General features: G+C 70.9%; 50 protein-coding genes and 3 tRNA genes (2 of these 53 running past the window's edge). 21 read left to right on the forward strand and 32 right to left on the reverse strand.

What is annotated here, in order from left to right:
* On the forward strand, positions 1-442 hold the 3' portion of the coding sequence (locus AC1DZA_RS02070; RefSeq protein ID WP_476771513.1) for a Wzz/FepE/Etk N-terminal domain-containing protein. 407 nt of this gene lie to the left of the window's left edge; only the last 442 of its 849 coding nucleotides appear in the window; its start codon lies beyond the left edge, outside the window; it ends in the stop codon at positions 440-442.
* A 10-nt stretch (positions 443-452) separates the two neighbouring features.
* Here AC1DZA_RS02070 and AC1DZA_RS02075 read toward each other — a convergent pair whose 3' ends face one another.
* Together AC1DZA_RS02075 and AC1DZA_RS02080 are read right to left on the reverse strand one after the other, a co-directional pair.
* Positions 453-1334: a hypothetical protein gene (locus AC1DZA_RS02075; RefSeq protein WP_476771514.1), complete on the reverse strand. Its 882-nt coding sequence runs from the start codon at positions 1332-1334 to the stop codon at positions 453-455.
* Complete coding sequence (locus tag AC1DZA_RS02080) at positions 1331-2434, reverse strand: Gfo/Idh/MocA family protein (RefSeq protein ID WP_476771515.1); 1104 nt, start codon at positions 2432-2434, stop codon at positions 1331-1333. The genes AC1DZA_RS02075 and AC1DZA_RS02080 overlap by 4 nt, the downstream gene beginning before the upstream one ends.
* Positions 2435-2544: 110 nt before the next feature.
* Here AC1DZA_RS02080 and AC1DZA_RS02085 point away from each other — a divergent pair, with 110 nt between their 5' ends.
* From AC1DZA_RS02085 to AC1DZA_RS02095, 3 genes are read left to right on the forward strand one after another with little or no spacing between them, the layout of a single operon-like run.
* Entirely contained in the window at positions 2545-3459 is a 915-nt protein-coding gene (locus tag AC1DZA_RS02085; protein ID WP_476771516.1) for a glycosyltransferase family 2 protein, read from the forward strand.
* Between the two features lies 1 nt (position 3460).
* Positions 3461-3910 carry a UDP-N-acetylglucosamine--LPS N-acetylglucosamine transferase gene (locus AC1DZA_RS02090; protein WP_476771517.1) on the forward strand — a complete coding sequence of 150 codons (450 nt, stop codon included), beginning with the start codon at positions 3461-3463 and terminating at the stop codon, positions 3908-3910.
* Entirely contained in the window at positions 3907-4470 is a 564-nt protein-coding gene (locus AC1DZA_RS02095) for a glycosyltransferase (protein WP_476771518.1), read from the forward strand. The genes AC1DZA_RS02090 and AC1DZA_RS02095 overlap by 4 nt, the downstream gene beginning before the upstream one ends.
* Before the next feature lie 10 nt (positions 4471-4480).
* Here AC1DZA_RS02095 and AC1DZA_RS02100 read toward each other — a convergent pair whose 3' ends face one another.
* The 11 genes from AC1DZA_RS02100 to AC1DZA_RS02150 all read right to left on the reverse strand — a co-directional run bounded on the left by AC1DZA_RS02100 (position 4481) and on the right by AC1DZA_RS02150 (position 18657).
* Positions 4481-5989, reverse strand: coding sequence for an oligosaccharide flippase family protein (locus tag AC1DZA_RS02100; protein ID WP_476771519.1), 1509 nt, complete (start codon positions 5987-5989; stop codon positions 4481-4483).
* Positions 5979-7361, reverse strand: coding sequence for a hypothetical protein (locus AC1DZA_RS02105; protein ID WP_476771520.1), 1383 nt, complete (start codon positions 7359-7361; stop codon positions 5979-5981). Before AC1DZA_RS02105 ends, AC1DZA_RS02100 begins: the two co-directional genes overlap by 11 nt.
* A complete protein-coding gene (locus AC1DZA_RS02110) occupies positions 7358-8050 on the reverse strand; it encodes a CDP-alcohol phosphatidyltransferase family protein (RefSeq protein WP_476771521.1) in 693 nt (230 codons plus the stop codon). The genes AC1DZA_RS02105 and AC1DZA_RS02110 overlap by 4 nt, the downstream gene beginning before the upstream one ends.
* Before the next feature lie 58 nt (positions 8051-8108).
* The gene (locus AC1DZA_RS02115) at positions 8109-11735 is read right to left on the reverse strand and encodes a fibrinogen-like YCDxxxxGGGW domain-containing protein (RefSeq protein WP_476771522.1); all 3627 of its coding nucleotides are present in this window, start codon (positions 11733-11735) and stop codon (positions 8109-8111) included.
* A 71-nt stretch (positions 11736-11806) separates the two neighbouring features.
* Complete coding sequence (locus AC1DZA_RS02120; protein ID WP_476771523.1) at positions 11807-12511, reverse strand: hypothetical protein; 705 nt, start codon at positions 12509-12511, stop codon at positions 11807-11809.
* Positions 12508-13506, reverse strand: coding sequence for a GDP-L-fucose synthase family protein (locus tag AC1DZA_RS02125; RefSeq protein ID WP_476771524.1), 999 nt, complete (start codon positions 13504-13506; stop codon positions 12508-12510). Before AC1DZA_RS02125 ends, AC1DZA_RS02120 begins: the two co-directional genes overlap by 4 nt.
* Before the next feature lie 2 nt (positions 13507-13508).
* Positions 13509-14627 (reverse strand): GDP-mannose 4,6-dehydratase, encoded by a 1119-nt coding sequence (gmd, locus tag AC1DZA_RS02130; protein WP_476771525.1) that lies wholly within the window; start codon positions 14625-14627, stop codon positions 13509-13511.
* A gap of 4 nt (positions 14628-14631) precedes the next feature.
* Positions 14632-15120, reverse strand: a complete 489-nt coding sequence (locus AC1DZA_RS02135; RefSeq protein WP_476771526.1) for an FAD synthase family protein — start codon at positions 15118-15120, stop codon at positions 14632-14634.
* Positions 15120-16643 carry a sugar transferase gene (locus tag AC1DZA_RS02140; protein WP_476771527.1) on the reverse strand — a complete coding sequence of 508 codons (1524 nt, stop codon included), beginning with the start codon at positions 16641-16643 and terminating at the stop codon, positions 15120-15122. The genes AC1DZA_RS02135 and AC1DZA_RS02140 overlap by 1 nt, the downstream gene beginning before the upstream one ends.
* A gap of 359 nt (positions 16644-17002) precedes the next feature.
* Complete coding sequence (locus tag AC1DZA_RS02145) at positions 17003-17707, reverse strand: alpha/beta fold hydrolase (protein WP_476771528.1); 705 nt, start codon at positions 17705-17707, stop codon at positions 17003-17005.
* Positions 17650-18657, reverse strand: a complete 1008-nt coding sequence (locus AC1DZA_RS02150) for an EamA family transporter (RefSeq protein WP_476771529.1) — start codon at positions 18655-18657, stop codon at positions 17650-17652. Before AC1DZA_RS02150 ends, AC1DZA_RS02145 begins: the two co-directional genes overlap by 58 nt.
* 204 nt (positions 18658-18861) lie before the next feature.
* On the opposite strand from AC1DZA_RS02150, the gene AC1DZA_RS02155 reads away from it, so the two are divergent.
* The gene (locus tag AC1DZA_RS02155; RefSeq protein ID WP_476771530.1) at positions 18862-19902 is read left to right on the forward strand and encodes a zinc-dependent alcohol dehydrogenase family protein; all 1041 of its coding nucleotides are present in this window, start codon (positions 18862-18864) and stop codon (positions 19900-19902) included.
* A 159-nt stretch (positions 19903-20061) separates the two neighbouring features.
* Positions 20062-21954, forward strand: a complete 1893-nt coding sequence (locus tag AC1DZA_RS02160) for an adenylyl cyclase (RefSeq protein ID WP_476771531.1) — start codon at positions 20062-20064, stop codon at positions 21952-21954.
* A 125-nt stretch (positions 21955-22079) separates the two neighbouring features.
* Here AC1DZA_RS02160 and AC1DZA_RS02165 read toward each other — a convergent pair whose 3' ends face one another.
* Positions 22080-23054 (reverse strand): LacI family DNA-binding transcriptional regulator, encoded by a 975-nt coding sequence (locus AC1DZA_RS02165; RefSeq protein WP_476771532.1) that lies wholly within the window; start codon positions 23052-23054, stop codon positions 22080-22082.
* A gap of 122 nt (positions 23055-23176) precedes the next feature.
* On the opposite strand from AC1DZA_RS02165, the gene AC1DZA_RS02170 reads away from it, so the two are divergent.
* On the forward strand, positions 23177-24199 hold the full coding sequence (locus AC1DZA_RS02170; RefSeq protein WP_476771533.1) for a PHP domain-containing protein: 1023 nt from the start codon (positions 23177-23179) through the stop codon (positions 24197-24199).
* On the opposite strand, the gene AC1DZA_RS02175 is transcribed toward AC1DZA_RS02170, so the two are convergent.
* Together AC1DZA_RS02175 and AC1DZA_RS02180 are read right to left on the reverse strand one after the other, a co-directional pair.
* On the reverse strand, positions 24147-24422 hold the full coding sequence (locus AC1DZA_RS02175) for a hypothetical protein (RefSeq protein WP_476771534.1): 276 nt from the start codon (positions 24420-24422) through the stop codon (positions 24147-24149). The genes AC1DZA_RS02170 and AC1DZA_RS02175 overlap by 53 nt on opposite strands.
* Before the next feature lie 51 nt (positions 24423-24473).
* On the reverse strand, positions 24474-24938 hold the full coding sequence (locus AC1DZA_RS02180; protein WP_476760574.1) for a DUF7882 family protein: 465 nt from the start codon (positions 24936-24938) through the stop codon (positions 24474-24476).
* 270 nt (positions 24939-25208) lie between these two features.
* Here AC1DZA_RS02180 and AC1DZA_RS02185 point away from each other — a divergent pair, with 270 nt between their 5' ends.
* Positions 25209-26144 carry a helix-turn-helix transcriptional regulator gene (locus tag AC1DZA_RS02185; RefSeq protein WP_476771535.1) on the forward strand — a complete coding sequence of 312 codons (936 nt, stop codon included), beginning with the start codon at positions 25209-25211 and terminating at the stop codon, positions 26142-26144.
* A 96-nt stretch (positions 26145-26240) separates the two neighbouring features.
* Positions 26241-27029, forward strand: a complete 789-nt coding sequence (locus AC1DZA_RS02190) for a serine/threonine-protein kinase (RefSeq protein ID WP_476771536.1) — start codon at positions 26241-26243, stop codon at positions 27027-27029.
* A gap of 14 nt (positions 27030-27043) precedes the next feature.
* On the opposite strand, the gene AC1DZA_RS02195 is transcribed toward AC1DZA_RS02190, so the two are convergent.
* The gene (locus AC1DZA_RS02195; protein ID WP_476771537.1) at positions 27044-27565 is read right to left on the reverse strand and encodes a GNAT family N-acetyltransferase; all 522 of its coding nucleotides are present in this window, start codon (positions 27563-27565) and stop codon (positions 27044-27046) included.
* Positions 27566-27768: 203 nt separating this feature from the next.
* On the opposite strand from AC1DZA_RS02195, the gene AC1DZA_RS02200 reads away from it, so the two are divergent.
* Positions 27769-29697 (forward strand): FAD-binding monooxygenase, encoded by a 1929-nt coding sequence (locus AC1DZA_RS02200; RefSeq protein ID WP_476771538.1) that lies wholly within the window; start codon positions 27769-27771, stop codon positions 29695-29697.
* Positions 29698-29710: 13 nt separating this feature from the next.
* On the opposite strand, the gene AC1DZA_RS02205 is transcribed toward AC1DZA_RS02200, so the two are convergent.
* The 3 genes from AC1DZA_RS02205 to AC1DZA_RS02215 all read right to left on the reverse strand — a co-directional run bounded on the left by AC1DZA_RS02205 (position 29711) and on the right by AC1DZA_RS02215 (position 32634).
* A complete protein-coding gene (locus tag AC1DZA_RS02205; protein ID WP_476771539.1) occupies positions 29711-30424 on the reverse strand; it encodes an IclR family transcriptional regulator in 714 nt (237 codons plus the stop codon).
* Positions 30425-30574: 150 nt separating this feature from the next.
* Positions 30575-31099, reverse strand: a complete 525-nt coding sequence (locus tag AC1DZA_RS02210) for a GtrA family protein (RefSeq protein WP_476771540.1) — start codon at positions 31097-31099, stop codon at positions 30575-30577.
* Positions 31096-32634 (reverse strand): glycosyltransferase family 39 protein, encoded by a 1539-nt coding sequence (locus tag AC1DZA_RS02215; protein WP_476771541.1) that lies wholly within the window; start codon positions 32632-32634, stop codon positions 31096-31098. The genes AC1DZA_RS02210 and AC1DZA_RS02215 overlap by 4 nt, the downstream gene beginning before the upstream one ends.
* A gap of 173 nt (positions 32635-32807) precedes the next feature.
* Here AC1DZA_RS02215 and AC1DZA_RS02220 point away from each other — a divergent pair, with 173 nt between their 5' ends.
* Both AC1DZA_RS02220 and AC1DZA_RS02225 read left to right on the forward strand, forming a co-directional pair.
* The gene (locus tag AC1DZA_RS02220; protein ID WP_476771542.1) at positions 32808-33506 is read left to right on the forward strand and encodes a response regulator transcription factor; all 699 of its coding nucleotides are present in this window, start codon (positions 32808-32810) and stop codon (positions 33504-33506) included.
* Complete coding sequence (locus AC1DZA_RS02225) at positions 33503-34903, forward strand: sensor histidine kinase (RefSeq protein ID WP_476771543.1); 1401 nt, start codon at positions 33503-33505, stop codon at positions 34901-34903. Before AC1DZA_RS02220 ends, AC1DZA_RS02225 begins: the two co-directional genes overlap by 4 nt.
* Here AC1DZA_RS02225 and AC1DZA_RS02230 read toward each other — a convergent pair.
* Complete coding sequence (locus AC1DZA_RS02230; RefSeq protein WP_476771544.1) at positions 34867-35535, reverse strand: response regulator; 669 nt, start codon at positions 35533-35535, stop codon at positions 34867-34869. The genes AC1DZA_RS02225 and AC1DZA_RS02230 overlap by 37 nt on opposite strands.
* Positions 35532-37202, reverse strand: a complete 1671-nt coding sequence (locus AC1DZA_RS02235; protein ID WP_476771545.1) for a sensor histidine kinase — start codon at positions 37200-37202, stop codon at positions 35532-35534. Before AC1DZA_RS02235 ends, AC1DZA_RS02230 begins: the two co-directional genes overlap by 4 nt.
* Before the next feature lie 208 nt (positions 37203-37410).
* Here AC1DZA_RS02235 and AC1DZA_RS02240 point away from each other — a divergent pair, with 208 nt between their 5' ends.
* The gene (locus tag AC1DZA_RS02240) at positions 37411-38916 is read left to right on the forward strand and encodes a CitMHS family transporter (RefSeq protein ID WP_476771546.1); all 1506 of its coding nucleotides are present in this window, start codon (positions 37411-37413) and stop codon (positions 38914-38916) included.
* A gap of 56 nt (positions 38917-38972) precedes the next feature.
* On the opposite strand, the gene AC1DZA_RS02245 is transcribed toward AC1DZA_RS02240, so the two are convergent.
* Together AC1DZA_RS02245 and AC1DZA_RS02250 are read right to left on the reverse strand one after the other, a co-directional pair.
* Positions 38973-40418, reverse strand: coding sequence for a DUF1254 domain-containing protein (locus AC1DZA_RS02245; protein ID WP_476771547.1), 1446 nt, complete (start codon positions 40416-40418; stop codon positions 38973-38975).
* A 125-nt stretch (positions 40419-40543) separates the two neighbouring features.
* Positions 40544-41143, reverse strand: coding sequence for a dihydrofolate reductase family protein (locus tag AC1DZA_RS02250; protein ID WP_476760562.1), 600 nt, complete (start codon positions 41141-41143; stop codon positions 40544-40546).
* Between the two features lie 91 nt (positions 41144-41234).
* Here AC1DZA_RS02250 and AC1DZA_RS02255 point away from each other — a divergent pair, with 91 nt between their 5' ends.
* Positions 41235-41777: a winged helix-turn-helix transcriptional regulator gene (locus AC1DZA_RS02255; protein ID WP_476771548.1), complete on the forward strand. Its 543-nt coding sequence runs from the start codon at positions 41235-41237 to the stop codon at positions 41775-41777.
* Positions 41758-42333, forward strand: coding sequence for a mismatch-specific DNA-glycosylase (locus tag AC1DZA_RS02260; protein ID WP_476771549.1), 576 nt, complete (start codon positions 41758-41760; stop codon positions 42331-42333). The genes AC1DZA_RS02255 and AC1DZA_RS02260 overlap by 20 nt, the downstream gene beginning before the upstream one ends.
* A gap of 20 nt (positions 42334-42353) precedes the next feature.
* Here AC1DZA_RS02260 and AC1DZA_RS02265 read toward each other — a convergent pair whose 3' ends face one another.
* The 5 genes from AC1DZA_RS02265 to AC1DZA_RS02285 all read right to left on the reverse strand — a co-directional run bounded on the left by AC1DZA_RS02265 (position 42354) and on the right by AC1DZA_RS02285 (position 47731).
* On the reverse strand, positions 42354-42698 hold the full coding sequence (locus tag AC1DZA_RS02265) for a hypothetical protein (RefSeq protein ID WP_476760565.1): 345 nt from the start codon (positions 42696-42698) through the stop codon (positions 42354-42356).
* A 215-nt stretch (positions 42699-42913) separates the two neighbouring features.
* Entirely contained in the window at positions 42914-44521 is a 1608-nt protein-coding gene (locus AC1DZA_RS02270) for an ABC-F family ATP-binding cassette domain-containing protein (RefSeq protein ID WP_476771550.1), read from the reverse strand.
* 179 nt (positions 44522-44700) lie between these two features.
* A complete protein-coding gene (locus AC1DZA_RS02275; protein WP_476771551.1) occupies positions 44701-45909 on the reverse strand; it encodes a low temperature requirement protein A in 1209 nt (402 codons plus the stop codon).
* A 56-nt stretch (positions 45910-45965) separates the two neighbouring features.
* Positions 45966-46823, reverse strand: coding sequence for an SDR family NAD(P)-dependent oxidoreductase (locus AC1DZA_RS02280; RefSeq protein WP_476771552.1), 858 nt, complete (start codon positions 46821-46823; stop codon positions 45966-45968).
* Entirely contained in the window at positions 46820-47731 is a 912-nt protein-coding gene (locus AC1DZA_RS02285) for an SDR family NAD(P)-dependent oxidoreductase (protein WP_476771553.1), read from the reverse strand. The genes AC1DZA_RS02280 and AC1DZA_RS02285 overlap by 4 nt, the downstream gene beginning before the upstream one ends.
* 353 nt (positions 47732-48084) lie before the next feature.
* Between AC1DZA_RS02285 and AC1DZA_RS02290 the strand changes: the two genes are divergently transcribed.
* The 5 genes from AC1DZA_RS02290 to AC1DZA_RS02310 all read left to right on the forward strand — a co-directional run bounded on the left by AC1DZA_RS02290 (position 48085) and on the right by AC1DZA_RS02310 (position 54580).
* On the forward strand, positions 48085-48477 hold the full coding sequence (locus AC1DZA_RS02290) for a hypothetical protein (RefSeq protein ID WP_476760569.1): 393 nt from the start codon (positions 48085-48087) through the stop codon (positions 48475-48477).
* Between the two features lie 233 nt (positions 48478-48710).
* The gene (locus tag AC1DZA_RS02295) at positions 48711-49385 is read left to right on the forward strand and encodes a VOC family protein (RefSeq protein WP_476771554.1); all 675 of its coding nucleotides are present in this window, start codon (positions 48711-48713) and stop codon (positions 49383-49385) included.
* Entirely contained in the window at positions 49382-49816 is a 435-nt protein-coding gene (locus AC1DZA_RS02300; RefSeq protein WP_476771555.1) for a nuclear transport factor 2 family protein, read from the forward strand. The genes AC1DZA_RS02295 and AC1DZA_RS02300 overlap by 4 nt, the downstream gene beginning before the upstream one ends.
* Before the next feature lie 46 nt (positions 49817-49862).
* Positions 49863-52703: a helix-turn-helix transcriptional regulator gene (locus AC1DZA_RS02305; RefSeq protein ID WP_476771556.1), complete on the forward strand. Its 2841-nt coding sequence runs from the start codon at positions 49863-49865 to the stop codon at positions 52701-52703.
* A complete protein-coding gene (locus AC1DZA_RS02310; protein WP_476771557.1) occupies positions 52610-54580 on the forward strand; it encodes a carboxylesterase/lipase family protein in 1971 nt (656 codons plus the stop codon). The genes AC1DZA_RS02305 and AC1DZA_RS02310 overlap by 94 nt, the downstream gene beginning before the upstream one ends.
* 294 nt (positions 54581-54874) lie before the next feature.
* Here AC1DZA_RS02310 and AC1DZA_RS02315 read toward each other — a convergent pair.
* From AC1DZA_RS02315 to AC1DZA_RS02325, 3 genes are all read right to left on the reverse strand, one after another.
* Positions 54875-54950, reverse strand: a tRNA-Phe gene (locus AC1DZA_RS02315).
* A gap of 90 nt (positions 54951-55040) precedes the next feature.
* A tRNA-Asp gene (locus AC1DZA_RS02320) sits at positions 55041-55114 on the reverse strand.
* Positions 55115-55167: 53 nt separating this feature from the next.
* Positions 55168-55240: transfer RNA gene (locus AC1DZA_RS02325), tRNA-Glu, on the reverse strand.
* A 245-nt stretch (positions 55241-55485) separates the two neighbouring features.
* Here AC1DZA_RS02325 and AC1DZA_RS02330 point away from each other — a divergent pair.
* Positions 55486-56470, forward strand: partial view of a peptidoglycan DD-metalloendopeptidase family protein gene (locus AC1DZA_RS02330; protein ID WP_476771558.1) — the 5' portion only. Its footprint extends 350 nt past the window's final position; 985 of the gene's 1335 nt are visible here — the first part of the coding sequence; it begins with the start codon at positions 55486-55488; its stop codon lies off the right edge, out of view.

Raw genomic sequence — 56470 nt, forward strand, 5'->3', positions numbered from 1 at the left:
GCGCATCACCGAGGCATCCGCGACGTTGACCTCGACTGCCGACGAACTCGCCGCGCAGGCCGCCGGGCTCGCCCCCGACGACCCCAGGCGCATCTCGCTCGAGAGCCAGGTCCAGGCGCTGCAGGACCAGCGCGCGGTGCTGATCGCCACCTCCTTCGACGCGGGCGCACTCATCGACCCGGCCGTCGCGCCGACCGACACGGATAAGCCGAAGCTCTATGTCTTCGTGGCGGCCGGATTCTTCCTCGGCCTGTTCCTCGGCGCCTTCGTTGCGCTGATCAGGGACCGGCTCGCCCGCCGTGGCGAGCGAGCGGCGGAGGACGTCACGCTGGAACGGGCGGAGCCCCGGACGGCCGACGACGCAGCGGCGGTCGACCTCGGAAGCCCGACGAGCGCCGGCGTGCGCGACGTGGCACCGGCGCGCCCGGGTTCCTCCTCCTGACGGGCGACGTTCAGCGCGCGACCGTCTCGCCCCACAGCTCCTCGACGATCTCCACGGTCGCCTCGATGTGCTGGCGCGACGACGCCCCGAACACGATCGACTCGATCTGGGGGCGGGCGTGCACCCACTCGAGCGCCTCGCGCGCCGGGATCGCGCCCGACGCGAAGACCGACATCGCGATCGGCCGGAATCGACGCGTCGCCAGCACCTCGTCGTAGGCGGCCGTGCCGCCCGACACCCGGAAGGCCAGCTTGTTCATGTTCGAGCAGACGATGGGGTTCTCGACCCCGGCGCGCTCGAGGGTCTCGAGCGCGAGCGGCAGGTTCATCGTGATGAACCCGGGCTCCGCGCCGTACCGGGAACGCACGTGGTCGGCGAAGATGGAGAACGCCGCGTCGAAGCGCAGCCCCAGCAGGAGGTCGACGACCACGTTCTGCAGGAACACGACCGGCGTCGAGAGCCCCCGGAACATCTTCATCTCGGAGTCCACGAGGAGCGTCACCAGGCCCTCGACGTCCTTGCCGGCGAACGCCCGCCCGCCGCGCATCGCCGCGTTGAGGTACCCCTCGTCGGGAAGGAAGTGACGGAGGGCGCCCAGCATGCCGTGCTCGGTCACGGCGTTGGCGTACTTGTGCGCATACGGCATGCACGGCAGGAACGTGAAGCCGTCATATCGGTCGGGATGTGCGCTCACGTGCGCCGCGACCTCGGCGATGCGCTCGTGCGTCGTGCACATGAACGAGCGCACGCCGGCCGCGTACGCACTGTCGATCACCTCGATGATCGCTCCCGTGTCCTGGAACCGCATCGCGCTCTGGCGCGCCTTCTCCTCGGACATGTGGTTCACGCCGAAGAACTGGTTGTCGCCGAAGAGGAGCCGATCGAGTGTCATGCGTGCCGCTCCGACCGGCGAGCCGCCCGTGCCGCTCGCCATCCGTGCGCCTGCGGCTCGACGACCTTCGCGATGGCGTCGTCGGGGTGCAGGAAGCGCTCGATCACCACGTCGGTCACGGCCGCGCTGGTGAAGTCGTTGACCGGGTCCCACGTCTCGCCGCGCTTCGCTCGTTCGACCGAGCGCACGAAGTGGTCGAGCTCGGCGCTGTACTCCTCGCCCCGCAGGTAGAAGCCCACCGGTGGCGTCAGCGCCGTCGTGTTCGCCACGGTCCAGCCGCGCCGGTACCCGTCGGGCACCGTGGCGGTGTCGCGGAGGAACACCTGGATCTCCTGGCGATCGGCGAGGATCTTTCCGTGGTCGCCCCACAGGGTGACGCGCGTGGTCATCTTGCGGTACGACTCATCCGACCAGTTCACCGACAGCTGCGCGCTCGCGCCGCTCGCGTAGCCGAGGGTGCCGTAGATCTCGTCGTCGGTCTCGGCCGAGAATACCCGGCCGAGCACCGCGCCGGTCACCGAATCGGGCTCGCCGAGGTACCAGCCCAGCAGGTCGAGCGGATGCGCCGCATAGTCGTAGAGCGCTCCGCCGCCGGCCGAACGCCGACTGCGCCAGGTCTCGCCCTTGGGGCGGAGTACCACCGGCCCGTAGGCCTCGGCCAGCGCATGACTGACCTGGCCGATGGCGCCGGCGTCGAGCAGTCGCTTCACCTCGCCGAAGGTGCCGACGAAGCGGTTGTGGTAGCCGACCTGGGTGACCAGGCCGAGTTCGGCGGCCCGCTCCGCGAGGCGCATGGAGTCGGCCGCGCTCAGTGAGAGGGGCTTCTCGCAGAACACGTGGATGCCGCGGTCGAGGGCGGCGCCCACGAGGTCGACATGCGAGGCGGACGGAGTCGCGATGAGCACGCCGTCGAGGTCTGCCGTGTCGAGCATGCGCTGCGCATCGGTGTACTTCGCCACGCCGGTGTACTTCTCGAGCACGTCGAGCAGGTAGCCCATCGAGTCGCACACGCCGGCGACCTCGACCGAGGGGTGCGCCCCCAAGATCGACAGATGCGAGATGCCCATCTTCCCGGCGCCGACGACCCCGATCCTGATCATCGGACCTCCCGGGGATGCGCGCGCGCGGATGTCTGCGGCCCATCCTATCTGCGCCGGGCATCCCGCCGATAGGATGCAGGCACCCCTTCAACGAGTGGCAGGGAGGTGGCATGAGCTCGCCCCCGATCACTGCTGTCGTCCCCACTCACAACCGTCCAGAGATGATGCGGCGGGCGGTCGAAAGTATTCTCGCGCAGGAATATGACGGGCCGATCGAGGTCATCGTCGTCTTCGACGCGTGCGATCCGGTGCTGCCCGAGGTGGAGGTCCCGGCGGGGCGCACCCTCCAGGGCGTGGTGAACGAGCGGGTCCGCGGCCTCGCCGGCGCGCGGAACACCGGCATCACGGGGGCGTCCCATGAGCTCGTGGCGTTCCTCGACGACGACGACGCCTGGATGCCGGGCAAGCTCGCCGTGCAGGCGGAGGCATTCGACCGCCATCCCGCCGCGCTGCTCGTGGGCACGGCGATGATCGTCGACGACGGCGAGCGGACGCACGAACGCCTCGTCGGCTCGACCCTGGTCGACCACACGATGCTGTTGCACGACCGGCTCCCCGGACTGCACTCCAGCAGCTTCGTGGTGCGCCGTTCCGCGCTCATGGGTGACCTGGGCCTCATCGATGAGGCGCTGCCGCGCAGCTACGGCGAGGACTACGACCTCCTCCTGCGAGCGACCGCGCTCGGCGAGGTCGTCGTCGTCGACGAGCCGTTCGTCACTGTGACCTGGCAAGGACAGTCGTACTTCTTCGGGCGGTGGAAGGACTACGCGGACGCCCTGGAGTACCTCCTCGCGAAGCATCCCGACTTCGCCGAGCACCGGAGGGCGGTCGGGCGCATCGAATCGCAGATCGCGTTCGCGCGCGTCTCGGCCGGCCAGCGGGAGGAGGGGCTCCGATGGGCGAGGCGTTCACTTGCCCATTCCCCGACGCAGGTCAAGGCCGCACTCGCCATGCTCATCGCCGCGCGCGTGCTCACCACCGAGCAGGTGACCCGGATCGTCCAGCGGTTCGGGAAGGGCATCTGAGATGCGGGTGCTCATCGTCTGCTCGTCGGGAGGTCACCTGACCCAGGCGCTCGCCCTCCGGGACTGGTGGTCGCAGCACGAGCGGTCGTGGGTCACCCTGCCCACCGAGGACGCCCGATCCCGCCTCGTCGGCGAGCGCGTGGTGGAGGCGCACTACCCGACCGTCCGGAACCTCCCCAACCTCCTTCGGAACTTCCGCCTGGCGCGCCGCGTGCTCCGCGAGGTGCGACCAGACCTCGTGTTCAGCACCGGGGCGGCGATCGCCCTTCCGTTCTTCACGCAGGCGCACCATTACGGCGCTCGCACCGCGTTCCTCGAGCCCGTCGACCGCATCACCACGCCGTCGCTGAGCGGCCGACTCGTCTACCCGTTCTCCGACGCCTTCCTCGTGCAGTGGGCGTCGCTGCAGTCGGTCTATCCCGAGGCCCGCGACATCGGAGTGGTGCTGTGAGCGCCAGGACGGTGGTCGTGAGCGCGGGCAGCTACCACCTGCCGTTCCAGCGGCTCGTCGACTGGATGGCGCCATGGGTCGCCGAGCACCCCGAGGTCCACGTGCTCATGCAGCACGGTCCCAGTCGTCCACTCCCGGGGGCCGAGAACCACGACGTGCTCCCGTACGGCGAGCTGCTCGAGCGGTGCCGGACCGCCGACGCCATCGTGCTGCAGGGCGGCGCCGGTGGCGTCATGGACATGCGGGCCATCGGTCGCGTCCCGATCGTCGTCCCGCGGGTCCCGGTCGACGACGAGGTCGTCGACGAGCACCAGCTCATCTTCACCGAACGGGCGGAGCGGCTCGGCGCCGTGCACCGGGCGATCACGCGGGAGCAGCTCTGGTCCTGCCTCGACCGGATGCTCGACGGCGGCATCGCCACGTCGGCGCCGCGGCCCGAGCCGACGCCGGGGGTGGTGGCCGCGGCATCCGTGCTCGGAACGCTCCCGGGCCGGCTGCCGCTGCGGGCGAGAGTCGCCCGACTCGGCCGCTCGGCCCGGGGCGTCCTCTTCGGTCGCTGACCGCGGCTGGTCAGGCGAAGCGACCGAGGACCGGGAGTTCCCTCCAGAGTGCGACGATGCCCAGCCGGCCGCGGAGCAGCCAGAGGGCGCCGGCGTACACCAGGCCCACGGCCGCGAGCCCGACGACCAGCGCACCGAGCGACGTGCCGAGCGTCAGGCGGACGATGCCCATGCCGATCCCGAAGACCCCGCTCGCGATGAGCATCGCCGGGAGCAACGGACGCGGTCGCAACCACACGCCCATCCTGCGGTGCACCTGCCACGCGGCGATGCCGGTATCGGTGAGGCCGACGACGGCCCACGTGATCGCGGCGCCGATGATCCCCACGAGCGGCACGAGGGCGAGGTTGAGTGCGACGCTGGTGGCCAGCACGATCGACTTGTTGAGTACCTGCCATGAGCTCCTGCCTCCCTGCAGGATGATGCTCTGCAACATGCCGGCGCTGGACGTGACGAGCATGGTGAGACTCAGGATGAGCAGTGGCACGGCGCCGCCCTCGAACTCGGCGCCGAACACCAGGAGCACCGACGGCCCCATGATGGCGAGCGTCAGGTAGTAGGGCCAGCTGACGAGGATCATCGCCCGGGTCACGGTCGTGTGCAGCTCCCGGGTCTCCGCGAGCTCCCCCTTCGCCAGGTGACGCGAGATGCGCGGGCTCACCGCGAGGCGCATCGCCCGGTCGACGACCTGGCCCGCCCGTACCGTGCGAGTGACGACCGCGTAGATGCCCGCCTCGCCCGGCGAGGCGATGGCCGCGACGATGAGCACGTCCGTCCATTCGAGGAGGATCTCGAGCGAACCGCCGACGGCCCTCGTCGCGCTGAAGCGCCAGAACCTGCCACTCGCGTCGCCGAGCGGCTCCACCGCCCGGGCGCGCTGTCGCCAGTCCTGCCGCAGGGGCGACGCGAGCAGTCCGACGCTCACCATCACCCAGAGCGGGATGACCGCGAGCCAGGCGCCGAACGCGGTGAACGCGGTGCCCGCGGCGTACACGACCGCCCCCACGGCGATGAGTCGCACGGCGGGGTAGACGATCGTATGGACGAGCGTGTACGCCGAGATGCCGTTGACCATGCGGGAGGCGATCTGGAGCACCGCGAGCAGCGCGCCCACGCTGATGAACGGCGCCATCAACTCCAGGAACGGCCGCAGCTGGGCGCTCTCGCCCGGCGAGGCGAGCCAGTTCGCGAGCGGCTCCGAGCACACCCACACGAGCGCACCGGCGATGATCCCCAGAACGGCGACGGGGATGACGGCGATGACGACGACGCGCCAGGTCTCGCCGCGACGCTCGAACGCCTGGTGTTCGGAGATCGTCCGCACCAGGCTGCTGTTGGTCCCGAGCCGGAGCACCTGGCTCGCGATGGTGAAGAAGCCGACCGCCTGGAAGAAGAGGCCGGTGCCATAGGCGCCGAGCGCGTTGCCGATGATGACCGCGATGACGAGCGCCGAGAGCGCGGATGCCACCGATCCGATCAGGCTGAGCAGACCGCTGCGCGCGAGGCGTTCAACGCGCATGCGGTGGCCCATGGTCGAGCTTGCGGACCCAGAGCTTCGAACCGGGCGTGTACCGCTCCCGGAGCAGCAGGCCCAGGATGAGGCAGAGGCTGAGCATGTGCCGGTCGAGTCCGTAGAAGGCGCTGACCACGGTGCCGCTGATCACGGCGGCGTGCAGCCAGAGGGTCGCCGTGTTGGGTGCCGACCACGTGCGGGCGATGCCGCCGAGGAGGAACCAGGCGAAGAGGAGGAGTCCCACGAAGCCGAAGCAGAACATCGTGTTCCACAGGGCGCCCTGGGTGCCGATGGTGATCTCGCTCGTCAGTGAGGGGCGGGGTGCGCCGAACCCGAGGATCGGCGAGTCGAGCGTGCGGGCGAAGGTCTCCTCGTAGAGCAGGCTCCGCCCCTGCGTCGTGTCGACGACCTCCTGCCGCTCGACGATCGCCTCGAGTGCGCCCGAGATCGACAAGAGGAACATCACACCTGAGCTCAGGACGCACACCCAGAGGAACGCGAGCCACTTGCCCCGCAGGAGCAACCGGATGACGACGTACGCGAGGCCCACGGCGACGCCGATGAACAGGCCACGATTGCTCGAGGCCACGGCCGGCGGTACCGCCAGCGCCGCGCCGAAGAGCACGAGGAGCAGGGCGCGCGCCGTGCCGCGCTCGAGCGCCCAGGCCACCGCCGCGGGCGTGAGGATCACGAGCGCGGCGCCCCAGCCGTTCGTGTACGCGAAGGGTGCCGATGGGCGCACGAACGGTTCCTCAGCGCCCCATGGGTCCTGGACCTCGGAGAACTTGGGGAACACGAGGTCGTTGACGTACTCGTTGTCGAGGATCCCACCGGGCAGGAGACGCCCGACCGTGAACGTCAGGATCCCGTCGGGCCAGAGGATGCCGAGGTATCCCGCCAGGATGATGAAGAACCACGTGAAGGTGAGGCCCGCGAGCACGCGCCGCGGCGTCAGGGTCGAGCGGGCGTTGATGAGGTAGACGAGCGCGATGGCCACACCCGCGAACTGGGCGAAGCGCATGCCGAAGCCCAGCACCCGGCCCAGTGAGTCGAGCATGAGCGCGCACGGCAGCATCCAGACGACGAAGGCCAGCCAGGGGATGGTGCCCGGGACGAGCTCGACGCGCCCGCGATAGACGAGGTAGGCGAGCATCGGCACGGAGACGACCAGCAGGTAGAAGGGCAGCATGCCGAACGCCCACCACGCAGGCAGCCCCCACAGCAGGATGAGGATGGGCCAGGCAGGCAGTTCGCGCTGCGTCGCCGGTCGCGTTCCCGCGGCCACGTGCGCGCCCGAGCCGGCGCGCGCGCCCGCGGCAGCGCGGACGCCGGCGTCGGCCGTGGCCGCTCGTCCCGACGTGCCGACGGTGACGGTCACGCGACCGGAGTCCGGACTCCGGCGCGGAGCGCTCGGTACTTGCGGACCAGCGAGAGCGCGGCGACCCCCGCGGTGAACAGGAACAGAGCCACGTATGCGGTGAGGAACACCGGCATCCAGGCGGACGTCGCCACGATGAGGTAGGTCACTCCCACGTCGTACGGCAGTTTCGCGAAGGAGAGCCAGACCGGGGCATCCGGTCGTGGCGCCTCGCCGCCCGCTGACAGCTTCTCCGCCAGGGTCTGCGCGAAGAACCACACCGACGACAGCAGGGCGAACGCGGCGGCCGTCGACACGAAGACCAACGGCTCACCGGCGCGCACCAGGAAGACGAGGACGGCGACGTGGAACAGCGGCAATCGCGCGGCATCGACGACGTGGTCGAGCCATTCACCCGCCACGGAGCCGGAGCCCGTGAGCCGCGCGAGTTGGCCGTCGGCCGAGTCGAGCGCATATCCGCCGAGGAGCAGCGCCGAGGCGCCGATCGCCGCCGGCGGCGAGGGCGGCGCGAGCACCAGCACGAGCATGCCGGCAAGCGACAGGATGCCGCTGAGGAGCGTCACCTGGTTCGGGGACAGCCGCAGGACATAGGCGGCCGCAGCGGCACGGCGTCCGAGACCCCGATTGACCCAGCGGAGGTACGCGGGAACTCCGGCGCCCGGCTTCTGCGCCGCCGCGAGCCGGCTCACCGCCTCACGGTAGTTCCGTCGTTCGCCTGCAGTGGTCAATCGGGGTCCCGGTGCCATGTCACCGTGTCGCCGACAGGACGAGCTGGAAGCTCAGGTCGGGCGATGTGCGGTAGTTGAGGTGGGTGGACGCCGTCAGGACGTTGGTCCCTGCGACCAGGAGGCCCGCAGGAACCGCGACTTCGACCTGGTTGGCCACCGCCGTGCTCGTTCGAGGTGCAGCCGTCGCGAACGTCGACTGGCTGATCGTGCCGGCCGGGAGGTTCGCGCGGCCGATCTCGGTGCCGTTGAGGAAGACGATCGCGCCGTCGTTCGCCACGAACCGCAGCGTGACCGTCTGGAGCGCGCTGGGGTCGCTCACGGTGAACGTGTTGCGGAACCGGGCACTCAAGGGGCGCGGAGACGGCGCGCCCACCGAGATGTCGGTGCCGAGACCGGTCGAGTTGAACCCCAGCGGGGCCGGGCCGACGGCCCACGAGGAGTCGTCGAAGCCCGATTGCTGCCAGTCCGCCTCCCACGCGCTGCCGTCGTAATCCCAGCGCCAGTTCGCCGTCTGCGGCACGAGGGTCACGTTCGGGTCGACCGGTTCGGCAGGCGTCGTGACCTGTGCGGTCCCGGCAGGCGACGTCGAGGCGCCCGCGATGGCGACCACGCTGTACTGGTAGGTCGTCGATGCCGCCAAGCCGCTGTCGGCGAAGCTCATCGTCGACCCCGGCACGCGCGCCACCTCGACGCCGTCCCGCCGCACGGCGTACTCGGTGACGCTCCCGGGCGAGGGGTGCGTCCACGAGACGTCGACGGTCGAGAAGCTCGTCGCACTCGCCGTCACGGTCGGTGCCGCGAGCGGCGCAGGCGTGCCCCGCTTCGCCGTGAACCGCAGGTCGAAGCTGAGGTCGGGCGACGTGCGGTAGTTGAGATGCGTCGAGGCGGCGATCACGTTCGTCCCACTGACGAGCAGCCCGCTGGGCACCGTGAACTGGACGCGGCTGGATACCGCGGCCGTCGTTCGCGGAGCGGCGCTGGCGAACGTGTTCTGGCCGATCGTGCCGGCCGGCATATTGGCCCGCCCGATCTCGACGCCGTTCACGGACACCACCACGCCATCGTCGGCGACGACGGACACGACGCCGTTGATCACGGTCGCTGGGTCACTCACCGTGAACGCCTTGCGGAACTGCGCGCTCAGCGGGCGCGGGCTCGGCGCTCCGACCGAGATGTCGGTCGCGATGGTCGTAGACCCGAATCCGAGGAACGACGCACCGGTCGACCAGGCTCCGTCGTTGTAGCCGATGTCGCGCCAGTTCGTCGCCCAAGCCGTGGAGTCGTAGCGCCAGCGCCACGAATCACCGGTGGACGCGAAGGTGAGATCACTCGCGCTCGGCGGGTTCACCAGAGCGACCGCTGACGTCGCCGAGCGGTTGCCGGCCGCATCGACGGCACGCACGAAGTACTTCACCGGCGCGCTCTCGACGGGAACGGAGAGCTCCTGCGCGGTCGTGGACTCGACGACCTTGTTCCCTCGGATCACCTCGTACTTCGCGACGCCGCGATTGTCGGTCGAGGCGCTCCAGGACAGCAGGGCGTGGGTGGCATCCGTCGGGGTGACCGACGCCGTCGGCGCCGACGGCGCGGCCGCGTCACGCGGGGCGAACCTCGAGAAGCCGGCCGCCCACTGGTTCACCTGTCCGGCCCGGGTGGAGTACAGGAGGTCTCCGCCCGCCCACAGCGTGCCAGTCGAGTCCTGGAAGATCGCCCACACGCCGAACCCGCGACGGGCCTGGGTGATCGGGTTGAAGTCCTGGAGGTACTTGCCGGTCGCGGCATCCCACCCGCCGAACAGGTTGATGCTGTCGCCCTGCGTCCAGTTCGTGCCGACATCCGACCACGCGAAGGCGTTCTCGTAGGAGAAGTCACCGCAGTGGCATCCGCCGAAGACGGTGTCGGCATTCGCCTCGACCACCTGGAAGTCGCCGCCGGCCTTCGTGATGCTCCCACTCGTTCGGGTGAACGTGTTGCGGTCGTAGCCGAACAGGCTGTGCTCGGATCCGCCCGAGTACACCTTGCCGGCGGCCTCCGCGACGCCGAGCTGCCAGATGTTGCCCGTGAAGTTCGTGCCGGGCTTGCTGAACTGCGGGGCCCACAGGGGCTGCACCAGCGGCGCGCCGCTGGCGGTCTGGAAGGCCGCGTCGCTCAGCGTCTGGGTGGCCCCGCTCTGGCGGAAGTAGCCCGAGTAGTACGCCCGCGTGCCGTCGCCGGCGGCCTCGACCCCGACGCTGGTGCCGTTGAGGTTCGGGTTCCACTGGTTGTCGGGCCCGCCGGCGGCGAGGTTGATCCGGCCGCCGTTCCACGAGCTGGAGGTCACGCCGTTCGATCCGACGAGGTGCGTGAACGAGCCAGACAGGTAGAGGAATCCGCCCTGGAGCGAGAAGCCACGGACCTGCACGGTTCCGCCCGCCGTGCGGTTCTCCACGTCGACCTGCCAGCCGGGCGCGGTCTGGCCCGTGGCCGGGTCGAGCACCACGAAGCCGGAATGCGGTTGACCGTTCACCGTGGTGAATTGGCCGCCGACCGCCAGGCGTCCGTCGGGCAGTCCGATGATGGACTTCACCTGGTTGTCCAACTGCGGCACGAAGGTCGGCTTGAACTCCCCGGTGTTCACGTCGAACGCTGCGAGGTAGGGTCGCTCGATCTTGCTGGTGCCCGTGGAGGTCGCCGACTTCTGCACGTAGCGGAAGTTGCCGCCCACGTACACGGTGTTCCCGACCTGGCCGAACGCGGCCACCTCGGTGTTGAGCTCGCCGTCCACGCCGTTCGCCTGGCCGGTCACGCCCCACACCGTGCGAAGCGCATCGCTGTCGGGCTGTGCCCGGAGGGTCTGCGCCGGCGCCCCGCCGTCGGGGATCGTGCCGAAGTCCATCTGGGAGATCCGCAGCTGGGGACGCAGGTAGACCTGCGTGAACGGACGGGCGCCCCCGAGCCCGTTCGTCGCGGAGTAGAGGTAGGAGGTGGCAGCGGTCTGGCCGAGCACCTGGGAGCCGAAGGAGAATCCGCCGACCCAGCCCTGCGCCGCGCTGATGCCCTGGTCGACGCGCCGGAACTGCGAGTTGCTGCCGAAGTTGGCGGTCGTGCCGCCGGAGCCGGCGACCCCATCGAACTGGTAGGTGCCGACCGGGTGCTCACCCCGGAACGTCCACACCCAGCGGTCCCGCTTGGGCATCGTGAACCGCGCCTCCTGCCAGGTCGTACCGGTCGTGTTGGTCGCACGACGGAGCCGGATGCCGTCGGGGACGGCGCTCACCTTGCCGTTGTTCAGCAGGCCGTCGATCATCTGCGACGGAAGCTGCGCCACGGTGAATGCATCGGGCCCGGTCACGGTGTTGCGGAGCACGTCGGGCGTGCGCAGGCCGTGGTAGTAGTTCTTCCAGCCCTCGCGGCCCCGACCGACGAGGACCCATCCGCCACCGCTCGTCGTCATGTCGCAGTAGAACTGCTCCGGCGCCTTCAGCGCGGGCGTGAGCAGCCAGTACACGCCGTCGGGTGAGGCGGGAACGTTCTGCTTCACCTCCCAGCAGGAGCCGGCCGCGGTGCGCTGACTCAGCCCGTCGGGCGTCGGCTCGGCCGCCGCCGCGGGTGACGGGGGCGATCCGGTGAACATGAGCAGGGATGCCGCGATCGCGGCGGTGGCCATGAGAGCGATCGTCGTTCGTGCTCCGAGTCGGGTTCGGGGCGAGGTGTGGATGTTCATCAGGGTTTCCTTGCTCATTCGGGACATGAGGCGCCATCGGGGATCTCGTGGGTCGAGATTCTCCAGACGCCGTCCGTGAAGACGGCGCCGTAGAGGTGCAGCACCGGGTGTCCGGGCTGGTAGAGCTGATCGCCGACTGACTTGCCGGCGCTGTCGAGGACGTCGAGTCCGCTGGTGTCGACGCAGACTTCGAGGAGGGCGGTGGGAGGGGCGGACGTGAGGTCGATGGACCGGACGGCGACGCTGGTGACCTCGGCGGCGCCGACCTGGGTGTAGCCGAGCTGCTTCCGCTCGACGGCGAGCGCCTCGAGTTCACCGCGGACGAAGCCCGTCGCGATCGCGTCGATCCCCTCGGTGCCGCCGTCGGCACGCTGCAAGATCTCATTGCCTGCGGCCACGAGATCCTCGACCGCCACCGTGGCGGCGACCGTCGCGGTCTCCTCATCGCCGAGGGGGGCCGGCTCGGGCGTCGCGACGGAGAGCGGCGGCGGCGGTTCCTCCGTGGGCTCGACGGTCGATTGCGCCGAGGTGTCGATCGGGGGCTGCGTCAGGTTCGCGGAGAGGGCGATCGCCCCGGCGATCACCGCCCCGCCCGCGACGAGGGCCGCGCCGATGATCCAGCCCGTACGACGAGAACGCGGGTTCTGGGGCCGAAGCTCGTCTTCGGGACCGCGGTCGTCGTCGGAACGGAGGTCATCGTCGAGGCGGCGTGGGGTCATGGCGTGCTCCCGAGGGGGTCGACGGTGGCGGCGAGGGCCGCGTGCTGGAGGCGGAAGTCGTCGACGGTCGAGCGGAGGCCGTCGGTCAGCGGGATCGACGCGCTCCAACCGAGCGCGGTGACGCGGGAGACGTCGAGCAGCTTGCGGGGCGTGCCGTCGGGCATCGTCGGGTCGAACTCGAGTCGGCCCTCGAACCCGACCGCATCGGCGACGAGGCCGGCGAGTTCGCGGATCGTGAGGTCGACGCCCGTGCCCACGTTGAGGTGCGCGAGCGTTCCGCCGAGCACCTCGTCGAACTCGGACCGAGGTCGTTCCATGACGTGCACGCTCGCTCGGGCGAGGTCGTCCACGTGCAGGAACTCCCGCCGTGGCTCGCCCGTCCCCCAGATGACGACTTCCGGGGCGCCGGTCTCGCGGGCCTCATGGAAGCGACGGATGAGTCCTGGGATGACGTGGCTCCGCGTGGGGTGGTAATTGTCGCCCGGACCGTAGAGGTTCGTCGGCATGATGGCCCGGTAGTCGCGGCCGAACTGCGTGCGGAGGCTCGCGCAGAGGGTGATCCCGGCGATCTTCGCGACCGCGTAGGGCTCGTTCGTCGGCTCGAGAGGACCGGTGAGCAGCGCCTCCTCGACCATCGGCTGGGTGGCGAACTTGGGATAGATGCACGATGAGCCGAGGAAGAGCAGTCGATCGACGTCGTGGGCGTGAGCGGCCCAGATCACATTGGCCTCGATCATCAGGTTCTCGTAGACGAAGTCGGCGGGCAGCATACTGTTCGCGTAGATGCCGCCCACCTTCGCCGCGGCCAGGACGACCTGGTCGATGTGCTCGCTCGCGAAGAACCGCTGGACCCGGGCCTGGTCGGTGAGGTCGAGTTCGGCGCGGGTGCGTGTGATGATCTCGGCATAGCCCAGCGAACGAAGGCGCCGCTCGATCGCCGAGCCCACCATTCCGCGGTGTCCGGCGACGAAGATTCGGAGGTCGGTGGGGTGCATGCTCATCCCTCCGCGGTGACCAGTGTCGGGTAGCCGAGCGACTTCAGCAGCGCGGTCTGCTTGGCGACGTCGAGATCGGCGGCGACCATCTCGGCGCAGAGCTCGCGGACACCGATCTCGGGCATCCAGCCGAGCTCGAGCTTCGCCTTCGTCGGATCGCCGAGCAGGGTCTCCACCTCGGCGGGCCGGAAGTACCGGGGGTCCACTCGCACGATGACGTCGCCGGGCGCCACACCCGGTGCGTCGTCGCCGATGACCTCGTCGACCACGCCGACCTCGCCGAGTCCCGAGCCCTCGAAGCGCAGGGTGACTCCGACCTCCTCGGCGGCCCATCGCACGAACTGGCGGACCGAGTGCTGGATGCCCGTCGCGATCACGAAGTCCTTCGGCTCCTCGCGCTGCAGCATCATCCACTGCAGGCGCACGTAGTCGCGCGCATGCCCCCAGTCGCGTCGGGCGTCGAGGTTGCCGAGGTACAGGCAGCGCTCGAGGCCCTGGGCGATGTTCGCGACGGCGCGGGTCACCTTGCGCGTCACGAAGGTCTCTCCACGCCGGGGGGACTCGTGGTTGAAGAGCACGCCGTTGCAGGCGTACATGCCGTAGGACTCGCGGTAGTTCACCGTGATCCAGTAGGCGAAGAGCTTCGACGCGGCATACGGCGACCGAGGGTAGAACGGGGTCGACTCCCGCTGCGGCACCTCCTGCACCTTCCCGAACAGCTCGGAGGTCGAGGCCTGGTAGAACCGAACGTCGTCCATGCGAAGGAGTCGAACCGCCTCGAGCAGCCGCAGGGTGCCGAGGGCGTTGACGTCGGCCGTGTACTCGGGCTCCTCGAAGCTGACGGCGACATGCGATTGCGCGCCGAGGTTGTAGATCTCGTCGGGTTCGACGTCCCGCACGATCCTGGTGATGTTCGACGCGTCGGTGAGGTCGCCGTAGTGGAGGAACAGCTGTGCATCCTCGGCGTGCGGGTCCTGGTAGATGTGGTCGATCCGCTGCGTGTTGAACTGGGAGGACCGGCGCTTGATGCCGTGCACCTCGTACCCTCGCTCCAAGAGGAACTCGGCGAGGTACGAGCCGTCCTGGCCCGTGATGCCCGTGATGAGTGCGCGCTTGGCCATGGTGTCAGCCCTCGCCCTCGGTGCGCTCGGGAGCCTCGGGCTCCTGGAGTGCGGACAGCGCCCGCCGGAGGATGGTGCTCGAGGTCGTCACCGTGTAAGGGAAGTACACGACTTCCACCCCGACCTTCGCGAAGGCCCGCTCCAGGTCGCGACCACGTCGTGTGCCCTTCCAGTCGTCGCCCTTGAAGTAGATGTCGAACCGGACCTCGTTCCACGTCTCGAGCTTGTCGAGTGCGGTCTCGGGGTACGCCTCGTCGACGAACGAGATGTGCCGGACGATCTCGAGCCGCTCGCTGAGCGGGACGATCGGGCCGTGGCCCCTGGTCGCCACGAGCGCCTCATCGGCGACGACGCCGGCCACGAGGTAGTCGCAGGCGCTGCGCGCGTGCTTGAGGATGTTGAGGTGGCCGATGTGGAAGAGGTCGAAGGCGCCCCCGGCGTAGCCGATGCGCGCACCCTCGGGGCGCGCGACGGTCTGGTCGATGTCGGCCATCAGTACGCCCCCTTCGGACGAAGCACCGTCTTCACCGTGCGCCACACGATCATGAGGTCGCCGAGGAGCGACCAGTTCTCGACGTAGTAGAGGTCGAGCCGGACGCTCTCCTCCCAGCTCAGGTCGGAGCGCCCGCTGATCTGCCAGAGGCCCGTGAGGCCGGGCTTGATCATCAGCCGACGCTTCACCTTCTTCTCGTAGCACTCCGCCTCGGCGACGAGTGGCGGCCGCGGTCCGACGACGCTCATGTCGCCGACGAGGATGTTCCAGAACTGGGGCAGCTCGTCGAGCGAGTGCGAGCGCAGCTTCCGGCCGATGCGCGTGACGCGCGGATCGTTGCGGAGCTTGAAGAGCACGCCCGAGCCCTCGTTCTGGTCGAGCAGTCCCTCGAGGTCCCGTTCGGCGGTCTGCACCATGGAGCGGAACTTCAGCATCTCGAACGTCTGGCCATCCCGCCCGCACCGGGTCTGCCGGAACAGGATCGGACCTGGGCTGTCGAGCCGCACCAGCAGCGCGATGATGAGCATGAGCGGGGAGAGCAGCAGGAGCGCCGTGCCCGAGAACGCGATGTCGAAGGTGCGCTTGACCGCATGGCGCCACCCGGCGAAGGTCGGGATCTCGACGTGGAGGAGCGGCAGGCCTTCGACGGGTCGGAAGTGGACCCGCGGCCCGGCGACGTCGGTGAGCCGCGACGAAAGGACCAGCTCGGTCGCGGTGCCCTCGAGATCCCAGCTCAGCTGCCGGATCGCGTCGCCGCCGTCGCCGTACTGCCCGGTGACGATCACGGCGTCGGCGTGGTGGGCCGACGCGGCGGTGGCGGCGCCGGCGGTGCCTGAGACGACGGGGATGCTGCTCCCCGCCACCGTCAGTTCCGTGCGGTCGTCGTCGACCGCCGCGCCGACCACGACGAACCCGGCTCCGGCGTCGCGTGCGATCTGCCGGGCGACGTATTCGACGTCGTGGCGCGCGCCGACCACGATCGCTCGGGAGAGGTAATTGCCTCGTCGGCGTTGGAGGAAGAGCCACCGTCGCCACTTCCAGCGACCGACCAGCAGGGCGATCGCGCCGGTCGGGGCGGCGACGAGGAGGTACCAGCGCGCGCCGGGGGTCTCGGGGAGGACGAGGAGCAGGATGGCGCCGAGCCCGAAGGCGGTCGCGGTGGCGTTGAGCACGCGCTTGTACTCGGCTGCGCCCACGCCGATCACGTGCGGATCCCGCGAGCGGAAGGCGCTGAGCGCCATGAGCCAGATCGCCGCGGTGATGACCGGGATGCCCGCCGGCTGGAGCCACCCGTCGGCCGCGACCGGCGGCCCGAGCACCATGATCCGCACCGTGACGGCCGCGAGCGTCGCGGCCACGACGACAGAGACGTCGGTGAACCGCAGCCGATCGCGATAGCGGCGCGCCCACCGCAGGCCGGAGGCCGACCAGACGCGGTCGGATGTCGCGACGGCACGTCGGTCTTCGGCGTCGGAGGTCGGCGCCGGTGCGGCGGGCGTGATCCTCGACGGGAGGCCGCTCATGCTCGCGACCGGAGTCGGCTGGAGAATGTGCGGATGTTCAAGGGTCGGCGAGGTCGCCGACAGGTTGCAGGCTTCATCGTGCTTCTTCGATTGGGGACTCGGGATTCGAAGAATGACCGGAGGGGACCGGTTGGAAGCGGCCTGCTGTCGTGCAGGATACGGCAGCTGGTCGTGCGGTGTGCCATCCCAGGGGAAGGATGAGTTCATCTCACAGGGGAGAGATGTGTCATCGACGTTACGCGTGCAACCGCCTTGGCGCGTTACCCAGAACGGGGGGCGACGAGGGGGTTGACCCGCACGTGCTCAATTGACGAGGATTCGTCGTTTCGCCGAGCGGCAGTGACTCGGGGGTACGCGATTCAGCCGGCGAGCGCCGCGACGATCGCCTGCCCGAGCTGCACGGGCTTGGTGAACTGGGGCCAGTGGCCGGTGGGCAGGTCGACGTAGTCGACGTGCTTCACCTTGGCCAGCTCGGCCGTGAAGGGCGACCCTGCCGCGATCCACTCGACGAGGGCGGCGCTCGGGAACTCGCACGCGATGACGGTGATGGGCACGTCGTAGCGACGCTCGTCGGCGAGCGTGATCGGGTCGTAGGCGGCGCCGACCGGCTCGGGGATCGCGCGCGCCCGGAACTCCTCACGGAGCCCCTCGTCGAGGTCGACGAGGTCGGCGTCGTCGAACTCCGACCAGTCGGGCAGCGGGATCTCGCCGTCGACGATCGGGAGTCCGTCGTTCACGGCGCTGCCGCCGGCGAGCGGCCCCGCGTCGACGTAGACCACCCGGTGGATGCGGTCGGGTCGTGCGTCGGCCACGCCGTGCGCCACGGCCCCGCCGCCCGAGTGCCCCACGAGCACGAGCGGGGTGCGCTCGTCGAACGTGTCGACGAGCCGCACGACCGCGTCGATGTGCTCGAGCAGTCCGATGCCCGCGCGGTCGGCGGTGACGGACTCCAGGCCCGGCAGCGTGACCGGGTGCACCCGGTGCCCGGCCTCCTCGATCACCGGTGTCACGCGCTCCCACGAGGACGCGTCGAGCCAGAAGCCGGGAATGAGGATGAGGTCCATGGCTCGACGCTACTGGGGGCCGCCGACACGGGTGCCCTCCGCGCCCCGCCGGTGGCGAGCACCACGATGCCGGCGGCGAGCACCACGAGCCCGACCACGCCGCCCGCGGTCAGCGTCTCGCCGAGCACGGCGACCCCGAGGACCCCTGCGGTGAGCGGCTCGGCGAGGGTCAGCGTCGACACGGTGGCGGGGGCGAGCCCACGCAGGCCTGCTCCGAACAGCACGTACGCGAGCGTCGTGGCGACGAGCCCGAGCCAGAGGGCCATGGCGAGTCCGGGCCCAGTGGCCAGCCAGGCGGCATCCGTCATCGCGAGCATCGGGGCACTCACCATCGCCGCCGTGCCGAAGAGGGCGCCCATGCTGCCCGTCGGCGTCCACCCGAGGTCGAGCAGCGCCTTGGCCGCGAGCGTGTAGACGGCATACGAGGCGCCGGCGCCGAGCGACGCGAGCAGCCCGAGCGGGTCGGCCGCGGCGTGGCCCGCGTCGGTCGCGGTGGCCAGGATCGCGACGCCCGCGGTGGCGATCGCGGTGGCGACGAGCCAGCGGTGGCCGGGATACCGCCGCCGCAGCATCCAGTCGACGGCCCCGGTGATGACCGGCGCCGAGCCGAGCGCGACGACGGTGCCGACCGCGACGCCGTTCGTCGCGGTGCCCGCGAAGAAGGCGGGCTGGTAGGCGAGCACGCCGGCGGCCCCGATGGCCACGATGACCCATGAGGGCAGCGGATGCCGCGTGCCGACGCCGGGCGTCGATGCGGTGGATGTCCCCGTCGCACCGCGTCGACGCCCGGCGAAGTGGAGGCCGAGGGCGAGGAGTCCGAGCGCACCGCCGCCGATGAGGATGCGCGCGGCGCCCACGGAGGCGGCGCTCGCGTCGGGCCCGAGGGCCTGCGCGGTCCCCGTCGTGCCGAAGCACACCGACGCGAGCAGCACGGCCACCACGAATCGCATCCCATATTGTTACACAATCCGTGACGAGGCGGGGGAAGTCGCTGACTGGCGGCGCTCCGCCCGTGCCTCGCACCCCGTCGCGGGCCGGTAGGCTCGCGGATGTCGCGGGCGACCGGCTGCGACGGGTGCCCGCCCCGCGGCATCCGCCCGGCCACCCGAACCCGAGCCGCCGCGACATCCGTCGACCCGAATCGGAGGAGCCCTGTGCGCGCCGTGCTCGTGAACGCCTTCGGTGAGCAGCCCACCCTCGCGGACGTTCCCGAACCCGCGTGCCCGCCGCGCGGCGCCGTGGTCCGCGTGCGCGCCACCGGCGTCTGCCGCAGCGACTGGCACGCCTGGATGGGCCACGACGACACCGTCGTGCTGCCCCACGTGCCCGGCCACGAGTTCGCCGGCGAGATCGCCGAGCTCGGCTCCGAGGTCGACCCCGGGGCCGGCTGGAAGGTCGGCGACCGCGTCACCGCACCCTTCATCTGCGCCTGCGGCCGCTGCCCCGAATGCCTCGCCGGCAACGAGCAGGTGTGCGACGCGCAGTCCCAGCCGGGGTTCACGCACTGGGGCTCGTTCGCCGAGCTCGTGGCGGTCGACGAGGCCGCGCTCAACCTCATCCGGCTGCCCGACTCGCTCGGCTTCGTCGAGGCGGCGTCGCTCGGCTGCCGGTTCGCCACCGCCTACCGCGCCATCGTGTCGCGCAGCCGGCTCGCTCCGGGCGAGCAGATCGCGGTGCACGGATGCGGCGGCGTCGGCCTCTCGGCGATCATGATCGCCGTCGCGGCGGGCGTGAAGGTCTTCGGGGTGGATGTCTCCGACGCGGCCCTCGACGCCGCCGAGAAGCTGGGCGCGGTGCCGGTGCGCGGCGGCGAGGGCGCGGCCGAACGCATCCTCGAGGCATCCGGCGGCGTCGACGTGTCGGTCGACGCGTTCGGGAGCGGCGAGACGTCGTTCGCCTCGGTGCGGAGCCTGAAGAAGCGCGGCCGCCACGTGCAGATCGGCCTCATGTTCGGCGACAGCGCGCTCGCCGCGATGCCGATGGACGCGGTCATCGCCGGCGAGCTCGAGATCCTCGGCAGCCACGGCATGGCGGCCCACGAGTACCCGTCGATGCTCGGCGCGGTCGCGTCGGGCGACTTCCGCCCCATCGAGCTCGTCGGTCGCCGCATCACGCTCGACGAGGTGCCCGCGGCGCTCGACGCGATGGGCACGGCCGGCGCATCCGGGTCGGGCATGACCGTCGTCGAGCTGTAGCTCGCACCCCCTTGTGGGAACGCCCGGCGTTCCCTAACCTGAGCGGTACGCCATCAGGTGACACGAGTCACTCACCGCGTCACGTGCCACGACGACGTCAGCGACGACGCCCGGCCGTGCGTGGTGCGCGCTCACCCTCGACGAGGAGGACACGACCGAATGAGCACCACATCACGACGCGCGCGCCGGTCGCGACGCATCGCCACGGCACTCGCCGTCACGGCGGTGATCACCGTCGCCGGCGCCGCGGGCGCCGCCAACGCCGCGCCCGGCCAGCAGATCGATCCCTTCGCACCCGACTTCGGGCCGAACGTGGCGATCGTCTCGCCCGACACCCCGCAGGACGAGGTGCAGGCCATGCTCGACGACCTCGCCGACGCACAGGTCGACGCCGAGATGTCGACCGCCCGGCACAGCGTGCTCTTCCTGCCCGGCGCCTACGGCACCGCCGCAGACCCGCTGCAGGCGCGCGTCGGCTACTACACCGAGATCGCCGGGCTCGGCGCCTCGCCCGACGACGTCGACGTGACCGGCAAGATCGAGGTCTACAACCGCTGCCTCGCCGACGGCGGCACGTCGAACTGCCTCGCGCTCGTCAACTTCTGGCGCACGATCTCGAACCTGTCGCTCCAGGTGAACGGTACCGGCCAGGACGGATGCCGCGGGTCGGCGAACTTCTGGGCCGTGTCGCAGGCGGTGTCGATGCGGCGCCTCGACATCTCGGGCGGCAACCTCTCGCTCATGGACTACTGCACCGCGGGCCCCCAGTACGCGAGCGGCGGCTTCATCGCCGACTCGCGCCTGCCGTTCGTGATCAGCGGCTCCCAGCAGCAGTGGCTCACCCGCGACAGCGCGGTGGCGGGCTGGTCGAACGCAGTCTGGAACCAGGTGTTCTCGGGGGTCGAGGGCGCACCGGATGACGCGGCCTTCCCGAACCCGCCGTACACGACGCTCGACGAGACGCCCGTGAGCCGCGAGAAGCCCTACCTCTTCGTCGACGAGAGCGGACGCTACGCCGTGCGCGTGCCCTCGGCGAGCACCGGAACCCGGGGCATCACGTGGGCCGACGGCGAGACGCCCGGACGCACCATCCCGATCACCGACTTCCACATCGCCAAGCCGGGCGACTCGGTCGGCTCGATCAACTCCGCCCTCGCGAAGGGCAAGCACCTGCTGCTCACCCCCGGCGTGTACGACATCGCGAGCAGCATCAACGTGAAGCGCGCCGACACCGTCGTGCTCGGCATGGGCCACGCGACGCTCACGGCGATCGACGGCGCCGTGCCGCTCAAGGTGCACGACGCGCCCGGCATCGTGGTCGCCGGCGTCACGATCGACGCCGGCACGGTCGAGTCGCCCGTGCTGCTGCAGGTCGGACAGCCCGGCAAGGGCCACGCGAAGCAGCTCGACCCGGCCAACCCGATCACGCTCTCCGACGTGTACTTCCGCGTCGGCGGCCCGCACATCGGCAAGGCCGACACCGCACTCGTCGTGAACAGCGACCACGTGCTCATCGACCACACCTGGGTGTGGCGCGGCGACCACGGCGTCGAGGGCTTCACGAACGGCGTGAACGGCGACACCGACCGCTGGAACACGAACACCGGGCGGGTCGGCGTGGTCGTGAACGGCGACGACGTCACCGCGACCGGCCTGTTCGTCGAGCACTTCCAGACGTACAACACGGTCTGGAACGGCGAGCGGGGCACGACGGTGCTCTACCAGAACGAGCTGCCCTACGACCCGCCCACCCAGGCGGACTGGACGCAGCCCGACGGCACGCTCGGCTACCCCGGCTACAAGGTGGCCGACGACGTGACCGAGCATGCGCTCTACGGCGCCGGCGTCTACGTGTTCAACCAGAACACCCCGTCAATCGTCACCGCGAACGGGTTCGAGACGCCCGAGGGCGAGGGCATCTCACTGCACCACATCATGACGGTGAACCTCAGCGCCGGAGTCATCGAGCACGTCGTGAACGGGTACGGCGGCACGGCCGACACCTCGGTGATCGGCACGCCCCAGTACGTCACGGACTACCCGCTGCCGTGACGCGGGACGCACTGACGCGTTGACTCGTTGACGCGCTGACGCACTGCACGTCGAGTCGCCGGCGATGACCGCTCCGGATGCCCCGGGGCCGGTCGTCGCCGGCGATTCGCGTCCTGCCGGCGCCGCTACGCGGACTCGCGCGCGACGAGCGTCGGCGGGTCATGCGGCCGGGTCGGGGGAGCCGCGCCGTCGAGTGCGGCGAGCACGCACGCCGCCAAGTACGACGCCTCGTGCTCGATCGACTGGGTCACGGTCGTGAGTGGCGGCGACGCGAGCGCGGCGAGCGGCACGTCGTCGACGCCGATGACGGCGAGGTCGGCGGGCACCGCCAGCGCGGCATCCCTCGCGCCCGCGAGCACGGCGAACGCGACCTCGTCGTTGTAGGCGGCGACCCCGTCGACGTCGGCCTGCGTCCAGGCGGCGACGGCTGACGCCGCCGACTCGGGGTCGACGCGCACCGGAATCACGAGCGGCTCGGCGAGCCCGTGCTCGACGCACGCCGCACGCACGCCGGCGAGCCGCCGCTCCGCGAAGTCCGCGACCCGCCGGTCGTCGGTCGTGGCGTAGCCGAGGCGGCGGCAGCCACGCGCGATGAGCCGCCCGGCCTGCATCCGTCCGATGCGCGGCTGCGGATCCTCGAGCGCCGCCGCCTCGGTCGCATCGACGTCGTCGCCCACGACCTGGATGCCCGCCTGCCGCATCGCCCGCACGTCCTCGGGGTCGAACGGCGCGAGCCCGACCACCGTGCGCGGGGTGACGGCCCGCCACAGGTGGGCGAGGGGGCGATCGCCGCGCACGTGGTGCACGAGTACCGAGAGGTCGCGCTCGGCGAGCTCGTCGGCGAGGTGGTCGAGCATCGTCTCCACGACGGGGCCGACCGGCCAGTCGGGCAGCACGCAGAGCACGAGGTCGCTGCGTCCGCTGCGCAGGGCCCGGGCGGCCGCCGAGGGCGCGTAGCCGAGCCGTGCCGCGGTCTCGAGCACTCGCCGTCGGGTCGACGGCGACACCGAGACGCCCGCCTTGTCGTTGAGCACGTAGCTCACCGTCGTCCGGGACACCCCGCTCTCGCGTGCGACATCCGCACTCGTCACTCCACCCACGGCACCTCCGGATCCTCGCCTGCCTGCACCCTAGTCGCGCGCGCGGCGATGCGTCGGCGCGAGGCATCCGGAACCGTCGTCGCAGGGTGTCGCCGCGCACGCCCCCGGGCCAGAATGGGCAGATGGATCCCGTGGCCGCACTCGAGGAGATCGCCTTCCTGCTGGAGCGCGACCGCGCATCGTCGTTCAAGTCCAAGGCGTTCCGGCGGGCGGCCGATGTGATCGGCGCCTACTCCGCCGAGGAGCTCGCGGCCCGGGTGCACGACGGTCGCCTGAAGCGCACGAAGGGCATCGGCGACACGACCTACGCGGTGATCGCCGAGGCCGTCGACGGCGACGTGCCGTCCTACCTCGCCGACCTCCGCGAGAAGCACGGCCCGGCGGTCCCCGCGGCCGGGCTGCGCGCACAGCTCAAGGGCGACCTGCACAGCCACACCGAGTGGTCCGACGGCACCACGCCGATCGGCACGATGGCCCGCGCCGCGCAGCTCGTGGGTCTCGAGTACCTCGTGATCAGCGATCACTCGCCGAACCTGACGATCGCCAACGGGCTGAGCGCCGAGCGGCTGGCACAGCAGCTCGAGGTGCTCGACGAGCTCGACGCGGCGAACGAGGCGAGCGGCGGCATCCGGCTGCTCTCGGGCATCGAGACCGACATCCTGCTCGACGGCACGCTCGACCAGTCGCCCGAGATGCTCGACCGGCTCGACGTGGTGGTCGCGAGCGTGCACTCGAAGCTGCGCACCGAGTCCCGCGAGATGACCCAGCGGATGCTGGGCGCCATCGCCGACCCGCGCATGAACGTGCTGGGCCACTGCACGGGCCGCCTCGTCGAGGGCTCGCGCGGCACGCGGCCGCAGTCGACGTTCGACGCGAAGGCCGTGTTCGCGGCGTGCGCCGAGCACCACGTGGCGATCGAGATCAACTCCCGGCCCGAGCGTCAGGACCCGCCCGACGACCTGATCCAGCTCGCACTCGAGGCCGGATGCCTCTTCAGCATCGACACCGACGCGCACGCGCCGGGCCACTTCTCGTTCCTCGACCTCGGCGCCGCCCGGGCGGAGGCCAACGGCGTGCCTGCCGAGCGCATCGTCACGACGTGGCCGGCCGATCGCCTGCTGGAGTGGGCGGCGGCGAAGCGCTAGGCGCGTCCTGCCAGGGCCGCCTGACGGCGTCCACCACGGCGTCGATGGTCGCGTCGTCGACCGGCAGGCCCGCCTCGGCCAGGCGCTGCCTCGCCATCGAGCGCAGGTCGTCGACGTGGCCGAGCTGGTCGTCGCCCCGCATCTGCTGCGCGACCCCTTCGATCTTCTCGTCGCTGGTGGCCTCGTCGTGACCGTCTTCGATGGGTGCGTCCTGGGTGTCCATGCCTGCAGCGTGACATGGGCGGGCGCTCGCCGCCGCCCCTTGACAGCGGTCTCACACGTCAGGGAGCTCTGGAGTCAGCGGTGCCGACACGGGAACGCGTTCCGGTCGCGTCGGCTTCCGCGCCGTCGGCGCCGGCGTCGGCACCGGTGGGGTCGGTGTCGGCGTCGGTGTCGGCTCCAGTGGGACGGCCTTCGAGGGCGTGCGCGGCTGGATGGGCTGGTCGATCCGAGTCGTCGGAGCGGGCTCGGGCATGACCATGAGCCCCGCGTTCGAATTGGCTGAGCCCGCGAGCAGTTCGAGCCACTCGCGGTTGAGCAGCGGATGCCGGTTGCCCGAGTAGACGAACTCCAGCCCGATGGCCGGGCCGATCCAGCACACCGAATCGTGGCCGCCCTCATCACGCCAGGTGAAGGTGAACGACTCGCGGCGACGAAGCTTGTTGATGATGACGACCTGGAGGTGCGCGAGGATGCGGTCGTCGATCATGAGGGTCGTGGTGCTGTGGTAGACCAGCATGCCCAAGGGGGGCCTCCGAACTCGTTCTGCCTCCGTGTCGTCGGGTCGCCGACGCGGATGCGGTGCGGGTCGCTCGTGCAACGGTTCCCCCCGACCGTCGGTTCGGCCCGACCACGCGTCCAAGGTACGATCTGTGAGACTGAGGATCCCTCGGCACAGGCTCGCTGTTCCGTGTTCGGACGTGGTTGTACCGATTGCGGACGATCGGCGTCGACGGAGTCATGTCCGGTCGTCCGAATGGGACCGGCCGGGTCGGAAGGAGGACCGCGCGTGGTCGCACTGGAGCACCAGTCCCGGTCGTTCGACGACCTCGACTCCGCGCACGACTGGTTCGCGGAGTACTTCCCCGAGCGCCGGTTCGGGGTGGACGACGCCGGGCGATTCCACGTGCGGGTCCGCTTGTCGACGGCCGGCCGGTTCTCCTTCATCGACTCCGCATGGACGGCCCCGGGAACGGCGACCGGCGGCACCGAGGACCTGACCGTGATCAGCGGTGAGGGTCGCGACTACCACCTGACGCACGGCCCGACCGACCTCGACCCCTGCCAGCCGCTGCTGGCGCCGGTGGAGGGCCTCTCCGTGCGATGGGACGAGCGGCGCAGCTCCGTGGTCGCGCTGCAGTTCGCCGCGGTCGAGCGGATCGCCCGCGTCGCGACCGGGAACGACGGGCTCCGCCTGCGGCGCACCGGCCTCGTGGCCAACTCGCCCGAGACCCTCGAGGAGTGGTCGACGGTGCTCGGCGCCGTCCGGTCGTCGCTCGACCGCGAGCCCGACCTCCTCGATGCGCCGCTGGTCGCGAACGCGACGTTCCACCGCCTGGCCACCGCGTTCCTCCACGCGTTCCCCACGAACTGGCTCGACTCGGCCGACGCGGGCAGGGGTGGCTCCGCGGTGGTGCGTCGAGCGGTCGAGTACATGCACGCGCACGCCGGTGAGCCCATCACGATCACGGATGTCGCGAGCGCGGTGTTCATCTCCACCCGCGGCCTGCACTTCGCCTTCACGCGGGAACTGGGGGAGTCGCCGGCCCAGGTGCTGCGGCGGATCCGGCTGGAGGGGGCGCGCTCGGACCTCCGCGCGGCCGGGCCCGATGCGACGGTCGCGAAGGTCGCCCGGGCGTGGGGGTTCGCGCATCACCAGCGGTTCGCCGACTCCTACCGGCGGGCGTTCGGCGAGCGTCCCTCCGAGACCCTGCGCTCCCGCTGACGCGCTGCGGCGGGCTGGACCAACCGGCGTCCAGCCCCTTGCCGCCCGACCGATGCGGATGCATGCTTGGCTCCGAAGCCGTGAAGGGGGCCGGGCGTGAACGCCACCGAGCGCCGCATCCGCGAGTTGCAGCGGATCGCCTACGGCGCGGATGCCACGGACGAGGAGCGGGCCGAGGCCATGGCCGAGCTCGAGGACCTCTCCCGGCGGGTCGAGCCGGTCGAGCGCGCCGAGCCGGTCGCGCGCGTCGAACCGGTCGAACCCGGCCAGTCGATCGAGGCCGCCGAGGCGGTCGCACCCCGCGATCGGGGCGTGACGACGACGGATGCCGCGCCGGCGGGCGGTCGGCCCCCGACCGCCCGCCCGACGACGGCGCCGATGGCGGATGGCGGGCGACGCCGACTCGTGCGCTGGAGCGCGGTCGCGGCATCCGTGGGGCTGCTCGTGGGAGGGGCGCTCGGCTGGTCGACCGCGCAGCGGGTGCCCGCGACGTCGAGTTCGTCGTCGCGGTTCGGCATCGTGTCGACGCCCGAGCCGGGAGTGCCCGTCGAGGACACGAGGATCCCGCAGCTGTTCGATCGCCTTCCGCTCGCCGACGAGGCCGCTCGCATCGCGGGGATCGACGACTCGGTCGACCCGGCGTCGGTTCGGCTGGTCGCCTCGCGCACCGACGGTCCGTCGGCCTTCGTCGTGCGCGCGTTCGACGGCGCCGACGTCTGCCTCGTGCTCGCGTTTCCGACGGGGCCGTTCCGGCGGGAGTGCACGACCCAGGGCATCTTCCCGCTCGACGGGCTCAGCGTGGAGTACGGCCCCGACGGCTACGGGCTCGCGGTGGCCCGGCTGAGCACGGCGGGCACCGTCTCGCTCGGCCTCATCGTGCCCTGACGGGTCGCCTGCCGCTACTCGTGGGCGTCCTCGTCCTCGTCCTCGTACGCCTCGAACGCGTCGGCGAACCGCAGTTCGCCGTGCATCGGCTCGCCCTCGAGCACGACGCGCTGCACGAGCCCCTCGCCGAGTCCGCGGTAGGTGAGGCCGTCGTCGCCGACGAAGCCCATCGGGCCGTAGACCGCGGGGTTGCCGATGAGCGCGCATCCGCGTGCGCCCCGTTCGCGGAGCTCGTCGAGGCCGGCCGCGACGAGCCGGCTGCCGATGCCCCGACGCTGGCGGCCGGGGTGCACGGAGATCGGGCCGAGGCCGTACCACCCCACGTCGGCCCCGCCGACGGTGACCGGTGAGAACGCCACGTGGCCGATGACCTCGCCGTCCTCCTCGTCGACGAGCGAGACCGTGAGCTCGCCCGCTGCGCGCAGGGCGCGGATGATGGGCGCCTCGGTCCCGTCGCTGAACGGCATCGGGTCGAAGGCGATGACGGTGAGCTCGTGGATGGCGTCGGCGTCGTCGGGGCGCTCGGGTCGGATCACCGCAGCAGTGTATGCGGGCGGGCGGCCCGGCGCACGGCCCGGCGCGCCTGCGAGGCATCGCGGCGTCTGCGGAGCCGGCTTGCCACCCCGCACCGCCCCGCCTACCATCGTGTATGCGCGATATGTGAATTGCAAGTTCGATTATCGAACACGCAACGACCGTGATCGGTCGAGCCCACCGCACGATGATGTGAGGAGAACCCGTGCAGTTCCACCACCACGGCTACGTGTCCGGCGACCCGCGGGTGCTGCCCGCCGCCGGCGTCGGCCTCGACCGCCCTGCCGAGCTGCCCGACGAGGTCGACGTGCTCATCGTGGGCGCCGGCCCCGCGGGCATGATCGCCGCGGCGCAGCTCGCGATGTTCCCGAACGTGACGACCCGCATCATCGACCGCCGCCCCGGGCGGCTCGAGATCGGCCAGGCCGACGGCATCCAGGCGCGCAGCGTCGAGACGTTCCAGGCGTTCGGGTTCGCCGAGCGCATCGTCGCCGAGGCCTACTGGCAGACCGAGATGGTGTTCTGGAAGCCCGATCCGGCCGACCCGTCGCGCATCGTGCGGGCCAAGCGCACGCCCGACGACCCCGCCGGCGTCAGCGAGTTCCCACACCTGCTCGTCAACCAGGCGCGCGTGCTCGACTACTTCGCGGAGTTCGCCGCCAACGCCCCGACGCGCCTGGCCCCCGACTTCGGCTACGAGTTCGAGGGCCTCGAGGTCGCCGACGGCGCGCAGGACGGCGACCCGGACGGCGCGCACCCGGTCACGGTCACGCTCCGTCACACGTCAGGCGAGCACGAGGGCGAGCGGCGCATCGTGCGCGCGAGGTACGTGATGGGCGCCGACGGCGCGCGCAGCCGGGTGCGCGCCGCGATCGGATGCCACATGGCCGGCGACCAGGCCAACCACGCGTGGGGCGTGATGGACGTGCTCGCGGTCACCGACTTCCCCGACATCCGCACGAAGTGCTCGATCCAGTCGGAGGCGGGCTCGATCCTCCTCATCCCGCGTGAGGGCGGCTACCTCTTCCGCATGTACGTCGACCTCGGCGAGGTGCCGGCCGACGACCATCACCACGTGCGCCAGACCGGCATCGAGCAGGTCATCGCCCGGGCGAACGAGATCCTGCACCCCTACACGCTCGACGTGCGGCACGTGGCGTGGCACAGCGTCTACGAGGTCGGGCACCGCCTCACCGACCGCTTCGACGACGTGCCGACGGATGCCGCGGGCTCTCGCACCCCGCGGGTCTTCATCGCCGGCGACGCCTGCCACACCCACAGTGCCAAGGCCGGCCAGGGCATGAACGTCTCCATCCAGGACGGCTGGAACCTCGGCTGGAAGCTCGGACACGTGCTCGAGGGACGCGCTCCCGAGGCCCTGCTCGCCACGTACTCGGCCGAACGTCAGGTCGTCGCGCAGAACCTCATCGACTTCGACAAGCAGTGGTCGACGATGATGGCGAAGAAGCCCGAGGAGTTCGCCTCCCCGTCGGAGCTCGAGGAGTTCTACGCGCAGACGTTCGAGTTCCCCGCGGGCTTCATGACCCAGTACGCGCCGTCGCTCGTCGTCGCCGAGGCGTCGCACCAGGCGCTCGCCGAGGGCTTCCCGATCGGCAGGCGGTTCAGGTCGGCGCCGGTCGTTCGGGTGTGCGACGCGAACCCGGTGCACCTCGGCCACCACGCGACCGCCGACGGCCGGTGGCGCATCTACGTGTTCGCCGACGCTGCGCGCGCCGGCGCGGCATCCGGCGTCGCGACCCTCGCCGAGTGGCTCGACACCGCGGCGGACTCGCCGCTGGCGGCGACCCCCGACGGCGCCGACCGCGACGCCTGGTTCGACGTCAAGGTGGTCTACCAGCAGCCGTACACCGAGGTGGACCTCGGGGCCGTGCCCGGGGCGTTCCTGCCGCGCTCGGGCCCGTTCGAGCTCGTCGACTACGAGAAGGTGTACGCGGCCGACCCCGGGGACGACATCTTCGGGGGCCGGGGGATCGACCGCGGCGGCGTCGTCGTCGTGGTGCGCCCCGACCAGTACGTGGCGAACGTGCTGCCGCTGAGTGCGACCGACGAGCTCGCCGCATTCTTCGCCCCCATCCTGCGGGCGGACCGGCCGGTGACGGCGTCAGGGGTGTGAGCGCGCCGACGGGTCAGGCGGCGCCGAGCGCACCGCGGATCGACCGCGACGCCTCGACCAGCCGCGCCGCGATCTCGGCGTCGGTTCGCGCGCTCGACACGTAGACCACGGCGAGGGCGGCCGGTTGGCCGCTCGGCAGCACGAGCGGCACGGCGGTCGACCGGAGCCCGGGGATGACCTCGTCGTGGCTCGTCGCGTAGCCGCGCACCCGGGCTTCGTCGAGCTCCGCCCGCCGCGAGGCATCCGCGTCGCCCGGCCAGTCGGCGTCCGGCAGGCCGGCGAGGATGACCTTGCCGGGTGCGCCGATGCCGATCGCGTGTCGCGTGCCCGGCCGCTGCGCGACCGATGCGATCGCGTGCCGCGGTTCGATGCTCGTCAGCGTCACGATCTCGTCGCCGTCGAGCACGGCGAGGAAGCACGTCATGCCGAGCTCGTTCGCGGCGCTCGTGAGCTCGGGCAGCGCCTCCGCCTGCAGGTCGTGGGCGACCCCTGCCGCGAGCGCCGCGAGGCGGGCGCCGAGCACGATGCGGCCGCGGGCGTCGCGCACCGTGAGCCGGTGGTGCTCGAGCGTGCGGAGCAGGCGGTAGGCGACCGAGCGGTGCACCCCCAGGCGGCTCGCGAGCTCGTCGATCGTGAGCGGCTCGCGCGCGTCGGCGAGGATCTCGAGCACCCGGATGCCGCGGGACAGCGTCTGCGACTGCGGCGCGGCAGCGATCTCGTCGGCCATCGTGGTTCCCCTCCGAGCGTCGGTCAGGTGTGCGGCGGCATCCTGCTCGATCACAGTATGGACGATGTGTCACCGTGCGGATCGGCCGCGAGCGCGGCTCCGTGGTCGACGTCGGCGAACTGCGCGCTGCCCGGCTCGGCGGGCGCAACGTCAGGCTTCGTGAGGCGGTCGAGAAGATGCACGCCGCCATCGTGCGCTCAGGGGCGCTCGTCCATCGGCGCGCGCGCCCGTGGCCGGCTCGCGCGCCGGAGCCCGGTCGCGGAAGACCCACGACCGGTACGCGATGAAGCGGAAGGCGGAGCCGGCGAGCAGACCGATGACGTTCGCGGACACGTTGTCGGCGAGACGCGAGGTGAACCCGAGCCCGTAATGCGTGATGCCCAGGCAGGCGAGCGAGATGGCGCTGCCCGCGAGGCTGACGAGGGCGAATTCGACGGCTTCCCGTCCTGCGTCGGCGCGCCGCTCGGAGCGGAAGGTGAGCGTGCGGTTCCCGATCCAGTTGGCGGCGATCGCAGCGGTCGTCGAGATCGCCTTCGCGAACATCGGCCCCCCGGCGACCTGCGATGAGAGCACCGACGCCGTGAGCAGGTTGAAGACGCCGACGTCCACCACGAAGCCGACGCCGCCGATCGCCGCGAACGAGATCAATTGACGCGCCAGGCTCAGTCGTCTCATGATCCCTGCCTGACCAGTTCGTAGACGACCGAGCGATGCACCGGGATCTGCCGCTCCACCTCGTACCCCAGCGAGCGGAGCTCGGCCACATCCGTGGTGTCGCCCTCGCTCTCGACCGCCCAGACCCTCGTGTGCGCCTCCACCCGATGGAGGACGCTCCGCAGTGGTGCCACGGAGTCCCAGAGCCAGCGCCGCGACGCCAGGGGCCGCCGCAGGGCGACATCCTCGAGCCCCGCGAACTGCGCGGGGTAGAGGTCGAGCGCGAGCCTCGGGCGGCGGGACGGCTTCGTCGACTGGTCGAACACGATGGCATCGCCGGGTACGGCGTACGAGCCGACCACGGCGGCCGCCTGCCGGAAGTCGGCACCGTGGTCCTTCGCGAACGGGCCGCGCTGAGCGAGGTAGCCCGGTGCGGCCACGACGACGATGACGACGAGCGCCATGAGCGGGACGAGGCGCTGCAGGTGGACCGTCCGCGGCGCGCGGACCGCGAGCCAGGCCCCCGCGCCGCGAATGCCCACGGCCGCGAGCAGCGCGACGGCGGGAGCGCAGAACGAGAGATAGCGCGGGTTGTACATGGCCCCGAGCAACGCGTTGCCCGCGAGCAGCGCCGCAGTCGGCCCGACGACCCAGGCGGTTCCGACGAGCACGGCTCGCCGGAACGGGCGCATGGCGGGCACGAGGATCGTCGAGACGACCGCGGCCACGACGAGCGACCAGATGGCCGCCGCCAGCCACCAGGAGGAGCCGAACCACTGCGCGACGAGGACCGACTCCGCCGTGGCATAGTCTCGGCGTGCGAGGAAGGACAGTTGGGCTCGCTGCGAAGCACCCACGACGATGATCGGCAGGGCGAGCGCAGCGGCGGTGGCGGATGCCCCGAGCCAGGCGAGCACCGTCGAGCGGCCTCGCCGGTAGGCCAGGAGCACCGCGGCCTGCACGATCACGAGCAGGGCGACGTCCAGGAACAGGTACACGGCCCCGGCGAACGCGATTCCGTACCCAGCCCACGCCCACCATCGCGACTCACGACGTCGGACGAGGGCGATGAACCACGCCGTGAGCCACGCTGACGCCGCCATGGTGAAGGCGTACGATCGCGCCTCCATGCCGAGCCGGGTGACGATCGGCAGCACGGCGAGCACGCATCCCGCCAGGATCCCCGTCGTCCGCCCGGCGAGGCGCGTGCCCGCCACGACGGTTCCGGCCGCGGCGAAGCCCACCGCGACGGCGCTCGCGAGGCGCACCGACGCCTCGGACGAGCCCACGAGCCCGATCCACTCGTGCAGGAAGAGGTAGTACGCCCCGTGCACGGCGTCGATGCGGCCGAGGAGGGAGAGCAGGCTCGGGACGGACCGTTCCGCCGACAGCACGCTCGCAGCCTCGTCGCCCCAGTACGACGGCGTGCCGGAGCCGGTGACGGCGATCAGGGTCGCAGCGAGGCCGACCAGCGGAGCGCCGAAGCGCCGTGCCCACCCGCCGACGGACCCGATCCACGCCGCGCGCGACGCACGTGCCACCGGCCGGCTCGCCATGCCCGCCTCCCTCCTCGTGCCCCCAATCGTTGGACCGGCGGCTGTGGCGGTCATGGGGCCGACGGCGGCGCCGTCTGAGAGTTCGTTCAGGAACGGCCCGTGCGCCGCTGCCGTGCCGCGCACCCGGGGGCGCCCGCGGCCCCGCTGCCTAGGATGTCTGGAGGGGCACCCAGGTGAAGGGAGGCCCGGCGATGCGCATCCTCGTGGTCGACGACGAGCCCGAGCTGACGGCGCTCCTCGCCCGAGGTCTCGGTGCCGACGGCCACGTCGTGGTCGAGGCGCACGACGGCATCTCCGCCATGGGCGAGGCCTCGGGAGCGGGCTTCGAGGTCGCCGTCGTCGACGTCATGCTTCCCGGCATGTCGGGTTTCGAGCTCAGCCGGCGATTGAAGGACCTGGACCCCGGCATGGCGGTCATCCTGCTCACCGCCCGCCGAGAGGTCGACGACCGGGTGCGCGGACTGGATTCGGGTGCCGACGACTACCTGGTGAAGCCGTTCGACCTGGCCGAGCTGGCCGCGAGGATCCGGGCCGTGCGCCGCCGGGACGCCCTGCAGCTGCCGGCGCGCATCGAGGTGGGCGCATTGACCGTCGACCTCCGCAGGCATCGCGCGCGGGTGGAGGAACGCGACCTCCCGCTCAGCCGAACGGAGTTCGACGTGCTCTGCACGCTGGCGCTGCACCGGGAGGAGACGGTCACCCGGGCGACGATCCTCGAGGACGTCTGGGAGGGGGGCGCCCACATCGATCCGAACATCGTCGACCAGTACGTCAGCTCCCTGCGGCGCAAGCTCGACCATGTCGAGGCGGGAGCGCGCATCGTCACGACCCGCGGGGTCGGATTCCGGCTGATTGCAGGATCCGACGCATGAACCGGCTCTCGATCCGAGCCCGCATCACCGGCGGGAGCCTGATCATCGCGATCCTCGTCGCCATCGTCGCGGGCGTCAGCATCGACGCCCAGGTCCAGCGGATCGTGCACGAGGGCACGCTCGCCGTGCTGGAGAGCGACAGCGAGCCGTACGTGCTCGCGATCCGCGGTGAGCCGGGCGAATCGTTCGACGCCCCGGGACCGGGTCAGCATGTCGCGGTCGTGACACCCGATGGGAGCACGCGCGTGGACACGCTGCCCAGGAAGCTCCGCGAGCTGCGATCCGAGCTCGTCGCCCACGGCACGCTGACCCAGGTGGCCGTGGACGGGACCGCCTATGACGTGCTCGCCCGCCCCGTGGACGCCGCCGACGGTGAGTGGACCGTCGTCGCCGCTCGCAACGCCACCGAGGAGTCCACGGTGCTCACCCAGATGCGGCTCCTCGTCATCGCGGGGCTCGCGCTGGTGCTCATCGGCGTCGGCGTCGCGGCCTGGATGCTCACGACGGCGTCGCTCGCCCCCGTGGAGAGGATCCGGCGGAGCGCAGAACGGTTGAGCGCCGCGCCGTCGGCCGAGCTCCTCCCCGTCGGCCCGGCCGAGGACGAGATCGCTCAGCTCGCACGCACGCTCAACGACCTCATCGTCCGGCTTCGCGCGGCATCGGTTCGCGAGCGCCAGCTCGTCTCCGACACGAGCCACGAGCTGCGCACGCCACTGGCGATCCTCAGCGCACGTCTGCAGCTGGCTGCGGCCGAGGGCGCGTCGCGCGATGAGCTCCGGGCGGACCTGGACGGCGCCCAACGGGACGTCGCGCGGCTGTCCGCGCTCGTCGCGTCGCTCCTCGACCTCTCCGCCATCGAGGCCGAAGCCAGGGCGCCGGTGGCGTCGACAGCCCGGGATCTGGAGCGCGAGGCGGTGGAGGCGTCCGACTGGGCCAGGTTCCGGCTCACGGGCACCGACGTCGACGTGCGCTACGACGGGCCGCACGAGGTCGAAACCGCCGAGCGCTTCGCCATCGCCGCAGAGGACTTCGGTCGCATCGTCGACAACCTCGTGGACAACGCGGCGTACGCGATGGGGTCGGCCGGCGTCCTGGGCATCCGGTTGGAGCACACGCCCCGCGGCCTTCGGCTCACCGTCTCGGACACGGGCGGCGGGCTCGACCCCGCCTTCGTGCCGCACGCCCTCGAGCGATTCAGCCGATCGGATGCCTCGCGCACTGCGGGCTCCGGCGTCGGCCTCGGCCTGTCGATCATCGATGCCATCGTGCGGCGCGCCGGCGGCACGGTCCGGCTCGAGAACGAGCCGGGCATCGGCCTCGCGGTGGTCGTGGACCTGCCGCAGGCGAGTGCCGGCGCCGGTCAGCCGGCCGGGCCGGCGCCGGAGCGACGCCGGTAGCGGTGCTCCGGCCGTCCCGTGGTGCCGTAGCGGAGCGAGACCTCGACGAGCCCGCGGTCGACGAGCGCCGAGAGGTGGCGCTGGGCGGTCGCCCGCGAGATGCCTGCGCGTTCGGCGGCCTCGGCGGCAGAGCACTCGCCATCGCCGAGCCGCTCGAGGAGCAGCTGCTCGGTCGGCGATCGCGACGCGGTCGGCGAGGCGCTGCCGTGCAGGATGCGGACGGCCCGGTCCACGGCCTCCTGGTCGAGCGCCCGGTCGGCGCCGAGCACGTTGCGGAAGCGCACGAACGCGTCGATGCGTTCCGCCAGGAGGGCGGGCGGGAACGGCTTGATCAGCACGGCGTGGGCGCCGGCCCGCAGCGCGCGGCGCACCGTCGCGGCATCCGACGCCGCCGTGATGACGAACGCGTCGAGGTCGAGCTCGCGCACGAGCGAGATGCCGTCGCCGTCGGGCAGGTAGACGTCGGCGAGCAGGAGGTCGGGGGCATGGTCGCGCACCGCCGCGCGTGCGGCGGCCGCGGTGTACACGGGGTCGAGCACCTGCACGCCCGATCGGCCGGCGACGATCTCGCGGTGGAGCCCGGCCACCCGGAAGTCGTCGTCGACGATGAGCACGCGCACGGGTTCGGTCACGGTTCCTCCCGAGGGGACATCACGCCGGGCAGGCGCGCGCAGAAGACGGCTCCGCCCTGCCCGCCGCCGGCGTCGGCCAGCCACACGTCGCCGCCGCGCCGGCGTGCGAGGTCGCGGATGAGCGGCAAGCCGATGCCGTGGCCGTGCACCGCGTCGGCCGGCGCTCGGCCCGCAGCCGCCCCCGCCTGCGCTCCGGCCACTGTTGCGTCGTCGCCCCCGGAGAACAGCCGCGCCGGGTCGGCCACCCCGGCTCCCGAGTCGGCGACGGTGATCGCCAGCACGTCGGCGTCGTCGAGCAGCTCGACCTCCACTTGCCTCGGCGTGCGCTCGGCGGAGAGCGCGGCCCGCACGGCGTTGTCGATGAGGTTCCCGAGCACCGCGCCGACATCCTCGGGCGCCGAGAGCGTGCCGCGCACGAAGGAGCCCTCGGCGACGGTCACCTGCACGCCCCGCTCGGCCGCCTCGATCGCCTTCGCCCCCACGATGGCCTGCAGCAGGGGTTCCTCGATGCGCTCGAGCCGGCCGCCGGGGGCCGCGATCGGGCCGCGGCCGCGGAGCTCGTCGAGGAACGAGCGCGCCTCATCGACCCGGCCGGCGTCGATGAGGCCCGCCGCGACGTGCACCCGGTTCGCGAACTCGTGCCGCTGGGCTCGCAGGGCGTTCGTCATCGAGCCCACGGCGTCGAGGCGTTCCGACAGCGCCATCAGGTCGGTGCGGTCGCGCAGCACGAACACCACGCCGAGGTCCCGGCCGAGCCGGCGCACCGGGCGACGGTCGACGTAGAGGATGCGTTCCCCCGACGGGAAGGCCGAGGTCGGGTCGGGCGGAGGTGCCGCGGGATCGAGCGCGGCGGCGAGCGCCGGCGCGAGGCCCAGCGCGTCGACGCGGGCGCCCACCGGATCGTTCACCCCCAGCATCCGCTCGGCGACCGCGTTGCACACCCGGATGATCCCGTCGGGTGCGACGGCCACCACGCCGTCGCCCACGCCGTCGAGCACCGCCGCCTGCTGCTGCACGAGCGCCGTGAGCTCCTCGGGCTGCAGGCCGAGCGTCAGCCGCTCGAGCCGGCGCCGCAGCAGCACCGCGACGAGCACGCCGATCGAGAGTGCGGCCAGGGCGGCGACGGCGACGCCCGCGAGCAGGGTGGGCAGGTCGTCGAAGACGCTCGCGGGCGCGAAGCCCACGCTGACCTCGCCCACGGGCCGCGCCGTGCCGGGCGCGTAGACGGGCACCTTCGCCCGAGCCGACTCGCCGAGCGTGCCGCGCTCCCACGACACGGTCTCCTCGCCGGCCAGCGCCGCGGCGAAGCTCGTGCTGACCTCCTCGCCGATGCGGTCGGGGTCGGGGTGCGCGAGCCGGATTCCGCGGTCGTCGGTCACGACCACGAACAGCGCGCCCGTGCGCGCCTGCACGGCCCCCGCCGCCGCGGCGACCGGCCCGCCCCGCAGCTCGTCGACCGCGGGAGCCGCGGCCCGTGCGGAGTAGCCGGCGACGGCAGCCCGCAGGTCCGGATCCTCCGAGAGGGTGCGGGCGATGCTCAGCGCCTCGCCCTCGGTCTGCGTGCGCAGCTGCTGCACGCCGAGCCACGCGAAGACCGCGAGGCACACCGCGACGACCGCCACGACGCATCCGAGCACCAGCAGCAGCATCGAGTCGGCGAACCGCACGTCGACCTCCGTCGGTCACCCCGCGGTGTTCGCGGGTCTGCCTCAACGCTACGCCCGGATGCCGCGTCCGCTTCGGCCGCGACCCGCCGCGCACAATGCGCAGAACCCGGTCAATGCGCACAACGGCGGGCAATGCGCGATACCCGCCGCACGGGGCATCCGGTGCGTAGCGTGCCCGTACCCGTACCAGCCCGACAAAGGAGTCGACATGCTCGTCATACTCGGATTCGCCATGATCCTCGCCTTCATGGCGCTGATCATGACCAAGCGGCTCACGCCCATGGTCGCCCTCATCGTCGTTCCCACGATCTTCGGCCTGTTCGCCGGCGCGGGGCTCGGCATCGGCGACATGGTGCTCGAGTCCATCGGCGCCCTCGCGCCCACGGCGGCCCTGCTGATGTTCGCCATCATGTTCTTCGGCATCATGATCGACGTCGGGCTGTTCGATCCGCTGATCCGCTTCATCACGAGGCTGCTCGGCAACGACCCGGCGAAGGTCGTGCTCGGCACGGCGCTGCTGGCGGGGGCGGTCTCGCTCGACGGCGACGGCTCGACGACGTTCATCATCACGACCTCGGCGATGCTGCCGATCTACCTGCGCCTCGGCATGAGCCCGGTGGTGCTCACCTGCGTGGCCGGCCTCATGAACGGCACGCTCAACATCGTCCCGTGGGGCGGTCCCACCGTGCGGGCCGCGTCGGCGCTGCAGGTCTCGCCGACCGACATCTTCGTGCCCATGCTGCCCTCACTCGCAGTCGGCCTGGCCGTCTCGCTCGCGTTCGCCTGGATGCTCGGCCTCGGCGAGCGCAAGCGGCTCGGCACCCTCGCCGCGGGCGACCTCATGGTGAGCGAGTGGGCGGGGGAGCGGGCGACGGATGCCGCGTCCGGGCTTCGCGGCGCCGCCGGCGGCATCCGGAACCGACTGGGTCTCCTGCGCGGGGCGCAGGCCTCGGTCGGGGCGCGGGCGACCCTGTCGACGACGAACGTGATGACGATCAACCCGGTGGGCGGATCGACCGGGACGATGACCGTCGGCGAGGACGAGCGCGACACCGTCATGGCCGACACGGTGCTCGACCCCGCCCGTGCGACCCTGCGGCCGAAGCTCATCTGGTTCAACCTGGCGCTGACGCTCGCGGTGATGGTGCTGCTCGTCATCGACGTCGTGCCGCTGCCGTTCGTCTTCATGATCGGCGCCGCCGTGGCGCTCATCGTGAACTTCCCGAAGGTGCGCGCGCAGGCCGACGAGATCGTCGCGCACGCACCGAGCATCGTCGGCGTCGTCTCGATGGTGCTCGCCGCCGGGGTGCTCGTCGGCGTGCTCAACGGCACGGGCATGGTGACCGCGATGGCCGACTGGGTCGTCGACGTCGTGCCCCAGGCGCTCGGGCCGTACCTCGCCGTCATCACCGGCATCCTCTCGATCCCGATGACGTTCTTCATGTCGAACGACGCGTTCTACTTCGGCATCCTGCCGATCCTGTCCGAGAGCGCGGCGACCTACGGCATCGACCCCGTCGAGATGGCCCGCGCGTCGATCACCGGCCAGCCGGTGCACCTGCAGAGCCCCCTCGTGCCGGCGATCCTCCTGCTCGTGTCGCTCGCGGGCGTGAACCTCGGCGACCACCACAAGAAGGTGCTGTGGCGAGCCGTCATCGTCTCGCTGGTGATGCTGACGGTCGGGGTGGTCGTCGGGGCGATCCCGTTCGGATGACGCGGGTCAGTCGCGCTTCGGATGACGCGGGTCAGTCGTGCTTCGGGTGACGCGGGTCAGTCGCGCTCGCGGACGATCTCGGGCAGCTGCCAGGTGAGGTCGAACCACGGCTCGAGCGGGCCGTAGAGCCGCAGCACCGGCCACCAGGACTTGCCGGGGAGGGTGGGGATCCAGTTGGACTCCCTGCCCTCCGGCGCGGTGGGGCCGAACCACAGGACGCACGAACCGTCGTCCTCCACCTCGAGGTCGCCGGTGAGGCTCGACACCGCCGGGTAGGCGGTGGACTGCAGCAGTGACCGGGTCTGCGTGTCGTACACGTCGACCGACCAGAAGTTCTTCGCAGGGGGGTTCGCGGGAACCCTGAGCGAGTAGGTGGCGGCTCCGTCGAGGAGTGCGCCGTCCGCGTCCTCGGCGGTGTAGAGGTACGCGGAGCCGGCTCCGACCTGCGCGTGGGCCATCGCCGGCGTGATCACCGTCGCCGCGTAGTGGAACAGGGTGCGCGCGTCGAGGTTCCGGGCGCCGTCGGTGAGGAACTCGTAGCTGCCGCCGATGAACGGGTTCTTCCACGAGCGCCCCTCCCAGCGGTACGCCTCGGGGTCGCGGGTCTTGTAGAGGATCGCGCGCGACATCGCCGCCCCGATGCGCGCCGCCTCGTCGAGGATGCCGCGCAGGCGGTCGTCGGGTGCGAACGGCCGGCCGTGGGCGATGCCGATGGACGCGAGGGTGCCGGCTCGCTCGGGGTCGAGCGCCGCCGTCGGTTCCTCGGCGACGAGCTCCGCGATCTCCTCGAAGAAGGAGACGTCGTTCGCGTGGACGGTGTTGAACACCTCGTCGGCGATGTTCACGAACGTGTTCTCGGGTGCGGCGTCGGCGTCGGCCAGTCGATAGATCCTGGACTGCTTGATGGAGGGCACTCCGCCGAGCGCTCGGAGCACGATCCAGTTCGTGTACGTCGGGCTCTCGTAGGTGAAGTAGCCGTCGGGACGCTCGCCGTCGTAGCCCGGTGGCAGGAACAGGTACTTCCCGCCCGCTCCCTGGTCGGGACCCGGGATGCCCATGTCCGCGACGTAGCGGAACCAGAAGTCGTCGACGACGCAGAGCGACTGTGCGGGCACCTCGACGACGGTGGGTCCCCACGCCCGCAGGTCGAGGAAGGTGGTGCCGTAGGTGGTCTCGGTGTTCGGCGTGAGGAAGATGGCCCCCGAATTCGCCCGCGGATCGGTGTAGCCGATCGTGTCGGGCGAGTCGACGCCCGCGTTGCGCAGGCCTCGCCGCATCGCGACGAGGGACGCGCCGGGCACGGCCGTCAGGAACGCGTCGATGCCGCGTACGAGGTCGAGCCCGTCGAAGATCGACTGGACCGACTCGGCCTTGGGCACCCCGTCGAAGAACTCGAGGTCTCCGAAGGGCGTGGCCAGCCGGTCGGGCGTCGAGACGTGCGCCACCTCCTCGGCCAGCTGCTCCGCCGTCGTCTTCACGCTGTCGGTTCGCTCGATCGCCACGCTCATCCCCTCATCGGTCGACCATCCCCTCGTCGGTCGACACCTCGAGGTTGCGTCATGGCGCCCGCGGCGGCATCATCCACATGACGTGATTGCCCGGCTGGGATGAGCGTGCGACAATCCGCCTACGGTCGCGCGGCTCGATAGGTGAGGTGGGTCACGCGTGACGCCGGCCGCACGGACACCAGCTCGAGCTGCTGCGCGGGCACGCCGTCGAGGACGCGCTCGCCGGCGCCGAGGATGCAGGGCGTCACGTGCAGCCGAAGCTCGTCGAGGAGCCCGGCCGCCAGGTACTGGTTCACGGTCGATGCGCCCCCGGCGATCGAGATGTCCCGGTCGCCGGCCGCGTCGCGCGCCTGCTCCATGGCCGACTCGATGCCGTCGGTGACGAAGTGGAAGGTGGTGCCGCCCTCCATCTCGATCGGGTCGTGCCCGAAGTGGGTCAGCACGAAGACCGGCCCGTGATACGGCGGGTTCGGGCCCCACCAGCCCCGCCAGTCGCGGTCCCACTCGCCGCGCACCGGTCCGAACATGTTGCGGCCCATGATGGTCGCGCCCGAGTCGACGATCGCGTCGATCTCCGCCCGGTTCTCGTCGGGGGTCTCGAACATCCACCCGTGCAGCCAGTTCTCGTCGATCTCGCCGAGCGGCTTCTCCTCACGCTGGTTCACGCCTGCGGCGAAGCCGTCGAGCGAGACGGCGATGTCGCTGTACACCTTGCCCACGATCGAACTCCTCAACTGGTTGTGATCTGCAATTGGTTGGCAGGCTACCGCAGACCAGTTGTAGACTGCAAGCGGAAATCGGAGGTCGAACATGGAACAGCGGTCGGGATGTCCGATCAACCTGTCGCTCGAGGTGTTCGGCGACAAGTGGTCGCTCATCGTCATCCGCGACATGATGTTCGGCAACCGGCGGCACTTCAACGAACTGCTCGCCGAATCCGACGAGGGCATCGCGTCGAACATCCTCGCCGACCGGCTTCGCCGTCTCACCGAGCTCGGCATGGTCACCCGTGCGCCCGACCCGAGCCACAAGCAGAAGGTCGTCTACAGCCTGACCGAGCCGGCCATCCAGCTCGTGCCCGTGCTGGCGCAGCTCGGGGCCTGGGGGCGCCGTCACCTGCCGGCGAGCCGTGAGCTCTCCGTGCGCGCCGAACTGCTCGAGCGCGGCGGCCCCGAGTTCTGGGATCGGTTCATGGACGAGCTCCGCGAGCAGCACCTCGGCGTGCCGCGACCGCCGGGCGAGCCGTCGCCGTTCGGGGAACTCCGTGCCGCCTACGAGGCCGAGCTCGCTCGCGGTGACGGCGAGACGGACGACAGCCAGACGACGACGCGGCATGCCCTACAGCCGGGCTGAGCTCGCCGCGTTCACCGGCCGAACGCTTCCCGACCTGATTCCGCAGCCGACCCGCCTCCTGGTCGTAGGCATCAACCCCGGCCTGCTCACCGTGGCGGTGCAGGCGCACTTCGCGCGCCGGGGCAACCGCTTCTGGCCCGCCCTCTTCCGCGCCGGCGTCACCGATCGGCTCATCGACGCCTCGAAGGGGTTCGATCCCGATGACGTGCGCCATCTCGAGCAACGGGGCATCGGATTCACCTGCATCGTCCCGCAGGCCACCGCCCGCGCCGCCGAGCTGACGCCATCGCAGCTGCGAGCGGGAGCCGTCGCGCTGCGGGAACGCGTGGCGACCGTGCGACCCCGGGTGGTCGCCGTCCTCGGGATCAGCGCCTACCGGGTGGCGTTCGAGGAACCGCACGCCCGGGTCGGACGGCAGCCGCGCGAATGGGACGACGCCCAGGTGTGGGTCGTGCCGAACCCGAGCGGCCTCAACGCCCACGCCTCGCTCGATGACCTGACGTCGGCCTACCGCGAGGTCGCGATCGCGGCCGGCATCGAGCCGTACCCCGCCTGAATCGGCCCTGCCCGTGGAACCTAGAGCTCGTCCATCCACTCGGGGTCGGACGTGTCGTTCGCGCGTGCCGGGTACGCGTGCTGCGTCAGCTTCGCCGTCTCCGCCTGGAAGTATCCGACCAACTCGTCATCGACGATCTCCTCGCCGTCTGCGGCGCCCTCGGGCGGCTCGACGTCGGCGATCAGCTGGCTGGCGGGACCGATGAGCAGTGTCGACCTGCTGATGGTCCCGTCGGGCGCCAGTGTGGGGATCTCCACGGTCTCGGATTGATTCGCCTTCGCCAAGGCCTTCGCGTACTCCAGTACTGCTCGAGCGATCGCCGAACCAGTGACGACGGAGTCGCCCGCGTAATGTATCCGGTCCATTCATCCATCGTGGTCCGGCGCGACCGTCGCACGACAGGGCTTGACCTCGCCGGGCTGACGCGGCAGGCGCAGCGCGTGCGTGTGCGATCGGATGCCGCGAGCGGGCGACGACACCGGATGCCGCGAGCGGGCGAGACGACCGGATCAGGTCGCGTGTCTCGCCGCGGTGCTCCCGGAGATTGGTGCCTCACGTTCATCAGGAGACGCGCCCACCATCAGTTGTCTCGCTCGCCGCCTTGACGAATCCGCCCGGCTCCGTCGAGCTCGATGACCATGTCGATCCCGAGCCGGTCGAGGAAAGACTGGTCGTGGCTGACGATGAGCAAGGCGCCCCGGTAGCCGTCGAGCGCTTCGGCCAGATGTTCCACACTTGCGACGTCGAGGTTGTTCGTCGGCTCGTCGAGGATCAGCAGCTGCGCGGGCGGGTCGGCGAGCAGGAGCCGAGCCAGGGACACGCGGAAGCGCTCACCGCCGGACAGTGTAGCGACCGGACGGTCGACGCCATCGCCGCGCAGCAGGAGCCTTGCCAGTTGGTTGCGGATGGCCCCGGGCGTGCTGCCGGGCGCGACGGTCTTCACGTTCTCCAATGCACTCGCGGTTTCGTCGAGGCTGTCGAGGCGTTGCGGGAGATATCCGACCCGATCGGTGAGCAGCGTTCCGCGCGGTCGCCCGTCGGTCGGTTCGCCGCCGGTGAGCAGCTGACCGATGAGCGTCGACTTGCCGGACCCGTTCGGGCCCACCAGCGCGACGCGTTCGGGGCCCTGGATGACGACCGTGCGGTTCCGGTCGTGGATCTCGGCGATGCGACGGCTGCGGGGCACATCGGAGTCGGGGAGCGTGAGGTGGATGTGCTCCTCGTTGCGGACGCGCGAGTCCGCCGCGTCGACGGCAGCCTGCGCGGCCCGGACCTTGTCGTCGAGGGTCGAGCGCATCGATCCGGCAGCGCCCTGAGCCTTGCTGGCGCGGGCGCCCGCGAGGATCTTCGGGATGCCCCCGTCCTTCTGTGTCTTCTTCGCGGTGCGTTCCCGTCGAGCGAGCTTTGTCTCGGCTTCGACGCGCTGGCGCTTCTCGACCTTCAGCGCTTGCTGCGCGGCCCGCGCCGCCTGCGTCGCGGCATCCTGCTCCTGGTCCCGGTATGCCCGCCAGACGCTGTAGGGGCCGCCGAACACCTCGAGCCGGCCGGCGTGCAATTCCGCGGTGTCGTCCATGTGTTCGAGCAGCTGGAGGTCGTGGCTCACGACCACCAGCGTGCCCGGCCAGGCATCGACGATGCGCGCGAGTTGTGCGCGGGTGGGCCGATCAAGGTTGTTCGTCGGTTCGTCGAGCAGGGTGATCGCGGTGCGCCGGAGGCGCAGGCCGGTGATGGCGATGAGCATCGCCTCACCGCCGGAGATCTCCTCGACGCGGCGGCCGAGGTCGGCGGCTGTGAAGCCGATCTCGGTGAGTGCCTCGTCAGCGCGGGACTCGATGTCCCAGTCGTCGCCGACGGCCTCGAAATGGCGCTCGTGGACGTCACCCGCCTCGATGGCCCGCAGGGCCGTGAGTGCACGCTCGATGCCCAGGAGCTCGGCGATGGTCGTGGAGGTGGTGAGCGTCAGCTTCTGCGGCAGGTAGCCGATGTCGCCGACCGCATCGACTTGTCCCGACGTCGGCCGGAGTTCTCCGGCGATCAGCCGCAGCAGGGTGGACTTGCCGGCGCCGTTGCGGCCGACGAGGCCGGTGCGACCTGATGAGAGGGTGCCGTTGAGATGGTCGAGTGCGGCGGTTCCGTCTGGCCATTCGAACGACAGGTCGCGGAGGATGATGGCGGATTTCGCGGACATGGATGGTGCTCCTTCTGCGTGCTGCCGGCAGTGAGGGTGAACGAGGTGTGCGGCGCCGAGCTGAGTGCTGCGGACGCTGCTGGAAGATATCGGCGGGAGTGCCAGATGTCTGAGGCCGCGCTCGTATGACGCGCGACACCTTGCCGTCGCCGGGAAAGGTGACGAGGCAGTGGAAGAGGTCAGTCACGCGGGAGCGTGCAGCGATCCCGCATATCGTGAAGGGCCACCGCAGTAGTGAGGGCTGCGGCAACAACGAGGACCGCGACGAGGAACAGCACCGCCAGGGAGGGAAGCCCCACGGCAACCACGCCGAGCACGATCGAACCACCCGCGGCGATCAGAGGCGGGGCGCTCCAACGGCCGACCATCACTCGGGCGAACACGCCGAGGCCGAGGAGAAAGCACGCGAGACCACCGGTGAGTGCGATCACCGCAACCCAGTGTGCCGGAGCGCCGGGCGCGACGACGACGTCCTGGAGGATGAGCCGGATGCCGAGCGCGACGTACACGACGCCGGCGACCAGTGGAAGGTGCCCGAGGGTGTAGCCGTCGCGGGCGAGTGCGGGGCGACGTTTCGGTGCCGCACGCAGCAGGGCATGCTGTGCGGCTGCTGACGGACCACGGAAGTAGGCCCACCAGAGGCTGACGACGACGACGAATGCGAGCGCCGCCGCGAGAATCGACAGACCCTGGACCGTGCCCTCGTTCAGGGTCGAGCCCAGCCCGGCTCCCGAGGAGAGGACCGTCTCGCCGAGCGCGATGATCAAGACCAGGCCGTGTCGCTCGACGAAATGCGCCGGACTGGCGACCCGCCATCCGTTGTACCGGGAGACGAGCCATCCCACTCCGAAGTCCAGCCCGAACGCCACGGCCCAGCACGCGCTCTGCAGGTCCCCGCCGAGCATGGCTCCGACGATCAGCAGCACGCTGGACAGCGTCTGCGGGATTGCATCGATCAGCACCTGCGTGCGGAGGCGCCGGTCGCCGCGCGACGTCCAGAGGAACGTCGAGACGTAGCTGGTCCGCACGATGGTGAACGCCAATGCGAGTACAAGGGCCGGGCTCAGCCATCCGGAGCGCGGCTCCCAGGCGTACGGGATCACCAGCGCAGCGACGAACAGCGCCGCCATGGACACGAGGATCGCGGCGACGACGTTGCCGCGGTCGAGGCGCACCCGGTTGCCGAGCCAGATGAACGCGCACCACGCCCACCAGAGCAGGAGCAGCAACAGCAGCCCTCGCCCGAGGCCGGCCCATCCCGGCTGCGTCTCCATGAGCTCGATCACGCGCATGAGGGCGAACACGAAGACGAGGTCGAAGAAGATCTCGAACATCGTGACGCGATCACCATCGGGCAGCACGGAGGCGGCCCCAGCGGTTTCGGTCACTCGGCGCGGCGGGCCGGCCACGCGGAGTTGCCTCACGGTGTCGTGGCGGTTCGCGTTCACAGCACCGCTGGCCCGCTGCCGGGGAAATCGGTGGATCCGGCAAGCTCACGACCGGCGTCGAACTCGGCGTGGAAGCGGCTCAGCTTCTCGTCGATACGACGGTACGCATCGCTGCCGAGGACCAGCCAACGCCTCGGCTCGGGAGCGCGAACGTTGTGGACGATCGCCTCCGCGGCGCGGTCGGGATCGCCGGGGAACTGCTCCGGCCGCACGGCCGACACCGCGCGAATGAACGCTCCGGAGGTCGCGTCGTAGTCCGAGATCGTCTGCCCGGACACGTGCGTGCGCTGCTCGATACCGGTGCGGAACGATCCGGGCTCGACGAGGAAGGCCCGCAGTCCGATCGGTTCGATCTCCTGCCAGAGCGACTCGGTGAGGCCCTCCGGTGCGAACTTCGTCGCCGAGTAGTACCCGTTGGCGGGCAGGCTCGCGATGCCGTCCATCGACGAGATGTTGACGACGATGCCGCTGCGGCGGGCCCGCATGCCCGGGAGCACCAGCCGGATCAGTTCGATCGGTGCGAACACGTTCACTTCGAACTGGGCGCGGATGTCGCGTTCGTCCTGCTCCTCGAGCGCCCCCAGGAAATCGATCGCGGCGTTGTTGACGAGGACGTCGACCCCGCCCGCCCACGCCTCGGCGGCCGCGATTGCCTGCCGCCGCTGCTCCGCGTCGACGACGTCGAGCTCCACGGGCAGCGCGGTCTCGGGGTACCGGTCACGGACCGCGGAGAGATCGTGACCGCTGCGTGCGGCCAGGACCACCCGATCGCCGACATCGAGTGCGTGCTCGGCGAGGGCAGCGCCCAGGCCGCTGCCGGCGCCGGTGATGAACCAGGTCAGGGTGTCGCTCATGCGGCGGCTCCTTCCGCTGCCTCGTCGCCGTCCGAGCGGAAGTCGGCGGAACGGCTGACGGGGGCCCATGCCTGCGCTTCGTTGAGACGACGTTGTTCGCCGTCCAGCACACGGGCGACCGCGTCGCTGCCGAGCGGGAGCCGGAGGGGCAGGTCGGCGCCGGCTCGGCCGAGATCCCCGTGGGCGAGGCCGACGAGCACGCGTGCGCCGCGTGCCGGGTCGCCCGGCTGCTTGCCGTCGCCCTGATCGCGCAGCGCGTGGATCGCGCCGACGGTCGCCTCGTAGTCCGGTCCGGCCGGGTGCTTGGTCATCGAGTCGCCCTGCCAGTCGGTGCGGAATGCGCCCGGCTCGACGATCACCACCCGCACACCGAACGGGGCGGACTCGGCGGCCAGCACCTCGGAGAAGCCCTCGACGGCGAACTTGGCGGCCTGGTAGGCGCCGAGGCCCGGCGTTCCGCCGATGCGGCCGCCCACAGAGGAGAACTGCAGGAACAGGCCCGCCCGCTGGGACCGCATGACCGGCAGTGCTGCGCGGGTGACGTTGACCACGCCGAAGAAGTTGGTCTCGACTTGAGCTCGGAAATCTTCCACCGGAGTCTCCTCGATCGACCCGCTGTTCGCGTACCCGGCGTTGTCGACCACGACGTCCAGCCGGCCGAACCGGTCAACGGCGCGGTCGACGACCTGTCGCGCAGCCTCGGCGTCGGTGACGTCGAGCTCGGCGACCAGAACGCGCTCCGGCCCGTATTGCGCCGCGATGTCGTCGAGCGCCGATGCCCGCCGGGCGGTGGCCACGACGAGGTCGCCTCGTTCCAGCGCGGCTTCGACGATCCGCTTGCCGAAGCCACGCGAGCTTCCCGTGATCAGCCAGACCAGGTTGTCTGCGCCCCCCTGTTGCTCGTTCATGAGTCTTCCCTTCTGCGCCTGCCGTGCGCCGACGCTCTACCTGTTTCAGCGTGCTGCCCGGCTGCGTGGCGTCGCGCCCGGGCAACTGCCCGGAAGGGACCCGGGTTTCGCGGATCCGGTGACCCGGGGGTCGGTAGCCGGGGGCGCAGCTGATGCGGTGACCACCGGTCGACGGTCAGCACCTGCCCGGGGGTCGACCGGTCGCCCACCCGGGCGCGGCAGTGCGCACCTCCGCGAGAACGTGGCTCCGTGCCGATTGATCGGCACCACCGATCAACACGTCGGAGAAGGAAGGGAACCCCATGCCGACCGTCAGATTTCACCTCATTTCCACGCTGACTGCGCCTGAACTCATGGCCGTGCTCACCGACTTCAGCCCGTCCCGTGCCGAGCGCTGGCCCACGATCGACGCGGAGCACTTCCAGGTCCATGCCCTCGGCGACCACTGGGCCGACGTGACCGAGGGGACTGCCTCCGCATGGGAGCACGCCCACTACGACTGGGATGATGACGCGAGCCGCGTCACCATCACCACCATCGACTCGAAGGTGTTCGGGCCCGGTGGCGGCTGGGTCTTCCAGCTCACGCCGCTCGACCACGGCACCCGAGTCGACGTGGAACTCACCCGTCAGCCCGTCACGCTCAAGGCCAAGCTGCTCGCGACGCTGCTCCCGCTCGTCGCCCCGAGCTCGCTGCGCAAGTCGTTCAGCGGACCGCTCCAAGCGGCGCAGGTTGCGGCTGAGTAATCACCCCACACGCAGACCGGCGGATGCTCCGGACCGCACCGGCTGGGAGCGTCGATCCTCGACGCGGTCGTCTGGTACTCGATCGCGTCAGTCGCGTGGAGCGCCTGGAGCGCATCGGAGGAGCGGGCACCCGAAACGTCGTCCCGGGTGGCCACCAGTGTGTCGCACGGGCGCCTGTGCCCACCGGGCGGAGGCATCCTCGAATCATCCGAACAAAGGAAAGGGATCTTCCCATGGGCACCGAAACGAAGAACTTCGCCGCGACCGTACCCGGAACCGCGACGCATGACCCGGCCATCGCCATGAAGCTCGAGGTTGTCGTCATTCCCGTGACCGACGTCGACCGGGCGAAAGCGTTCTATGAGGGCCTCGGGTGGACACTCGACGTCGACCTCGACATCTCGCCCGGCTACCGGGTGGTCGAGTTCACACCTCCCGGCTCGCCGACGTCGATCATCTTCGGCTCCGGAGTGACCGACGCCGAGCCGGGGTCGGTTCGTGGACTGCAGCTCGTGGCATCCGACATCGAGGCGACGCGCGCGGCCTTGAAGGGCGCCGGCGCGCCGGTCAGCGACGTCTTCCACGACGCGACCGGCGTCTTCCACCACGGCGGCACGACGGCTCGTGTGTCCGGCCTCGCGCCCGAGCGTCGTTCATACGGCTCATGGGTCGCGTTCAATGACCCCGATGGCAACGAATGGCTCGTCCAGGAGGTCACCGAGCGGATCCCGGGCCGAATCGTGCAGACGAGGTACGACTCGCCCGCCGAGCTGGCGGCGGCACTGCGCGCGGCCGCGGAGGCGCACGGCGCGCACGAGGCCAGGATCGGACACGAGGATGCCGGATGGCCCGAATGGTACGCGGAGTACATGGTGCGTGCGGCGGCGGGCCAGGAGCTTCCTGAATGATCGACCATTCCGCACCGCTCTTCCGTCTGCTCGTCTTCGAGGAGCTTCGATCCCTGCAAGGCCGGCTCTGCCGTTCCGCCGGCGACCGGGCCTGGGACGAGTTCGAGCGATGCTTCGCCGACGGAGGGCAACTGCGGGTGTTCGACCCAGACGGCTCCTTGGCGTGGTTCGCGCTCAGCCCGCACATCGGAGCGACGATCGACCTCGAAGCGGGCGACGGAACACTCGTCGTGCACTCCTTCGGCGCAGAGCTGACACTCCGATCCGAGACGCGCGCCGAAGGTGTGTGGGCGGCGGAATACCTCGTCGGTCGGGACGGCTCACCGGCTCGCGCGCGGAACGGATACTGCCGGCTCCACCAGACCTACATCCGGGACGGCGACCGATGGTTCATCCGATCGATCGATCTCATCCGGCGACTGCGGAGCTGAACCGGGCGGTGCGACCATGTCGGCGGAGCACATAGGATCGGCCATCATGGAGCACCGCACGCCGAGCCCGCCACTGCTGGGCCGGCGGCGTGAGTGCGAGGCGGTCAGCCGGGTGATCGCAAGCCTCGGCGGTGGCCAGAGTCGCGCCCTCGTGCTGCGCGCCGAGGCGGGCGCCGGCAAGTCGGCGCTGCTCGATTACGCAGCCGAGCAGGCTACGGCCTACCAGGTGCTGCGCGCGACTGGCGTGCAGTCGGAGATGGAACTCGCCTACGCCGGTCTGCACCAACTGTGCTCTCCGGTGCTCGACCGGCTCGATGCGCTGCCCGCACCCCAGGGGGCAGCGCTGGGCGTCGCGTTCGGCCTGCGAGGCGGAGACGCGCCGGATCGATTCCTCGTCGGACTCGCGGTTCTCGGGTTGCTCGCGGAGGCCGCGGGCGCTCGACCGGTGCTCTGCCTGATCGATGATGCACAGTGGCTGGACCGGGCCTCCGCTCAAGTGCTCACGTTCGTCGCACGCCGGCTCGTCGCCGAGTCGGTCGGCATCCTCTTCGCGGTACGCGAGCCGGTCGGCGACGACTTCACCGGTATCGAGGACCTCATCGTCGAGGGGCTCGAGCCCGCGGATGCGCGGCTGCTGCTCGAGTCGGTGATCTCCGGTCCGCTCGATCCTGAGGTCCGCGATCGGCTGATCGGCGAGGCTCGCGGCAACCCGTTGGCGCTCCTGGTCCTGTCGCGCGGGAGGGGCACGGTGGAGATCGCCGGCGGGTACGGTATGACGTCACCGCCGAGCCTGACGAGTCGCATCGAGGACAGCTTCGTCAACCAGATTCGGACCCTGCCGCCCGAGACGCGGTCGGCGCTGCTGGTGGCTGCTGTGGAACCCGTCGGCGATCCCGAAATGATCCGGCGGGCGGCAGAGGCGCTCGGCATCGAATCGCAAGCGATCACCGCCGCGATCGAGGACGAACTGATCGAGTTCGGCGCCCGCGTGAGATTCCGGCACCCACTCGTCCGGTCCGCTGCGGTACGCGCGAGCCCGGTCGGCGCGCGAAGAGCCGCCCACCGGGCGCTCGCGGCCGCGACCGATCCGTCCTCCGACCCCGACCGGCGTGCCTGGCACCTGGCCGAGGCCGCCATCGGCTTCGACGAGGACGTCGCCGCCGAGCTCGTGCGCTCCGCGCGGCGCGCCCAAGCACGAGGCGGGGTTGCCGCCGGGGCCACGTTCCACGCACGCGGTGCCGAGCTCACGCCGGATCCGACGATGCGTTCCAGGCGTGCCCTCATGGCAGCCGAGGACACGTATCGGGCCGGCGCGATGAGCGAGGCGCTGCGGCTACTCGACCTCGCGAATCCTGCCCTACTCGACGAGCACCAGCGGGCCCGCATCGAATTGGTACGCGCGCACGTGGCTTCGAGTACAACCCGCGGACGTGGTGCCGCTGCAGGCCTGGTGGCGGCAGCTCGCCTGCTCGAACGACACGACGGAGAGACCGCCCTGGCGACCTACGCCGACGCGATGATCGCCGCGATCTCGGCCGGAACCCATGCCCAAGCCGTCGGGCTTCAGGAGGTCTCGGCGGCGGTACTCGCCGCCGAGCCGGCGCCACCCCTCAGCGCCCCGGCACTCGCGGCCGCCGACGCCCTTCGCGGACTTGCCATGCTGACCACCCACGGATATGCAGCCGCCGCGCCGGTGCTCCGGGACGCGCTCGCCAGGCTCGTGACGCTGGCTGCCTCCGACGAGCCGCCGCTGCCGACGGCCGAACCCGACCCGCGCCGGGGTCTGGGCGAGGATGCCGCGCCGCCCGGCAGCCTGCTGCAGTGGCTCCCCATCGCCTGCACCGTCGCGCGCGTCCTGCTCGACGACGACGCCTACGACGTGCTCGCGATGCGTGCCGTTCGCATCAGCCGCAATCAAGGCGCGTTCTCGCAGCTGCCCCTGGTCATGGCCGAGCGCACGTCGGTCCTGCTGCTCAGTGGCAGAACCGACGAGGCCATGTCGCTTGCACAGGAACTCCAGCCGATCATTGAAGCGACAGGAATGCCGACGTCGATGACTCGCAGCGGCTGGCTCGCCACCTTCCGCGGCGACGAGTCGGTGAAAGCGGAGGTGACCGAGCGGCTCCGTCCGGAGATCCTGGAGCGCGGCGAGGGCCAGTGGTTCATCACCGTAGCCTGGCAGGACGCGCTGCTGTACAACTCTCTCGGGCGCTACCCCGAAGCGCTGGCGGCGACTGAGCCCGCGGCCGGTCACCCGTACGACATCGGGCTCGCCGGCTGGATTCTGCCCGAGCGCGTCGAGGCGGCCGTACGCGCCGGCGCCTCGGAACGAGCAGCCGAGCCACTCGCCCGGCTCGAGGAACTGGCAACGGCATCCGGTACCGACTGGGCCAGGGGTCTCGCCGCTCGCACGGCGGCGCTCGTCGCCGACGACAACACAGCTGAAGGCCGATACCTCGAGGCGATCGAACGCCTCAGACGCACTCGGATCCGCACCGCGCTCGGCCGGGCACACCTGCTCTACGGCGAGTGGCTTCGACGTCAGAACCGCCGCGTCGAATCCCGCGAGCACCTACGCCTCGCACACGACCTCTTCGTGAATACCGGAAGCGATGGGTTTGCGGAGCGCGCTCGACGTGAACTTGCAGCCACGGGCGAGGTGGTACACAAGCCGGCCGCCGGGCGAGTCGACGAGCTCACCGCGCAGGAACGCCAGATCGCCGTCCTCGCCGCCGGCGGCAGCACGAACCCCGAGATCGGCGAGCAGCTCTTCCTCAGCCCGCGCACCGTCGAATGGCATCTACGAAAGGTGTTCGTGAAACTCGGTGTCTCATCTCGACGGCAGCTCGCGCGAGCACTTCGCATTGCGCAGCCGGCGTCGGTGTAGCCGCCGGCTTTGAGCCGGACCGGACCGGCGATCTTCGCCGCGAGCCGGGAGGTCAACGCGCTTGGCGTCCGGCGACCATGGAATTTCATGCACCCGGGCCTGCGGTGTCTGGGACACCCGGGTGCTCACCCGTCACCGGCACGGGTGCCCGTGGCGAGCAACTCCGGGACGGTGGTCCCATGAATACCAACTCGCCAACTCAAGTCGCACGCACTTCGGCACGTACTGTCGATGTGAAGCGCATCGCCCTCTCGATCGCGGCGGTCGCCGCCGCGATCGTCGTCCTTCTCGCCTGCTGGGCGTCGATCGTTCCGGCTGCGCACGCCGAGGCCCTCACGACTGCTGCGTCGGGTACCGTCACCGGCGATGCACCGATCGTGCAGACCGCGGATGGACCCGTCCGGGGCCTTGCGACGCCCGCCGGTGTCGAGTTCCGTGGCATTCCCTATGCCGCGCCACCCGTCGGCGAGCTGCGGTGGACCGCGCCGCATCCCGTCACCCCTTGGTCGGGTCCCCGTGAAGCCACCGTCTTCTCACCAGTCTGCCCGCAGGGTCCGCCGAGCCCGTGGGGACAGAGCGAGGACTGCCTCTACCTGAACGTCACGGCTCCGACGCACGATTCCTCCTCCGGCGCACTGCCGGTGATCGTGTACATCCACGGTGGCGGATTCTCATACGGGGAGGGCGCCGACTACGACCCGACGAAGCTCGCAAGCGCGGGCGCCGTCGTCGTCACCCTGAACTACCGACTCGGTCTGCTCGGCTTCCTCGCACACCCGGCCTTCGCTGAGAGCGCCGACGGGTCCACCGGCAACTTCGGCTACCAGGACCAGCAGGCAGCGTTGCGGTGGGTGCAGCAGAACATCGGGCAGTTCGGCGGCGACGCACAGAACGTCACGATCGTCGGTCACTCGGCCGGAGGGCTCTCGGTGCTCGCGCAGCTGGCCTCCCCGGGCGCGAAGGGGCTGTTCCAGCGTGCAGTGGTTCAAGCCGGCGCGTTTGCGCTGGAGCAGCAGTCGCTGGCAATGGCGGAGCAGGCAGGCCAGGCCAGTGCGATCGCGCTCGGCTGCGCTGACCAGTCCGCGGAGTGCCTGCGAAACGTGCCGGTGGAGACGTTGGTCGCCAACCCCCAGGCGTCGTTCACGCCGGGATACGTCGACGGCGAGGTGCTCCAGGAGTCGGTCGGCTCGGCGATCAGCAGCGGCCGGTTCAACCGGGTGCCGATCATCAACGGCACGAACACGCAGGAGGAGCGGATCTTCACCACGATCGGACTCAGCGTGACCAAGGGAGCCACCATTCCACTGCAGAGCCTGAACATCGACGCGTCGAGTTACGTGTCGACGATCGCGACGAATTTCGGCATCAGCACCGCGAAGGCGACCCTCATCGCTGCTGCATACCCGCTGTCGAAGTACGCCACCCCGGCTCACGCGTTCACCACATTGAACTCCGATGCGAACTTCTCCTGCCCCGCGTACGGGCTGGACATCGCCGCGTCCCGGTTCGTGCCGACCTTCGCGTACGAGTTCAACGACGCCCTGGCACCTCAGCGGGACGTGCCCGACGGGCTCGGCGCGCCGTTCGCGGCCACCCACCAGTCGGAGCTGCAGTACCTGTTCGACCTGCCCAACGCGTCATTCCCCGGTGGGCTTTCGGCCGATCAGGAGAAGCTCGCTTCGAACATGCGCGCCGCGTGGGTGCAGTTCGCGGCTAGCGGGTCGCCGTCGACGGATGCGGTCTCGTGGCCGAAGTTCAAGACGTTGAACCCGCGCATGCTTTCCCTCGAAACGCCTGCGTCCCCCGTGGAGAAGGATTTCGCCGCCACGCACAAGTGCGCGTTCTGGGCTGCCGCGGCCCTGTTCGGGAACCGCTGAGTCCATCCGCCGCCCATCCTGCTGGGGGTGCCATCGGCACCCCCAGCATGGAGGCGCGCCAGCCGTCGGGGAGGCCGCCAAGGTCCACGCACGTTCGAGACATCCGCGTCGCGAAGCGGTACGAGCAGCGGCATCGGCTCAGCCGATCCTTACTCGCTGCCCGCGAGGGCGTCGAACCACCGAAACGAACCAGGCAGCAGGCTCTCGCCGACGTTCCTTGGCACAGCCTCGCGAGCGCCCAAGCGGAATCGCCCACTGAAACAAAAAACCCCCCGGTCTCCCGGGGGGTTTCGATGGTGGCTCCGACCGGCATCGATCCGGTGACCTTTCGATTTTCAGTCGAACGCTCTACCAACTGAGCTACAGAGCCTCGGGGCATCCGACCGATCGAAACCGGGGCTGACGCCTCGAGTAAGGAGAAAGCCCCTTCTCTCGTAAGGGAAAGGGCTTGTCGCCTGAGCGACCCTGACGGGACTTGAACCCGCGACCTCCGCCGTGACAGGGCGGCACGCTAACCAACTGCGCTACAGGGCCTCGATGTGGTGTCTTGCAACACCGGCTATTGAATTGTACTGGACCTCGTCGTGTGACCCCAACGGGATTCGAACCCGTGCTGCCGCCGTGAAAGGGCGGTGTCCTAGGCCACTAAACGATGGGGCCGGGTGGCTTTGCCCAGGGGCTCGGCCGCCGACAGCCAAGCATACGTGCCAACGCGCGCAAGCGCAAAACGAGGGCCGACGGCGGGTGGAACGAGGCGGGCGGATGCCACGAGCGGCCGCCCGCGGCATCCGCCACACGCGCCCGAAATGCCCGGAAAGCGCCGAGCCCGCACCTATCGTGAAGGCTGCCACTGCCCGCACGAGAGCGAGGAGCGCGGGGCGCAGAGCCCGCGTGGACGGGGAACCATGGACCGAACCAGCCAGCGCACGCCGACCGCCGGCGCCCGGATGTTCGGCGCCCGCGCGCGTCGCATCGGCGCTCGCGTACCCCGCCGCGTCACGCTGCGCGGCCGCGCCCGGCACCTCGTGGCCGGCCTCTCCATCGCGACCATGGCGCTCGTCGGCGCCGTCGCCGTTCCCGCGAGCGCGCAGGCGGCCACCTATCCGAGCTGGGACGAGCTGCAGGCCGCGAAGGCGAACACCGCTGCGGGCGCCGCGGCGGTCGACCAGGTCACGTCGCTCATCGCCCAGCTCGAGACGAACGTGCAGGTGACGCGCGCCGAGGCCGAGCTGCGCACCGATGAGCTCATGGTGGCCCAGCAGAAGTTCGACGACGCGGTCGCCCGCGCCGACCAGATCCAGGCGCAGGCGGATGCCGCGGCAGCCGAGGCCGCGGCCGCCGAGCGCAACGCGGGCCAGGTCGCCGCGCAGCTCTACCGCGCGGGCACGGGCGACGTGGGCGTGAACCTGTTCCTCGACGCCGGCAACGCCGAGGCGACCGAGAAGCTCCTCGCGAAGCTCGGCAGCATGGAGAAGATGGTCGAGCGCACCTCGGGCATCTACAACCGGGCGCAGGAGAAGCAGAACTCCGCGACGTCGCTCGCCCGGCAGGCCGAGGTCGCGCGCGCCGAACGCGAGAAGCTCCGCATCGCGGCGGAGGAGGCGCTCGCCGTGGCGCAGGCCGCGCAGGCCGCGGCCGAGGCCGCGCTCGCCGAGTCGCAGGCGAAGAAGATCGAGCTCGAGCAGCAGCTGAAGTTCCTTCAGGACACCGAGGCGCAGACCGCGGCGGCCTACCAGGAGGGTGAGCGCATCCGCAAGGAAGAGGAGGAGCGCCGCCGACAGGAGGCCCTTCGCAGCGGCTCGCCGGGCACGGTCGCCTCCTCGGGGTGGGCGAAGCCCGCCGGCGGCGCCATCACGGGCGACTTCGGTCCCCGGTCGCCGATCTGCGCGG

Source organism: Agromyces sp. P2_B3 (assembly GCF_056404815.1).

Excerpts from the sequence above, each read along its gene's own strand:
- AC1DZA_RS02160 (WP_476771531.1), top strand. The coding sequence starts at position 20,062 with ATGAGCACCACATCACGACGCGCGCGCCGGTCGCGACGCATCGCCACG.
- AC1DZA_RS02170 (WP_476771533.1), top strand. The coding sequence starts at position 23,177 with ATGGATCCCGTGGCCGCACTCGAGGAGATCGCCTTCCTGCTGGAGCGC.
- AC1DZA_RS02140 (WP_476771527.1), bottom strand. The coding sequence starts at position 16,643 with ATGAGCGGCCTCCCGTCGAGGATCACGCCCGCCGCACCGGCGCCGACC.
- AC1DZA_RS02290 (WP_476760569.1), top strand. The coding sequence starts at position 48,085 with ATGGCCGTGCTCACCGACTTCAGCCCGTCCCGTGCCGAGCGCTGGCCC.
- AC1DZA_RS02215 (WP_476771541.1), bottom strand. The coding sequence starts at position 32,634 with ATGGCGAGCCGGCCGGTGGCACGTGCGTCGCGCGCGGCGTGGATCGGG.
- gmd (WP_476771525.1), bottom strand. The coding sequence starts at position 14,627 with ATGGCCAAGCGCGCACTCATCACGGGCATCACGGGCCAGGACGGCTCG.
- AC1DZA_RS02080 (WP_476771515.1), bottom strand. The coding sequence starts at position 2,434 with ATGATCAGGATCGGGGTCGTCGGCGCCGGGAAGATGGGCATCTCGCAT.
- AC1DZA_RS02310 (WP_476771557.1), top strand. The coding sequence starts at position 52,610 with ATGGCATCTACGAAAGGTGTTCGTGAAACTCGGTGTCTCATCTCGACG.
- AC1DZA_RS02285 (WP_476771553.1), bottom strand. The coding sequence starts at position 47,731 with ATGAACGAGCAACAGGGGGGCGCAGACAACCTGGTCTGGCTGATCACG.
- AC1DZA_RS02255 (WP_476771548.1), top strand. The coding sequence starts at position 41,235 with ATGGAACAGCGGTCGGGATGTCCGATCAACCTGTCGCTCGAGGTGTTC.
- AC1DZA_RS02150 (WP_476771529.1), bottom strand. The coding sequence starts at position 18,657 with ATGCGATTCGTGGTGGCCGTGCTGCTCGCGTCGGTGTGCTTCGGCACG.
- AC1DZA_RS02225 (WP_476771543.1), top strand. The coding sequence starts at position 33,503 with ATGAACCGGCTCTCGATCCGAGCCCGCATCACCGGCGGGAGCCTGATC.
- AC1DZA_RS02205 (WP_476771539.1), bottom strand. The coding sequence starts at position 30,424 with ATGGCCGACGAGATCGCTGCCGCGCCGCAGTCGCAGACGCTGTCCCGC.
- AC1DZA_RS02270 (WP_476771550.1), bottom strand. The coding sequence starts at position 44,521 with ATGTCCGCGAAATCCGCCATCATCCTCCGCGACCTGTCGTTCGAATGG.
- AC1DZA_RS02300 (WP_476771555.1), top strand. The coding sequence starts at position 49,382 with ATGATCGACCATTCCGCACCGCTCTTCCGTCTGCTCGTCTTCGAGGAG.
- AC1DZA_RS02085 (WP_476771516.1), top strand. The coding sequence starts at position 2,545 with ATGAGCTCGCCCCCGATCACTGCTGTCGTCCCCACTCACAACCGTCCA.
- AC1DZA_RS02120 (WP_476771523.1), bottom strand. The coding sequence starts at position 12,511 with ATGACCCCACGCCGCCTCGACGATGACCTCCGTTCCGACGACGACCGC.
- AC1DZA_RS02180 (WP_476760574.1), bottom strand. The coding sequence starts at position 24,938 with ATGCTGGTCTACCACAGCACCACGACCCTCATGATCGACGACCGCATC.
- AC1DZA_RS02265 (WP_476760565.1), bottom strand. The coding sequence starts at position 42,698 with ATGGACCGGATACATTACGCGGGCGACTCCGTCGTCACTGGTTCGGCG.
- AC1DZA_RS02295 (WP_476771554.1), top strand. The coding sequence starts at position 48,711 with ATGGGCACCGAAACGAAGAACTTCGCCGCGACCGTACCCGGAACCGCG.
- AC1DZA_RS02280 (WP_476771552.1), bottom strand. The coding sequence starts at position 46,823 with ATGAGCGACACCCTGACCTGGTTCATCACCGGCGCCGGCAGCGGCCTG.
- AC1DZA_RS02145 (WP_476771528.1), bottom strand. The coding sequence starts at position 17,707 with ATGGACCTCATCCTCATTCCCGGCTTCTGGCTCGACGCGTCCTCGTGG.
- AC1DZA_RS02090 (WP_476771517.1), top strand. The coding sequence starts at position 3,461 with ATGCGGGTGCTCATCGTCTGCTCGTCGGGAGGTCACCTGACCCAGGCG.
- AC1DZA_RS02260 (WP_476771549.1), top strand. The coding sequence starts at position 41,758 with ATGCCCTACAGCCGGGCTGAGCTCGCCGCGTTCACCGGCCGAACGCTT.
- AC1DZA_RS02210 (WP_476771540.1), bottom strand. The coding sequence starts at position 31,099 with ATGAGACGACTGAGCCTGGCGCGTCAATTGATCTCGTTCGCGGCGATC.
- AC1DZA_RS02135 (WP_476771526.1), bottom strand. The coding sequence starts at position 15,120 with ATGGCCGACATCGACCAGACCGTCGCGCGCCCCGAGGGTGCGCGCATC.
- AC1DZA_RS02240 (WP_476771546.1), top strand. The coding sequence starts at position 37,411 with ATGCTCGTCATACTCGGATTCGCCATGATCCTCGCCTTCATGGCGCTG.
- AC1DZA_RS02115 (WP_476771522.1), bottom strand. The coding sequence starts at position 11,735 with ATGGCCACCGCCGCGATCGCGGCATCCCTGCTCATGTTCACCGGATCG.
- AC1DZA_RS02075 (WP_476771514.1), bottom strand. The coding sequence starts at position 1,334 with ATGACACTCGATCGGCTCCTCTTCGGCGACAACCAGTTCTTCGGCGTG.
- AC1DZA_RS02175 (WP_476771534.1), bottom strand. The coding sequence starts at position 24,422 with ATGGACACCCAGGACGCACCCATCGAAGACGGTCACGACGAGGCCACC.
- AC1DZA_RS02125 (WP_476771524.1), bottom strand. The coding sequence starts at position 13,506 with ATGCACCCCACCGACCTCCGAATCTTCGTCGCCGGACACCGCGGAATG.
- AC1DZA_RS02305 (WP_476771556.1), top strand. The coding sequence starts at position 49,863 with ATGGAGCACCGCACGCCGAGCCCGCCACTGCTGGGCCGGCGGCGTGAG.
- AC1DZA_RS02100 (WP_476771519.1), bottom strand. The coding sequence starts at position 5,989 with ATGCGCGTTGAACGCCTCGCGCGCAGCGGTCTGCTCAGCCTGATCGGA.